General features: G+C 58.8%; 41 protein-coding genes and 1 pseudogene. 34 read left to right on the forward strand and 8 right to left on the reverse strand.

Annotated features, from left to right (window positions below):
• Nucleotides 1-656: 656 nt before the first annotated feature.
• Entirely contained in the window at nucleotides 657-1,388 is a 732-nt protein-coding gene (locus tag AB4Y40_RS19010; protein WP_368689083.1) for a type IV toxin-antitoxin system AbiEi family antitoxin domain-containing protein, read from the reverse strand.
• A gap of 1,199 nt (nucleotides 1,389-2,587) precedes the next feature.
• On the opposite strand from AB4Y40_RS19010, the gene AB4Y40_RS19015 reads away from it, so the two are divergent.
• On the forward strand, nucleotides 2,588-4,387 hold the full coding sequence (locus AB4Y40_RS19015; RefSeq protein ID WP_368689084.1) for a methyl-accepting chemotaxis protein: 1,800 nt from the start codon (nucleotides 2,588-2,590) through the stop codon (nucleotides 4,385-4,387).
• Between the two features lie 132 nt (nucleotides 4,388-4,519).
• Here AB4Y40_RS19015 and AB4Y40_RS19020 read toward each other — a convergent pair whose 3' ends face one another.
• Nucleotides 4,520-5,788 (reverse strand): amidohydrolase family protein, encoded by a 1,269-nt coding sequence (locus AB4Y40_RS19020; RefSeq protein WP_368689085.1) that lies wholly within the window; start codon nucleotides 5,786-5,788, stop codon nucleotides 4,520-4,522.
• A gap of 282 nt (nucleotides 5,789-6,070) precedes the next feature.
• On the opposite strand from AB4Y40_RS19020, the gene AB4Y40_RS19025 reads away from it, so the two are divergent.
• The 4 genes from AB4Y40_RS19025 to AB4Y40_RS19040 all read left to right on the forward strand — a co-directional run bounded on the left by AB4Y40_RS19025 (nucleotide 6,071) and on the right by AB4Y40_RS19040 (nucleotide 13,824).
• Nucleotides 6,071-8,446 carry a prolyl oligopeptidase family serine peptidase gene (locus AB4Y40_RS19025; protein ID WP_368689086.1) on the forward strand — a complete coding sequence of 792 codons (2,376 nt, stop codon included), beginning with the start codon at nucleotides 6,071-6,073 and terminating at the stop codon, nucleotides 8,444-8,446.
• A gap of 262 nt (nucleotides 8,447-8,708) precedes the next feature.
• Nucleotides 8,709-10,250, forward strand: coding sequence for a methyl-accepting chemotaxis protein (locus AB4Y40_RS19030; RefSeq protein ID WP_368689087.1), 1,542 nt, complete (start codon nucleotides 8,709-8,711; stop codon nucleotides 10,248-10,250).
• A gap of 1,043 nt (nucleotides 10,251-11,293) precedes the next feature.
• Nucleotides 11,294-12,331 (forward strand): porin, encoded by a 1,038-nt coding sequence (locus tag AB4Y40_RS19035; protein ID WP_368689088.1) that lies wholly within the window; start codon nucleotides 11,294-11,296, stop codon nucleotides 12,329-12,331.
• A gap of 59 nt (nucleotides 12,332-12,390) precedes the next feature.
• Entirely contained in the window at nucleotides 12,391-13,824 is a 1,434-nt protein-coding gene (locus tag AB4Y40_RS19040) for an MFS transporter (protein WP_368689089.1), read from the forward strand.
• A gap of 205 nt (nucleotides 13,825-14,029) precedes the next feature.
• Here AB4Y40_RS19040 and AB4Y40_RS19045 read toward each other — a convergent pair whose 3' ends face one another.
• Nucleotides 14,030-14,779 carry a TetR/AcrR family transcriptional regulator gene (locus AB4Y40_RS19045; RefSeq protein WP_368689090.1) on the reverse strand — a complete coding sequence of 250 codons (750 nt, stop codon included), beginning with the start codon at nucleotides 14,777-14,779 and terminating at the stop codon, nucleotides 14,030-14,032.
• 426 nt (nucleotides 14,780-15,205) lie between these two features.
• Between AB4Y40_RS19045 and AB4Y40_RS19050 the strand changes: the two genes are divergently transcribed.
• The 26 genes and pseudogenes from AB4Y40_RS19050 (at nucleotide 15,206) to AB4Y40_RS19175 (ending at nucleotide 48,713) form a co-directional block, all read left to right on the forward strand.
• Nucleotides 15,206-16,621, forward strand: coding sequence for an aspartate aminotransferase family protein (locus AB4Y40_RS19050; protein WP_368689091.1), 1,416 nt, complete (start codon nucleotides 15,206-15,208; stop codon nucleotides 16,619-16,621).
• Between the two features lie 168 nt (nucleotides 16,622-16,789).
• Complete coding sequence (locus tag AB4Y40_RS19055; protein WP_368689092.1) at nucleotides 16,790-17,278, forward strand: acyl-CoA thioesterase; 489 nt, start codon at nucleotides 16,790-16,792, stop codon at nucleotides 17,276-17,278.
• A 36-nt stretch (nucleotides 17,279-17,314) separates the two neighbouring features.
• The gene (locus AB4Y40_RS19060; protein ID WP_368689093.1) at nucleotides 17,315-18,238 is read left to right on the forward strand and encodes a 3-keto-5-aminohexanoate cleavage protein; all 924 of its coding nucleotides are present in this window, start codon (nucleotides 17,315-17,317) and stop codon (nucleotides 18,236-18,238) included.
• A 1,428-nt stretch (nucleotides 18,239-19,666) separates the two neighbouring features.
• On the forward strand, nucleotides 19,667-20,794 hold the full coding sequence (locus tag AB4Y40_RS19065; RefSeq protein WP_368689094.1) for a branched-chain amino acid ABC transporter substrate-binding protein: 1,128 nt from the start codon (nucleotides 19,667-19,669) through the stop codon (nucleotides 20,792-20,794).
• A 189-nt stretch (nucleotides 20,795-20,983) separates the two neighbouring features.
• Nucleotides 20,984-22,093, forward strand: a complete 1,110-nt coding sequence (gene hisC, locus AB4Y40_RS19070) for a histidinol-phosphate transaminase (RefSeq protein ID WP_368689095.1) — start codon at nucleotides 20,984-20,986, stop codon at nucleotides 22,091-22,093.
• A 256-nt stretch (nucleotides 22,094-22,349) separates the two neighbouring features.
• Nucleotides 22,350-23,483, forward strand: coding sequence for a porin (locus AB4Y40_RS19075; RefSeq protein WP_368689096.1), 1,134 nt, complete (start codon nucleotides 22,350-22,352; stop codon nucleotides 23,481-23,483).
• Nucleotides 23,484-23,815: 332 nt separating this feature from the next.
• Nucleotides 23,816-24,982, forward strand: a complete 1,167-nt coding sequence (locus tag AB4Y40_RS19080) for an acetyl-CoA acetyltransferase (RefSeq protein ID WP_368689097.1) — start codon at nucleotides 23,816-23,818, stop codon at nucleotides 24,980-24,982.
• Nucleotides 24,983-25,280: 298 nt separating this feature from the next.
• Nucleotides 25,281-26,729, forward strand: a complete 1,449-nt coding sequence (locus AB4Y40_RS19085) for an amino acid permease (RefSeq protein ID WP_368689098.1) — start codon at nucleotides 25,281-25,283, stop codon at nucleotides 26,727-26,729.
• Nucleotides 26,730-27,000: 271 nt separating this feature from the next.
• On the forward strand, nucleotides 27,001-28,206 hold the full coding sequence (gene argE, locus AB4Y40_RS19090) for an acetylornithine deacetylase (protein WP_368689099.1): 1,206 nt from the start codon (nucleotides 27,001-27,003) through the stop codon (nucleotides 28,204-28,206).
• A gap of 9 nt (nucleotides 28,207-28,215) precedes the next feature.
• On the forward strand, nucleotides 28,216-29,517 hold the full coding sequence (locus AB4Y40_RS19095; protein ID WP_368689100.1) for an MFS transporter: 1,302 nt from the start codon (nucleotides 28,216-28,218) through the stop codon (nucleotides 29,515-29,517).
• Nucleotides 29,518-29,681: 164 nt separating this feature from the next.
• The gene (locus AB4Y40_RS19100; protein WP_368689101.1) at nucleotides 29,682-30,143 is read left to right on the forward strand and encodes a MarR family winged helix-turn-helix transcriptional regulator; all 462 of its coding nucleotides are present in this window, start codon (nucleotides 29,682-29,684) and stop codon (nucleotides 30,141-30,143) included.
• A 428-nt stretch (nucleotides 30,144-30,571) separates the two neighbouring features.
• Nucleotides 30,572-31,558, forward strand: coding sequence for a fumarylacetoacetate hydrolase family protein (locus AB4Y40_RS19105; RefSeq protein WP_368689327.1), 987 nt, complete (start codon nucleotides 30,572-30,574; stop codon nucleotides 31,556-31,558).
• A 30-nt stretch (nucleotides 31,559-31,588) separates the two neighbouring features.
• A complete protein-coding gene (locus AB4Y40_RS19110) occupies nucleotides 31,589-32,833 on the forward strand; it encodes an aromatic amino acid transaminase (protein WP_368689328.1) in 1,245 nt (414 codons plus the stop codon).
• Nucleotides 32,834-33,032: 199 nt separating this feature from the next.
• Nucleotides 33,033-34,190: a homogentisate 1,2-dioxygenase gene (locus AB4Y40_RS19115; protein ID WP_368689102.1), complete on the forward strand. Its 1,158-nt coding sequence runs from the start codon at nucleotides 33,033-33,035 to the stop codon at nucleotides 34,188-34,190.
• Nucleotides 34,159-35,274: a 4-hydroxyphenylpyruvate dioxygenase gene (gene hppD / locus AB4Y40_RS19120; RefSeq protein WP_368689103.1), complete on the forward strand. Its 1,116-nt coding sequence runs from the start codon at nucleotides 34,159-34,161 to the stop codon at nucleotides 35,272-35,274. The genes AB4Y40_RS19115 and hppD overlap by 32 nt, the downstream gene beginning before the upstream one ends.
• Before the next feature lie 416 nt (nucleotides 35,275-35,690).
• Entirely contained in the window at nucleotides 35,691-36,713 is a 1,023-nt protein-coding gene (locus AB4Y40_RS19125) for a LuxR C-terminal-related transcriptional regulator (RefSeq protein WP_368689104.1), read from the forward strand.
• Nucleotides 36,714-37,076: 363 nt separating this feature from the next.
• Complete coding sequence (locus tag AB4Y40_RS19130) at nucleotides 37,077-38,771, forward strand: MFS transporter (protein ID WP_368689105.1); 1,695 nt, start codon at nucleotides 37,077-37,079, stop codon at nucleotides 38,769-38,771.
• A gap of 95 nt (nucleotides 38,772-38,866) precedes the next feature.
• Nucleotides 38,867-40,531 (forward strand): FAD-dependent oxidoreductase, encoded by a 1,665-nt coding sequence (locus AB4Y40_RS19135; RefSeq protein ID WP_368689106.1) that lies wholly within the window; start codon nucleotides 38,867-38,869, stop codon nucleotides 40,529-40,531.
• 20 nt (nucleotides 40,532-40,551) lie between these two features.
• Nucleotides 40,552-40,797 carry a DUF2783 domain-containing protein gene (locus AB4Y40_RS19140; RefSeq protein ID WP_368689329.1) on the forward strand — a complete coding sequence of 82 codons (246 nt, stop codon included), beginning with the start codon at nucleotides 40,552-40,554 and terminating at the stop codon, nucleotides 40,795-40,797.
• 5 nt (nucleotides 40,798-40,802) lie between these two features.
• Nucleotides 40,803-42,203 (forward strand): MmgE/PrpD family protein, encoded by a 1,401-nt coding sequence (locus AB4Y40_RS19145; protein WP_368689107.1) that lies wholly within the window; start codon nucleotides 40,803-40,805, stop codon nucleotides 42,201-42,203.
• A 96-nt stretch (nucleotides 42,204-42,299) separates the two neighbouring features.
• Nucleotides 42,300-43,019 carry a CoA transferase subunit A gene (locus tag AB4Y40_RS19150; RefSeq protein ID WP_368689108.1) on the forward strand — a complete coding sequence of 240 codons (720 nt, stop codon included), beginning with the start codon at nucleotides 42,300-42,302 and terminating at the stop codon, nucleotides 43,017-43,019.
• 15 nt (nucleotides 43,020-43,034) lie between these two features.
• Nucleotides 43,035-43,670, forward strand: a pseudogene (locus AB4Y40_RS19155) (CoA transferase subunit B); the annotation flags it as partial.
• A 721-nt stretch (nucleotides 43,671-44,391) separates the two neighbouring features.
• Complete coding sequence (gene maiA, locus AB4Y40_RS19160; protein ID WP_368689109.1) at nucleotides 44,392-45,039, forward strand: maleylacetoacetate isomerase; 648 nt, start codon at nucleotides 44,392-44,394, stop codon at nucleotides 45,037-45,039.
• Between the two features lie 282 nt (nucleotides 45,040-45,321).
• Nucleotides 45,322-45,645, forward strand: coding sequence for a YciI family protein (locus AB4Y40_RS19165; protein WP_368689110.1), 324 nt, complete (start codon nucleotides 45,322-45,324; stop codon nucleotides 45,643-45,645).
• 126 nt (nucleotides 45,646-45,771) lie between these two features.
• Nucleotides 45,772-47,172 carry an FAD-binding oxidoreductase gene (locus AB4Y40_RS19170; RefSeq protein WP_368689111.1) on the forward strand — a complete coding sequence of 467 codons (1,401 nt, stop codon included), beginning with the start codon at nucleotides 45,772-45,774 and terminating at the stop codon, nucleotides 47,170-47,172.
• A 209-nt stretch (nucleotides 47,173-47,381) separates the two neighbouring features.
• Nucleotides 47,382-48,713 (forward strand): MFS transporter, encoded by a 1,332-nt coding sequence (locus AB4Y40_RS19175; protein WP_368689112.1) that lies wholly within the window; start codon nucleotides 47,382-47,384, stop codon nucleotides 48,711-48,713.
• A 418-nt stretch (nucleotides 48,714-49,131) separates the two neighbouring features.
• On the opposite strand, the gene AB4Y40_RS19180 is transcribed toward AB4Y40_RS19175, so the two are convergent.
• Nucleotides 49,132-50,037 carry a LysR substrate-binding domain-containing protein gene (locus tag AB4Y40_RS19180; RefSeq protein ID WP_368689113.1) on the reverse strand — a complete coding sequence of 302 codons (906 nt, stop codon included), beginning with the start codon at nucleotides 50,035-50,037 and terminating at the stop codon, nucleotides 49,132-49,134.
• A gap of 106 nt (nucleotides 50,038-50,143) precedes the next feature.
• Here AB4Y40_RS19180 and AB4Y40_RS19185 point away from each other — a divergent pair, with 106 nt between their 5' ends.
• Nucleotides 50,144-50,716, forward strand: coding sequence for a flavodoxin family protein (locus tag AB4Y40_RS19185; protein WP_368689114.1), 573 nt, complete (start codon nucleotides 50,144-50,146; stop codon nucleotides 50,714-50,716).
• Between the two features lie 508 nt (nucleotides 50,717-51,224).
• Here the strand turns inward: AB4Y40_RS19185 and AB4Y40_RS19190 are convergent.
• The 3 genes from AB4Y40_RS19190 to AB4Y40_RS19200 all read right to left on the reverse strand — a co-directional run bounded on the left by AB4Y40_RS19190 (nucleotide 51,225) and on the right by AB4Y40_RS19200 (nucleotide 54,551).
• On the reverse strand, nucleotides 51,225-51,932 hold the full coding sequence (locus AB4Y40_RS19190; protein WP_368689115.1) for a response regulator transcription factor: 708 nt from the start codon (nucleotides 51,930-51,932) through the stop codon (nucleotides 51,225-51,227).
• A 1,666-nt stretch (nucleotides 51,933-53,598) separates the two neighbouring features.
• Entirely contained in the window at nucleotides 53,599-53,856 is a 258-nt protein-coding gene (locus AB4Y40_RS19195; RefSeq protein WP_368689116.1) for a hypothetical protein, read from the reverse strand.
• A gap of 32 nt (nucleotides 53,857-53,888) precedes the next feature.
• The gene (locus AB4Y40_RS19200; RefSeq protein ID WP_324160181.1) at nucleotides 53,889-54,551 is read right to left on the reverse strand and encodes a DUF3313 domain-containing protein; all 663 of its coding nucleotides are present in this window, start codon (nucleotides 54,549-54,551) and stop codon (nucleotides 53,889-53,891) included.
• 330 nt (nucleotides 54,552-54,881) lie between these two features.
• Between AB4Y40_RS19200 and AB4Y40_RS19205 the strand changes: the two genes are divergently transcribed.
• Nucleotides 54,882-55,463, forward strand: a complete 582-nt coding sequence (locus AB4Y40_RS19205) for a TetR/AcrR family transcriptional regulator (RefSeq protein WP_368689117.1) — start codon at nucleotides 54,882-54,884, stop codon at nucleotides 55,461-55,463.
• 72 nt (nucleotides 55,464-55,535) lie between these two features.
• Nucleotides 55,536-56,120, forward strand: a complete 585-nt coding sequence (locus AB4Y40_RS19210; RefSeq protein ID WP_368689118.1) for a TetR/AcrR family transcriptional regulator — start codon at nucleotides 55,536-55,538, stop codon at nucleotides 56,118-56,120.
• Between the two features lie 70 nt (nucleotides 56,121-56,190).
• Here AB4Y40_RS19210 and AB4Y40_RS19215 read toward each other — a convergent pair whose 3' ends face one another.
• Complete coding sequence (locus AB4Y40_RS19215; protein WP_368689119.1) at nucleotides 56,191-57,543, reverse strand: paraquat-inducible protein A; 1,353 nt, start codon at nucleotides 57,541-57,543, stop codon at nucleotides 56,191-56,193.
• Nucleotides 57,544-57,671: the final 128 nt, after the last annotated feature.

Here is a 57,671-nt window from a genome sequence, read left to right on the forward strand (position 1 = left end):
GGCAAGGCCGGCCCTCCTGCCTCCACCTCCTGATTGCCGGGTAGGCCCAGACAGAACCTGCCCACGCTCGCCGAGCATGCCTCATTTACGCACGTGACGTCGAGAGCGGCCCACGCGAGCCGCTTACAAAAAGTCCGCTTGGGACGGTGTATGAAATAACGCACGCTCTGACAGGACCGGTCCTGTTTGATTTCATCGGTGCCGCCGACGTAATCGATCTCCTGCAGTCGGTCGAGCTTTACCTCTCCCCCTCCCAATAGAGACTGCAAGGTTGTTCCGCGAGACCACTCGAAGCGGAATGCATAGCACCTCTCGACGCGCCTCCGGGCGCCGATGTGCAATCGGTAATCATCTTTTGGCTCTTTACTCAGCCCGGAAATACTTGTTGCCGAAAGGGACAATAGCAAACACGGAGTCGGGAAACGAATCGGTCCGTGATAGACAGATCGCCGTGTTTCGCATGCCGTACTGATCAGTGATCGGGAACAGGCATGATCTGCTGCGTGAGATCGGGAAAACATGTCTCATGACTGGTCGGCGCGTCGGCGGCGATGCCTGGTGCGCGAATGTGCACGCCAACCTCGCCACACGGGAAGTCGGGGTTTGCCGATGCGGAGGCCCGGTTCAGGCACGCGGTAACCAGATTGCTTCCACACTCATTCCGGTTTGAGCGTTATCCGGCCGTTTTTTGTCTGATTCGACCATCTTGTCCCGGCGCCAAGACGCTCTACATGTTTCTGAAGTCCCCGCGCCCACGCAAAGTCGGCCTCACGTCCGAGGTCACGCACGAGCCTGATAACCTTCACCCGATGGCAGTGGCCCAGAAACTCGTCAAGCACGTCGGCGCGCAAGTTACGCAGGCCTGCCGACAGATTGCTCGCCTCCTCAAGCGACTGACCTTTGCCGATGTCACTGGCGAGTTCCAGGATTGCGCGCTCGGGCACCGACACCTTGACCTCCGGGTCGCCGGCGGGAAGCGGCTTCAGGCCCCTGTCGTAGGGCAGGTCGTTGTCGAACAGAGAGGTGGTCTGGAACGAGTAGGCCAGGTGCTGGCCCACCCAGGACGGGATGCGATAGGGCTTCTGGCCCCATAGCACAACCTTTTCGCGAAATGCGATGTTGTGACGGACGCCCTGCCAGGCAAGGGCGGTTTTTCCTCCAACGTGAAGGCCTGCAATGCGGCGAGTCAGGTAGGCGATCGAACCGTCCCGTGTCGGCGTGTCCCCGGTCAGAAGGTAGACGCCCTGCGAGAGCCGCTGCAGCCACCCGGATCTGACCATGTGCGCCGCGAGCGCAACGCTGATCCCCATCTGCCGGAGCTGGCCGGAATCCACAGGATGACCGCGCCGGCTTTCCTGCATCAACCGCTGGACTGTCCTGTTACTCATCGGATACCCGAGGTTGCGTTATCTGGTTGCAGTATATGCTTGAAAGTCGAATTTTTTGCAATTTTTTAACGCGGCCGGAAGATCGAAAATCGCGTCGCCGCGCGATTTCCGGGGCCGGTCCTACCCGGCCCAATGTGAAATCCCACACTGGTGGTCAGATAACTATCCTTATCTGACCACCCTCGAGTCCTTGCTAAAATCGGCCGCCGGAAAACGCGCCGCCGCTGCGTGAATGACGTTGGCCCCTCGTTTCCGCCACAGCCGGTGCACATGCGCACCCTCGCCCTGGCCGTGGTGCCGGTGCGGCGGCGCGCGCCGCCCTCGCGCAGTTCCCGGTGACCGTGCCTCGGGCGCCAAGCGCGGACTCGGACATGCCCGCTACGCGATCCATGGATGCCAATCCGTCGTGAGCCAGACCAAATCTGGAAGGCGATCCAACCGACAGAACAGTCCGGTGCAATCCGGGCTCAGGCAAGTCAAACGCTCACTTTGGCGCGTCCGGCGTGGCCACCTGCTGCCAGTCGTCGGCAATGGCCTTCCAGTCTAGGGAGTACCCTGGATTGACGCTGCGACTACAATGCCGAACAATTAGTTTCATACAGAAACTATTGTAGTGTGAAATAAATGTGAATCAATGATAGCTCGCTGACGGAACGCATCTCCCGGCACGCGGCTTGACTGTCACCAAAAAGGCCATTCACGATCAGAATGAGGCGACCGAAACACCAGATGTGAGCGATGGCCGACCGAGTGAATCCGTCAATCTTGTGAAGTCCGGTGTCAAACCACGCGAGTCGGAACACGTGCCTTGAATTCTTTGAAGTCTGTCGGAAACCACGCCGGCTTGGTTTCAACCATGTCGCTCATGGCTCTCGCTGCGGCGTCATTTGTCATGGAAGGGTAGTCAATGTCTGCGGAGCGGCGCCCATTGCGCGTGATGATCGAGGACTGGCTCGCGCCCGATCCTGTAAAGGGTTTTCGGATCACCGAAATCAGAAACCGGAAATCGCGACACGGTTGCTACGTGTGCGTCGAGACGCTAAAAAAAGAAGGCCCTGTTTCCATGTACTTTTTTCGCCACCAAGACGGCCTGTGGCGCATTTTCCCGCCGGCGCTAGAGCGCCCGGCAATGCGGGGTACGGGTTTTTCGACGAATGATTAACTTAATTCAGTAGTACGATACAGCTCTGACTATCACGATGCTTACTACAATCCGCGCGCGCGTCATTATCGCTTGCCTTTGCATTGTCTTTTGCGCGCTCACCGTGAATGCCATCGCAAACTACCTGGTGGTCCGAACGTATAACAACGATTCGATAAATAACAACCTCGTCGCGCTCGCCGACGGGCACGTCGCAGGCATCAGCGACTGGGTTGCATCGAAGACAGCCGCAATAGTTTCGCTGGAAGACAGTGCACTTTCCGCTGATCCTGTGCCTCCGTTCAGGCAAGTTGCGTCTGCCGGTGGTTTCACAAATGTCTACGTTGGGCTGGCGAACAGGACAGCAAAATTCGCTGATTCGACAGGCGTTCCCCCAAACCTTGATCCGACCGGTCGCCCATGGTATCAACTGGCCGCGACCGTGGGGGCACCGGTTGTCACGGAGCCATACATCGATGCTGGGTCGGGAAAGCTCGTCGTCACCTTCGCGGTGCCAATCGTTCGCGACGGTGTCTTGAAAGCGGTAGTTGCCGGGGACGTTGGCATGGACAGCGTGATCGCGAATGTCAAATCGATCCACCCGACACCGGCTAGCTTCGGCATGCTGCTCGATGCAAGCGGAAAGATCGTCGCGCATCCCGACGCGAAGCTGACATTGAAACCCGCATCGGACTTTGTACCTGATCTCGATGCCACCGGAATTGCGGCGCTCGTGTCGGCATCACGTCCGCTTGAAGTGCATATCGGAGACGGGACAAAGTTGCTGCGAGGGCGTGCCGTCCCAGGGACAAGCTGGGTCCTCGTTATAGCACTGGACAAACGGGACGCGACCGCAGGTATGCGATCGCTCGTCACGACTTCGGCGATCGTGTTGCTGCTGATCGTCGTGGCTTCGGCGGTGATTGTAAGCGCCGTCACGGCGACTGCGTTCAAGCGGCTCTCGCAAGTGCGGGACGCGATGGACGGGATCGGTTCTGGCACGGGCGATCTAACGCAGCGTTTACCTGTGTACGGTAGGGATGAGGTCGCGCAGATTGCCGTGGCGTTCAACACGTTCGTTTCGAAGTTGTGCCTCGTAATGCGCCAGATTCGCGACAGCAGCGAATCCGTGCGTGTTGCCGCAGCAGAGATTTCCGCGGGCAACCTTGACCTTTCGAGTCGCACTGAACTGGCCGCAGCCAACTTGCAGCAAACAGCCGCATCGATGGAGCAGATCACGTCGACTGTACTGCAGTCTGCAAGTGCCGCACGGCAGGCAAATGATGTCGCGGGCTCCGCATCGACGGTCGCTTCTCGTGGCGGTGAGGTCGTCTCCGGAGTCGTTAGTACAATGAACAAAATTGAAACTGCTTCCGGCAAGATCGAAGCGATCATCGGCGTAATTGACGGAATTGCGTTTCAGACTAACATTCTGGCGCTAAACGCCGCGGTGGAGGCTGCACGTGCTGGCGAGCAGGGCCGTGGCTTTGCTGTAGTCGCAGGTGAGGTCCGCAATCTTGCACAACGCAGCTCGGAGGCGGCCAAGGAGATCACATCGCTAATCGAATCGACGATCGACAGCGTTTCTTCAGGTTCCAGTCAGGTACGGCTCGCCGGCGACACGATGAGGGATATCGTGAGCAATGTGGCTAATGTCACGGTCATCATGGGTGAGATCACCAATGCTGCCGACGAGCAGACCCGGGGAATTCAGGAAGTAAACCGGGCGGTAGCTCAACTCGACGAGATGGTGCAGCAGAACGCCGCGCTCGTCGAGGAATCCGCTGCAGCGGCCTCCGCGCTGCAGACTCAAGCGACGCACCTTACCGCCGCAGTTGGACAATTCCGATTGGACTAATCGAGTGCAGACATCGCCAGAAGCACCGTTGGAGCCGGCGGAAGCGGGCCATGCAACTAAGGGTGCAGTCCTTCACTGCCGCTCCAGGCTACTTGTCCCTGCGTGTATCGATCATCCGATACTGTGGCTGACTCACGATCGGGTGCTGTGCCGATTCCAGTCGGATGCGGAACGGGCGTCTTTCGTTACCTGGCCGTCCTTGATTACCACCGGGATGTGCTTTGAGCCTTCGCCCAAAAGTGCGATGTTCGCAAGGGGATCACCATCAACAGCAATCAGGTCGGCGAGTGCGCCTGGTTCGATAATTCCCAACTCGCCTTCGCGCCGCAGGAGTTCGGCATTGGTCAGCGTCGCAGACTGAATGATCTCGAGCGGAGACATGACGTCAGAGCGGATCATGAATTCTCGCGACTGCAAATGATGCAACTGGCCGAGTAAGTCACTGCCAAAGGCTATACGCATCCCCGCGCCGCGGGCAATTTCAAGTGAGGTGAGGCCCGCAGAGAGGACATGCCTATTGCGTTCGAGGCTGACTGCGTCGAGGCCATATTCCGCGCCGTAGAGAGCCATCGCCTCGTAGGTCGCCAGAGTAGGGACGAGGAACGCTCCCTGCTGTGCTCCGAGTTGCGCGCTGGCCTCATCGATCATGTTGCCATGCTCGATTGAGCGGACGCCACATTCGAGGGCACGGCGAATTGATGCGGCCGAGTACGCATGCGCGCACACGTAGGTTCCCCAGTCCGTTGCGGCTTGAACGGCCGCCCGGATTTCTTCCACCGTATATTGAAGGCTGTCGAACGGGGCAATCGGTGAAGCCACGCCTCCTGACACAGCAATCTTGATGTGGTCTGCGCCTTGACGGAGTTCCTCACGGACAGCTTCCAGAATACCGGGTACCCCGTCTGCGACACGAGCTGAAAGATCGAGACCATTGCAGCACACGCAGCTCATTCGGCGGTGTTCCGTCCGATCGCGAAAATCGACGTGACCACCGGTCTGGCTGATCGCACGGCCACAGATGAAGAGACGCGGGCCACGTACAAGTCCAGAAGCGACCGCTTCGCGCAATCCATGGTCGGCCCCTGCAGTGTCCCGAACGGTTGTGAACCCTCGATCGAGCATGCCGGACAGGATCGGGCCAGACCGAGCAGTGGCCAACGTCGGCGGAATGCCCTTCATTTTGAGAGCGTCCAACTCCGAAATCATGACATGCACGTGGGCATCGATCAGCCCAGGCATAACCGTGCGTCCTCCCAGATCCAGCACGGGTATGTCAGTTTTGGGGTCCGAAGCGTCGATGTCCCGGATTCGCCCGTTTTCGACCCAAATATTTGATAGCTCGCGAAGCTCTCCCGTCCTCACATCGAGCACGCGGGTATTGCGCAGGAAAAGACTGCTCATAACATCCTTCAACGTAGGCGTGCATGCATGATGAGCGCATCCACATGTCCGGCATCCTGAGGCCCGACAAAGTTTTCGTCAATAAGGGGTAGTGCGAATTTGTCGTAATAGTACACTGTACAATTAGAAAGTTACATAAAATCAATATGTTATGGCTATTTATGTTCAATTTCTTGTTTAAAAAATAAACATGATGTAGGATTCGCGTTTTCTGATATAGCCCGCTGGAAAGCAGGCAGCGCACGACCCGCTCGTGCTGTTCTGGTCCTTAAGGAGGTCCACGTGGAGAGGCAAGCTACAACGATCGACCTCGCGCGCTATGAGCGTGCCGCGAGATTCCTGCCGCCGAATTTTGTGCTGCAGTTGAGCGGCACACTTATCGACGGCTACTGGCTGGACAAGCATCGGTATTTTTTCTGCGTCGCCGAGGCTGGCGCAGATGGTGAGATCGTCAACCGTCCAAAGCTCATTGATGCGCGCACCCACACCATCACGCCGGTGATCGCATTCAACGATCTTGCCGAACTGCTTTCGAGCCAATCCGGAAAGCAGATCGACGCCTCCGCGCTGGCGAAGGCGCGGTATGACATGCCGGAGGCTGGGCGTCTGGTCGTGAAGTCGGGGTCCGACGCATACCATGTTTCACTCGAAGGCCCGACGCTTATGCGGGCGGAGGAACTGGACGCAGTGCCGGCACTTCATTCGCCAGACGGACGACTCGCCGCGTTCCTCAAGGAGAACGCGGTCTGGATCAAGAGTCGCGAGACCGGTGCGGCGCGGCAACTGACGCCCAATGGTGAGCGCTACTACGCCTTTGGCGCGTGGGTCGAATCCGGGCTCTCGCCGCTTAAACTTCGCAAGAATCCAGTGCCCGATGGCCTGTGGTCGGCTGATTCCGAATGGTTCGTCACGCACCGGATCGACGAGCGCTCGCTACCGGAAAGCGGGCTTGTCCAGAATGTACCCGGCGAAGGAAAGCGCCCGAAGGTTCATACCTTTAAAGTCTCGAGCCCCGATGCGGATCTCGCTGAAGCGGAATTCGTTGCATACCATCTCCCTAGTGGACGATCGATCAGTTCAGCTTCACATCCCGTGCAGGTCGGCATCATGCCGCCCTTTCTCTACAAGCAGTGCTGGTTCGCGGATGCCAGCATCTATTTCCTGGACTGGGATCGCTTTTCGAGCGAAGTGTCGCTGGTGCAGATGCCGCTCGATGGCGGCCCATTGCGGACTGTCCTGACTGAAAAGGCGGAGGCGGGATGGATCGACCTTAATCCGCGGCACAACGCGCACCCGATGATCCGGCCTCTGCTCGCATCGAACGAACTGATCTGGTATTCGGAAGCCGACGGCTATGCACATCTCTACCTCCATGACCTGGCCACGGGTGCCCGCAAGGGCCGGATAACGGAGGGCAAGTGGATGGTCCGCGAGATTGTCCACGTTGACGCGACGGCCCGCCGTATCCTGTTCCTCGCTAGCGGCTTCGAGGGACAGCGCGACCCGGCCTACCGCCGGCTGTGTGCCATCAACTTTGATGGTGGTGGCTTTGAGACTTTGTTGGCCCCTGACGCCGACATCTTTGCGGTCGAGGGCGCGATTGCTACCGATGCAGATTCCGGTACCGATCTTGCACAGTTCAACCCCTTCAGACCATCGTACGCGGCGAGCGGCGCCTCGGCGGACGCGACGTTCATCGTGCTCGGGACTGCGGCAACGGACAGTGCGACGCGCATCCTGCTCTTCGACGTCACCAGTTCACGGAGCACAGAGCTAGCTAGAAGTAATGTCGATAGCATCTGGGATGCGCCTAAACCGCAGCCTTTTGAAGTTTTGGCCGCGGACGGCGTGACGAAGCTTCACGGTGCGATGTATCTGCCAGGCGACTTCGACCCGTCCAAATCGTATCCGTTGGTCGACTGCATCTATCCGGGTCCGCACGTCAACTGGTATATCCGTCGTTTCCCGAGCTGGCCAGCGCTGGATCTCCAAGCGCTCGCGGAACTCGGCATGGTGGGCATCGTGCTCGAGACGCGCGGTATGCCGTGGCGAAATCGGGCATTTCACCAGGCGGGGCAAGGCAGGATGCTGGAACCCCAACTGAGTGATCACATGGCAGCAATCGAGCAGCTTTGTGAGCGCCACAGCTTCCTCGACCGTAACCGCGTCGGCATGTTCGGCCAATCCGGCGGTGGATATGCGACGGCTCGCGCGATGTTCGATTACCCGAAGACCATCAAGGTCGGCGTGTCTGTCTGCGGGAATCACGATAACCGCAATTACATGGCTCACTGGATCGACAAGTACGGCCCGAGACCCGAATCGCCAGAGCGTGAGTCCCAATGCAACGTGGACGTCGCGCACAAGCTGGAGGGCAAGCTCTTCCTGATTCACGGTGAGATGGATGAAAACGTCCATCCTGCACATACGTTGGCTGTGTGCGACGCGCTGATTGCCGCAGGTAAGGACTTCGATCAGTTGATTGTCCCCAACGCCGGGCACATGCTGATGCTCGAGAAGCCTTATGTTTTCCAGCGAGTCGCCAATTATCTTGTGCGGCACCTCGTCGGTGCCGAGCCGCCGCCAGGATTCAAGCTGCAATGGACTGACGAAGGCGTGGCCGCGGCCATGGGGATGGCGATGAGTTCGTTCGCGTAGTCCGCAAGTCCGAGAGGCGCCGACGGGTGTTCGGCGCCTTTCCACATCCGGTATCCCGTGAAGGTTAAGGCTTCTATTGCCGTGACTGGCGGGAGCCGTTAGGCATGCGTCGCAAGACTGCACCCCTCGCGATGTTGCGCCGGCGTGGACGACGTGAGCCCGATTGGGTCCATCGGTCTGCAAAATAATAATATGTAATCCTTATAAAGATCCGTCGTCCAGATAGGACGTTCGGGTCCCGATACGTTGATTGAGGGGTATCGTGAAAGACATTCGAATCGGGGTTCGTTTGGCGATCGGCTTCGGTATCTTGACTGCTATCGTTGCGGCAATTGCCCTGTTGGCGCTCAACAGGTTGAACGCTCAGGCCGCGTTGACGCGAACGATCACCGACCAGCAGTATGTCAAGGCCGCCGTAACGCTGCGTATTTCGTACTTCGCAACCGATATGGGAAGGCTTGCCAGGGCTGCGGCGATCGAGGGAGGTGGTCAAGAGAGTTCGGCCACGGAACGGGCATACAACGAGGACCTCAAGCAGTTGACGGCAAAGACGGCGTTGATGGACCGACTTGTTGTTAGCGATGAAGAGAAGCGTCTGCTAGAACAGCTCAAGCTCGCACAATCGCAGTTCCTTCCATTCCTCAACGAGGTCGTTGCGCTAAGCGCCCAGAACAGAAGCAAGGATGCGGTTGATCTGCTGCTCGGTCCTCGCCGTCAAACGCAAGAGGCGTATATCGCGGCTCTGGACGGAATGGTTCGGTCTCAGGAAGAGCAGATGGCCGAGACCGGGGTTCACGCCAGCGAGATCAGCAAGCAGGCAACAATAGCCATGATCGTTGCACTGGGAGCGGCTGTCGTCGCATCGATTGCACTTGGATGGATCGTTACCCGCAGCGTGACGCGGCCACTGGCGCGCGCCGTCGGAGTTGCAGAGCGGATTGCTGGGGGGGATCTGAGCGTCCATATTGGATCCTGCTCACGCGATGAGGCTGGGCAGTTACTTGAAGCGCTGAAAGCCATGCAGGCGAGCCTTGCAGGTACCGTAGGAATTGTGAGGAAAAATGCAGAAAGTGTCGCCAATGCGAGCTCCGAGATCGCGCAGGGAAACCTCGATCTTAGTCAACGGACGGAAGAGCAGGCTGCCTCCCTCGAGGAGACAGCAGCGAGCATTGAGCAACTGACCGCAACTGTCCGACAGAATGCGGACAGCGCACAGCAGGCAAGTCAGCTGGCCATCAGCGCGTCTGTTGCCGCCGAGAAGAGCGGGTCTGTCGTGCGACAGGTGGTCGAGACGATGGAGGACATATCCGTGAGTTCAGGCAAGGTGGCAGAAATCACCAGTGTCATCGAAGGCATTGCGTTTCAGACCAACATTCTGGCGCTAAATGCGGCAGTAGAGGCAGCCCGCGCAGGCGAGCAGGGCCGCGGGTTCGCAGTCGTCGCCGGGGAGGTGCGTACGCTTGCGCAACGAAGCGCCGCAGCTGCCAAGGAAGTGAAGGAACTGATCGTGAGGTCAGTCGACAAGGTTTCTGAAGGGGCTGCGCTTGTCACCGAAGCCGGTACGTCAATGCAGCAGACAGTGAACGCCGTGAGGCGGGTTCAGGATATCGTGAACGAGATCGCATCTGCGTCGCTTGAGCAACGCACGGGCATCGAGCAGGTTCAACTCGCGGTGTCGCAAATGGACGGTGTAACGCAACAGAACGCCGCATTGGTCGAACAGGCCTCCGCAGCCGCGCAGGCGTTGTCGACGCAAGCGAACGACTTGCGCGGCGCGGTGTCGTCTTTCAAGCTGAATGCGTAGGTTTGAGGACGGACCAGCCTATGCGCGAGCCGTCAGCCAGATTGTTGGCTGACTGGAGGCGGCGCATATATCGCTTCAGCGACGCGCAGACATTGGCTGCCCTTGGGCCATTTGCCCGGACCTGCGCTTGGTGAATTCGCGCGTTCGGGTCGTATGTGATCCGCTGCACGGAGAGTGCTCGTATAGCCGGACGTGAGGGTCTTGGCGTCGTTCGCCGGTCATCTCGATGCTCCCCCCGCTGCGATAAATTTGAACATGAGCCTCCGCCTTGATCGCTCGCGCTTCCCCCGCTGTGTGTGGAACTCTCGTATCCCAGTCTCGGGTGCCGGGCTTCGTTCGGCACTGACCGATCCGGGCATACGCCCGGCGCAAAAGGGGCGCATCCCGCCCTGACCATTCCTTTCCTACTCGCGCACTGCGCCGAGCCATCGTGCGCGGATCGGCTGCGCGACGGACGCCGTCAGCCACCACGGCTGTGTGGCTGCCTGCACAAAGATTTGATGCGGCAAGGGTACGCCCTGAACTTCGCGGCGCGACTTGAAGCGAATCTGATCGACCTCTCGCGTATCGCTCGTTGCCAGACCCTGTCGCATTGACCGGCTTGACAGCCTGGGCAAAAAAACGCTGCCAGTAGCGTTAACCATGAGCATTTCTCTCTTGTACACCGTATAACGGCGCACTAGTATGGCGTCAATTGTACGGCGTACAAGAGGCTGTGCTAGCAGGTCAGTTCCTTCAGGCGGAGCGCTGCAAAGAGGCTGCATGCACCGAGGTGGCGTCGCGCAGAGGGGAGGAAAAGCAACGACAGCAAGTAAGAGGTCGCCGAAGACGTCACGCTGTGCGTATCCAGCGCAAGGTTGATAGGAAGCTGTCGATAAATAAGGGGGCAGTAGCGAGTGCGGTGCCAGATCGGGGCGCACTGCAAAGGGACCAGCCGAACTAACGCGCGGTCGCGGTGACATTTTTTGCTGGGATGCCATCGACGTCGAACATCGAAGCGATGACATCACTCAATGCCATAATCGTTTGGAGATCAGTTTTTCATGAAAAAAGTCTGTTTTGCAGCCGCCATTGCGCTGACGCCGTTGCTCGCGCATGCGCAGGGTTCCGTCACGATGTACGGCATTATCGATACGTACGTCGAATACGCTCACGGAGTAACGGATTCCGCAGGAAACAGCACCAACGTCTTCCGGACTGGCAACGCCGGTACCTACGGCAGCCGGTGGGGCCTGAAGGGCACGGAGGATCTGGGCGGCGGGTACGCCGCTGTCTTCGATCTCCAGCAAGGGTTCCGCCTGACAAATGGCACGATTCCGGGTGGCGCCGGCTATGCATTTGCTCGCATTTCAACTGTGGGTTTCTCGAGCCCGTTCGGCAAGCTGACGTTTGGGCGCAACTACAACCTGAATGCCTGCACGGCTGATCTCGATCCGCTGTATCAGGCTCAGTACAGCTCTTCGTCGCTGCTCTTCTACCGCAACCAGACTTTCACGGATAACGCGGTCACGTTCGCAAGTGCACCGTTCCATGGCGTGACCGCCAACTTCCAGTATGGCTTCGGAAACGTCGCCGGAAACTTCCAGGCCGGGAAGACATTCGGTGCACAGCTTCGCTATGACGGTTCGTGGTTGTCCGCGGTCGCACACTACGACGAAATCCGTGACCCGAACGGCGCACTTTCGAACCTGTGGGCGTATTCGCGCGAGTATATCGTCCAGGCGCGCGTGAATTACCAGAGCGCTGGCTTCTACGTTGGATACACGGGCCTCAGCGCGCCTGACGCGTCCGCCGGAAGTCCGACTCACGCGGACGAGGGCTGGGTCGGCGTCGGCTATCAATTTACGCCGGCTCTCTATGCATCGACCGGCGTGTATCACATCGTCGCTGGCGACGCCGGCCGTGCAACCCTGGTTGCAGCGAGAGCCGAATATTCACTCTCGAAGCGCACGACCCTCTATCTTGCTGGCTCGTACGTCATGAACAGTACGCACGCAGAATTCGCCTTCAACGGTATCGACACCCCTACGGCCGGCACCAACCAGTTTGGCACGATGGCCGGCATCCGCGTCTCCTTCTGAGCATGCAAGCAGGTATGCCGCTCAACAACATCTCGCAATAACGATGGGGTAGAAACATCATGAAAAGTAAGGATAACGCAGGAAAGGCCACGCTGCTGGTTTTCGCGATCGTTCTGGCCGTCTTCTCGTATTCGATGCTTGAGACAATGCTGGTGCCAGTGCTGCCGCAGATTCAGAAGATGGTCAACGCGTCGCCAGCGGAAATTGGCATGGTCTTTACCGTGCTCCTGCTGGCTGGATCGGTGTCAACGCCCATTATCGGACGACTGGCCGATCTCTATGAGAAGCGCGTCGTGATTCTGTGCGCGCTGGTATTCGTGTCGATCGGCATAGCCGTGGCAGCGACAGCTCAGTCCATTATGGCCTTTGCAGTCGGTCAGTTCCTGCAAGGTTTGGGCTTCGCTTTTGGGCCACTGTCCATCGGGCTGTTCAACGACACCATCCCGCGTGAACGTGTTGGACTGGCAAACGGCCTTATTATCGCTGCGGCTACGCTCAGCGGTGCGCTGGGGTTGGCAACTGCCGGTCCGATCGTCGAGGCATGGGGGTTCCGCTACATTTTCTGGATTCCGCTCGGGGCCCTTGCGCTTGCCATGCTGATCCTGCTGATGGCCGGTTCGGACAAGAAGTCGACGCGTGCTGTCGTAAAGGATCGTTCGATCGACTGGATCGGCATGATCCTGCTGTCCGGTGCGATCGTTTCGTTCCTGCTGGCTATCAAGAGTGCGCAAACGACCGGCTGGTTTTCCATGAAAGTCGTTGGTTTAGCCGTGGTTGCCTGCTTTCTCACCCTCTTTTGGGTGAAGTATGAGAAAAAGATTGCAACCCCTCTGCTCGATGTTCGCTTGTTGGCGAAACGTGAGATCGCCGTGATCTGCGTGTTCGCTTTCGGCGTCGGCTTTACCTCCATCATGAGCTACGTGCTCGTTCCTCTTATGGTGGCGGCAGACCACAGCACGGGATACGGCTTCGCGGCGACAGTCACGCAGACTGGGTTCTTCCTGCTTCCGTTTAGCCTGATGGGCACTCTCGCGGCACCCTTTGTTAGCAAGGTGCAACGGCACATCGGCGGTCGTGGCGCGATTATGTGGACCGGCTTGTTTCTGGCCCTCGGATTTCTGATGCTTGGGTACTTCCACCAGGCTGCATGGCAGGTCCACATCGCAATGGGTTTGATTGGTCTGGGGACGGGCTTCGGTCTTACGATCGCAATGAACTCAGTGGTCGAGATTGTGCCTCAGGAGCGGACCACGAGCGTCAGTGGTCTCGTATTTGTCCTGCGCAACATCGGCGCTACGCTTGGCGTCAGCGTCGGCGTAAGTTTTCTCACGCAGGCAACGGACATGAAGACGATGGTCACCGCCTGGAGTGGCTATCAGAGCGCATATACCTTCGGTATCGTCGTGGCGGTGGCATTGATTGTTGCAGGCCTCTGCTATCCCAAGCGCTCCTCGGTGTCACAGAATTCGACGTCGCAGATTCAAGGGGTTTAGAGGTCTGCGTGCAGGGCGCAACGCGGTGGCGCATTCAAAGGCATGAGGTGGGCTCACTGGCTCTCGGTAGCCGGTGAGCCCACCCTGCCTTGTCTACTCGGTGTATCGGCAGACGTCATGAACGGTGTGGAAGTTCACTTCCTGCCAGATGCATTGGCCGGGAGCACCAAGCATGACGCGAGGAGTCCAGGATGTATTGGATTGCTTACTTTGCGGGGGCCTTCTTCATCTTCTCCAGGCCGGCAATGAAGATCTCGATGTACATATCAAAGCTGTTGTCGAGAGCAACCCGCACGCCGTTCTCCCACCGAAGGATGAACGCCTGATTCTTCAGCAGGGAGAGGTTCCTCGACAGCACGGGGTAGTCGACCGGGCTGATTTCGTCCAGTCTGGACTGCGTTTCCTTCTGCCAGTCCTCACCACTATCCGGCATCGGCGAGAACTCCTGGGTTGTAAAGCCTACAAGCGTTGCGATCGTCGAATTGTAGGCGTCGACGAGCCTCGGACCCTCGAAGCCAGCTGCGGAGAGCGCACACAGAATCCCCTCGATCAGCCCAAAGTCAGCGCGCGTGTTAGCCGTCAGTTGGGCGCCGAGGAGCGGGGCGGTGTTGGGATGTCGCTGTATTGCCTGCCTGCAACGAAGCATCACTGCGCGCAAATAGTCCTTCCATGCCTTCGGTTCGATGTCCGGTGCCACGTCACGCAGAACAAGGTTCATGACCGCAGCAGCGACAAGATCCTTCGTTGGGAGGTACCAGTACACCGCTGACGGATACACGCCGAGGGCGGCAGCGAGATTTCGAAGGCTGAATTTCTCAAGCCCTTCACGGTCGATGAGATCCAGCGCCACCGCTGTGATCGTAGCTTCAGTGAGCATGCCACTAGGGGGTTTCGGAGCGCGCAGCGCCTTCTTTCCTCGGGCGCTCGTGGTATTGCCTGATGCCTTGACAGTCATGATTGGAAATTAATTGCCATTAGCGTTTACGATAGAGAATTTCTTCTTGTACAGTGTATAAGAGAACTCTACGATACGATCATTGTACATAGTACAAGAAGAGCGACCAAGGCGCCCTGGCACATAGCTCAGCATTGTCCAGGCAGATGTTTCGAGAGATGGCGCTGTTCGGCAAACGGCTACCAAAGTCCGTTTCGACGCCCGCCTATGGTGGTGCCAGGCCGTTGAGCCATCGACGCCCGGTGAGCCGGCACGGACGACTCGATTGGCTTAGACCAGCGGCACCTCGGTCGATATTTGCCGGCGATCTCCGGCCTGGGATATGGACGGAGTTCCGCATTTCGCACGATCTCGTCCGCTTTTTTTTCCTGGTTCGGCGAACCGGCCGTTAGAAGTCAATACGATAGTTATCACTTGCCAGACGTCATGAACGACACTCTCAGCAGTAACCGTAGTAGCGCACACCTGACCGTTGGGGATACCACGAAAGGCGGTAGCGTGATGAGCTTTTATCTGCCTAAAGGCTCGAACCGTCCACCGCAAATCGATCGGGGCGAGGGCGTATATCTGTACGACCGCAGTGGGAAGCGCTATTTCGATGCGACGTCGGGCGCAGTCGTCAGCAATCTGGGGCACTCGAACCCGCGGGTAGTGGCAGCGATGAAGGCACAGGCAGACCGTGTCACGTTTGCCTATCCGCGCTTCTTCGAAAGCGAGGGTAACGTGCATCTTGCCAGCCGCCTGACCGAACTCGCGGGCGACGGATTCGATCGCGCCTTTTTTGTTTCTGGAGGCTCCGAAGCCAATGAGTCTGCAATCAAGCTCGCGCGACACTATGCCGTGGTGACTGGGCAGAGCGCGCGTTTCAAAGTGATTGCGCGCGATCCGAGCTATCACGGCTCGACGATGGGAGCGCTGGCCGTGACCGGTGACTCCTTTACGGAATCGATCTACGCGCCAATGGCGCGCATCATGCCGAAGATTCCGGCGCCCCTTACGTATCGGCTGCCTGCGGGACAGACTGAGTCCGAGTACGTAGCAGCTTGTGCGCAGGCGCTTGAGGACAAGATTCTCGAGGAAGGGCAAGAGTCTGTCCTTGCGTTCATCCTTGAGCCGGTCGGGGGACTCTCCAGTGGGGCGGTCGTGTCGCCTGCGTCCTACTATCGGACTATCCGGCAGATCTGCGACAAATACGGTGTGTTGCTGATTCATGACGAAATCATGAGCGGCGCCGGTAGAACAGGCGCTTTTCTCGCGTCCCATCACTGGAACGGGGCACGGCCGGATATTGTCACCCTCGCGAAGGGTCTTGCCGCGGGCTACACGCCGTTCGGGGCCGTCCTCGCGCCGAACCGGATCGTTGAGACTGTCGCCGAGCGTGGCGGCTTTGTCCATGGCCACACGTACTTCTCCAATCCGTTTTCATGTGCCGTCGCGGCAAGCGTCCTGAACGAAGTCGTCGAGCAGGGGTTAATCGAACGCGCTGCTACGATGGGCGAGTATCTGGACATGAAGTTGCGCCAACTGATGAGCCGATCGCGCCTCATTGGCGATGTGCGCGGAAAGGGTCTTCTCATGGCGATTGAGATAGTCGCGGACAAGGAAACGAAGCGCCAACTGCCCACTGAACTGAATGCACCGGCTATGCTGACCGAACATGGCTTGCGTAACGGAATCGCACTCTATAACCGGCGTGCTAACCGCGGGCAGTTCGGTGACATCCAGCTGATCACCCCACCGCTTATTGTTGAGCCGCAGCAGATCGACGAACTGGTTGTCGCGCTCGAGAAGTCGCTACGGGGGCTGGAGACGGAGCTCCGCGACAGGAAGTACCTCGACTGAAGGGGGAAAGCCTGCCGACGGCAGGCTTGGAGTCGTGGATCGAGCCTTTATTTAATAGTAGTACTACGTTTTAAAATTGCGGACATCCATCGGTATCTTCGCCTCGCTCGTAACGGTTGGAGCGGGGCGTCGCAACCTCTATCTAATGACGAAGGATCGGTTTTGGACATGCAGCGCAACACGACATTCCAACGGGAACGGACTATCCGATTTCACCATTGCGACCCGGCCGGTATTGTGTTCTACCCACAGTACCTCGTGATGCTCCACGCCTTCATCGAGCGTTGGTTCGATGAAGGGCTGGGTTATCCGTACAGGACGTTCATGGGAGAGCAACGTCTGGGCATTCCGGTGGTTCAACTGGAGTGTCAGTTCTTCGTCCCGAGTCGTATGGGCGACAAGACCAGGTTCTCGCTCGCGGTGGCGCGAATGGGCAGCAGTTCAATTGACCTCGTGTTAGAGGTGCACGGGGTCAACGAACACGGCGTCGAGGAAATGCGCATGAAGGCCACGCAGACGGTGGTCGTGATGTCACTTGATACCTATCGAGCGGTAGCGATTTCCGCGCCGTTGCGTGAGCGTCTGTCCGAGTATCTGCAGGCTCCATCAGGTTCGGTGCCCGAACCTGATGACGAGCGTCTGGAAGAAGTCGCATAGATGCAATTCCCGTATCAATAATGAAAGGAGACAGAGATGGCCAAGCAGAAAGTGATCGTGCTCGTTGCGCCGACGGGTGGCATGGCATTCAAATCGCAGAATCCGAATCTGCCGACGCAGCCTGCGGAGATCGCCCGGGATGTGTACGACTGCTACAACGCTGGCGCCAGCGCCGTTGCAATTCACGCGAGACTGCCGAACGACCTGGCGACTTGCAACTCGGATATCTACCGTGACATCAATACGCGAATCCGCGCGAAATGCGACATCGTGATCAACAACTCGACGGGCGGCGGCATCCATGGTGACATGGTGAAGGCGTTCGAGGACGGGATGTTCGACACGGTGTGGGCTGAGCGCCTGAAGGGCATGGACGCGGGCGCGGAAATGTGCACGCTCGACGCATGCACCTTTAATTCGTCGTTCAACGGAACCGAAGTGCTGCTAAACACCCCGCCATCGCGTTGCCGCGAGTTGGCCGAAGGGATGAAGCAGCGCGGAATCAAGCCGGAGTGGGAGGTATTCAATCCGGCTCATATCCTTCAGGATGTGACGAGCTTGATCGAACAAGGTTACGACGAGCCGCCGTACATCATCAACATGGTGCTCAACGCGCATCGCGGGTTTCAGAACGCGATGCCTTATACGCCGCGAATCCTGCAGTCAATGGTCGATCTTCTGCCGAAAGACAGCGTTTTCTGTGTTAGTGGCATCGGGCCGGCCCAGATGCCCGCAGGGATCAACGCGCTGCTGCTTGGTGGAGCGATTATTCGCGTTGGGCTCGAAGACAACCTGTATTACCGGCAGGGCGAACTGGCGACCAACGTCGCTCTGGTCGAACGCACCGTCCGATTGTTGAGGGAGATGGACTACGATGTCGCCACGCCGACCGAGGCGCGCAAGATGCTCGGTCTGCCGCGCACCGACACGAGCGTACGCCCCCAGTTCGCGATGTCCTGACGCTAGCGGGGGCCATGATCGAGTAGAGGGCCGCCTACTCTGAGTCTTGTCGGGCGAACGGCGGCCCGCGGCCGTGGTCCATGCGAGCGTCGGGCCGCCCGCCTGACGGGTGTTGATCAGCGCTCAGTTTGTATTTTGTGGTGTCGAGTCTGGTCACGGCGGGCGACATCAGCCTGAAGGCTGCGCGCTCACTGTATTGACAGGCCGGTACCGCCCGGCCTGTATCGTCTTCGGTTTGGCGACGCTGAGCGTTGGCTGACACGGCGGGAATGCGAGACGACGCTCCGTCGTCGTCTGGCGACCGCGTGCCCCCGCCAGGGATTCGCCCGGCTCAATTCGCACGCACCTCCGTCACAAACGGCAAACGGTGCGCCGCCGTTCCCACGGAATATGAAGTGGGTCTTCGCCAGGCGCGCTCACGCACGCCGGCAGATGACCGACGACTGAACGATTCGTCGAAGGTCATCACACTCGGCTCCTGGCTCATGGCGAACGAAAATAAGGGGCGGCTGACTGTAGTCGCGCTTCCACGGGTCCGATCTCTGACAGCCATTCTTGCACCGAGGCGAGAACGCGATACGGCGCTCGACGCCCACCCACCTTCCTCTCGTCGATATTGACCTCAGTCTCTGCAGAAGCGTCGGGCTTCTGGTGCTCCGGGCAGCCGACCACGCGGGGCTTGCGGGTGCGCGCAGTCAGCCGGCAGCGCTGCCAAAGGCGCGCGGCCACCCGCGCAGTGGGCTTCCGATTGGCGAATTTTTCCCGCGTCTTGACGAGTCCCACGGATTTCGCCGGTAACCGACGAATCGGCCGGTCGCAGCGAAACTCGCTGAACTCTATCCGCTATTGGCCCCGGTGGCATACCGGCTGTGACTGACGTCGACCCGGGCACCACCGCCTTGTGTGGCGCCGTCGCGGCGAGCAGCAGACCACCCTCAGACGAGCTGGTTTGAGCCTTCCTGGTTCGGTCGCCGACGGGTAGTCAACCCCGTCGCGCGGGCGCACCATCAAAGCGCCGACACCCTCAACCTGGAACTTTCCCTGGCGCTTCTGCAAGGCCGAATTTATATTTTCATCTTGCAACTATTTTTCTCTGTAACTAATATGGCATCGGGTCGGGTACAGGAAGCGACCACGGCAGGCGCGTCACGAAACGTGTCTGGTGCAGCGCCGGCTGCTGACACAATTGCGGCCGCGCGAAGAAGGATGGAGAAGTGAGTGAGCCATACCGGGTTTGCGAGAACAATAACTAAAGAAATACTTAAATTGCTGCCTCCGGAACGAACGCATCGCACCTTCCGGGCTGTCGCAACTTTGCGCCGTTGATCACCGTGGATGTAAGCGCTAAGGCAATGTTCGGGTGTCCAAAATATATAAAAAGGAACGCTCGTAGCGGGCCTCCCATGTTTCGTTTCGCTGGAGAAAAATATGTTGTCTCTTAAGGCTATCAAGTACGCGGTACCGACCGTCACTTTTGTTCTTGCCGCTTTCAGCGCGCAGGCGAACGAAGTCGTGAAGATCGGTGTTGCAGGTCCTTTGACCGGAGCTGAAGCACACCTGGGGAAGGACGTGGAGAACGGTGCACGTCTGGCGATCGAAGATCTGAACCATCAGGGCGTTGTCATCGCCGGCACCAAGGTGACTTTCGAGTTGGTGTCGGAGGACGACCAGGGTGATCCGAAGACCGCGGTCCAGGTCGCCCAGAGACTGGTCGACGAAGGCGTGAAAGGTGTCGTCGGGCATCTGAGCTCGGGGCCGACCATAGCTGCGTCGCGTATCTATGCAAGCGCGGGAATCCCGCAGGTCGCGACAGCGGCGACGAATCCTCTCTATACGTCGCAAGGCTTTCCTACGACGTTTCGCCTGATGGCGAATGACCATCAGCAGGGCGCAACGCTGGGAGCATTTGCACAAAAATTGGCAGGGAAGGGAGTGGTTGCCATCGTCGACGATCGTACCGCGTACGGACAAGGACTCGCAGACGAGGTCGCGAAGTATCTTGACGTACATCACGTTCCGGTCGCCGACCGTGAGTACACAAATGAACAGGCCGTCGAGTTTTCATCGATCCTGACCAAGATAAAGGGGGCGAGCCCGACCGTCATCGTGTACGGAGGCGCCGACGCACAGGCTGGTCCGATGGTGCGCCGCATGAAGACGCTCGGCATCAATGCAGCCTTTATCGGCGGGGATGCAGTCTGCACCGGCAACTGGGACACGCTCTCGAGTGGCGCGGCAGAAGGCCAGTACTGCACCGAAGCGGGCGCTCCGCATTCTGCGATGCCGAAGTATGGTGAATTTCAGGATCGCTTCCAGAAGGCCTACGGGAAGATTGTCGCGTTCGCCCCTTATTCCTACGACGCCGTAATGATTCTTGCGAAGGCGATGCAGGACGCCAATTCGACTGACCCGAAGGTGTATCTGCATGCACTCGCCAAGGAAAAATACGACGGCATCACCGGGCATATCCAGTTCACCCCCACTGGTGATAACGCGAATGGCACCGTGGTGGTCTACAAGATGGTGAAGGGCGAACTTACGCCGGTCACCCAGTAGCACTCTGCGCGGCAGGAAATGGAAGTCGCCGTCGCCCGCCTAATTCAGTCCGCGGGCATCGCTTGAGTCCCCGTCGCGAGGCGGCGGGGACGAAATCATACGGCAAAGGGAGTGGCGTCGTGGCTGTGAAAAGGTTGCGCTGGGGATGCTCTGAACATCACCGCGTCGTTTTGATCTGGACTATCCATCATGATGAAGATTGAAAATAGCGCGGCGCCGTACGCCCGCGCCGTTTCGCCTTACGTCATAGGGCTGTCGACTTCCGAAGTCGCACAAAGAATCTCGGTCCCCGCTGAACAAATCATCAGACTGTCGTCGAACGAGAATCCGCTGGGGACACCACCGGGTGTGGCGGAGGTAATAAGAGAGCAGATCAGCGCGCTGAATCGATTTCCGGATAACGACGGCTGCAGGCTGAGGCAGGTACTCGCGGCTCGATTCGCGATACCAGAAAGCTGGATAACGCTCGGTAATGGGAGCAACGAAATACTCGAAATGGCAGTTCGCCTTTTCGTCGAAAGAGGAGAGACGACAGTTTCATCCCAGTTCGCCTTCTCAGCGTACCGGCTTGCGACCACGGCTATCGGCGGCCGCAACATCGTAGTTCCGGCAAAAGGGTATGGTCATGATCTGGAGGCCATGCGCCTTGCAATCGCTGGCAACACAAAGGTGCTGTTCATCGCCAATCCCAACAACCCCACCGGAACATTCATCCCTCGCGCAGAGATAGAGTCATTCTTGAGCGATGTGCCTCGTCGGGTCCTGGTAATTCTAGACGAGGCTTACACGGAATATCTCGCCGCGGGTGACGCATATGACGGAATTTCCCTGGTTGAAAAGTTCCCGAACTTGCTCGTTTGTCACACGTTCTCGAAAGCCTTCGGTCTTGCTGGCATCAGGGTCGGGTTCGGCGTTTCGCAACCGGAGGTGAGTGCACTGCTAGACCGCATCCACCGACCATTCAGCGTCAACAGCCTGGCTCAGTCAGCTGCGGTCGCTGCGCTGAACGACGGGAACTTTCTGCGCAAAACGGCAGAAAGCAACGCGCAAGGCATCACGCAGTTGACTGCCGGTTTCGACGCAATCGGCTTGCGCTACATCCACCCGCACGGCAACTTCGTTTGCGTTCGCGTAGGAGACGCAGGGGGAGCGACGAAAGTGTTCGACAGCTTGCTCGCGCGGGGTGTCATCGTGAGACCGGTGGCGGACCACGGCCTGCCTGAATGGATCCGCGTGACGGTCGGGACGGAGAATGAAAATCGAATCTTCCTGCAGGAACTTGCAGCCTCGCTAACTTGACCTTGGCAATTGCGCCAGGCATCCACGCTCATGGCGGCAATGCCGGCTTTTTGGGTTTTGATGGCGGCGATTTTCTGACGCCGTCTGAATCCGTTCGTTGATCTCACGAGTGGGTGGAAGCGTCGACGGAAAGCCCACATAAATATAATTAGGGGTGCAAATGAAATAGACGCCTGCGGACAGATGATTCCAGTCTGTTCCGAGAAAATGTATGTCGATTATAAAAGCTTTCAAACATCCAATTATTGGAGATCAAATGAAAAAGTCCTCGGTTATCGCAATTTCTCTCGCTGGAGCCTTTTCCGTTCCGGCATTCGCGCAGAATAGCGTCACGCTGTACGGCATCATCGATGCCGGTATTACCTACACGAACAACGCGGGCGGCCACAGCCTCTGGCAGGCTCAAAGCGGTATCGCGCAGGGTAGTCGCTGGGGTCTGAAGGGTACGGAGGAACTGGGCGGCGGCACGAATATCATCTTCCAGCTCGAAAGCGGTTTTAACGCGTTCAATGGGGCCCTTGGCCAGGGCGGCCTCCTGTTCGGCCGTCAGGCATACGTCGGCGTCACGAACGCAACATGGGGTACTTTGACACTCGGTCGCCAGTATGACCCGATTGTCGACATCGTTCAGCCGACGACGTTCAATGGCCAATGGGGCGCGCTGTACTCGCATCCGAGCGACATCGATAACACGGACAACGGATTCCGCGTGAACAACGCGGTCAAGTACGTGACGCCGACACTGATGGGCTTCAGCGCGGAGGCAATGTACGCGTTCGGAGGCGTTGCTGGCAGTTTCGGTCAAAAGAGCACCATCGCGGCGGGCGCGAGTTACTCCAACGGGCCGTTGTATGTTGGCGCGGCGTACTTCTACGCGAAGAACCCGGCGACGCAATTCCAGGACGGGAATTTCCAGCCGAACGGGATTCCGGGCGTCTCGAACGGAGAGGGCGCATTCGGATACGTCGGCTCGCCGAGCAACATGCAGGTTATCGGCGCAGGCGTGACGTACACGATCGGGCAGGGGCAGGTCGGGCTCAACTACACCAATACCCGCTTTGATGACGCCAGCGGTGTGGCTGGCAATACGGTCACGTTCGACAACTACGAAATCTGGGGCCAGTACCACCTGACGACTGCGGTCACGCTCGGTGGGGGGTATACATTCACGGAGGGTAAGGTCGATTACAACGGCGCGCGGCCGAAGTACAACCAGTTCAACCTCGTGGCCGACTACCTGCTGTCCAAGCGTACGGACGTATATCTGACTGGTGTTTACCAGAGATCGTCCGGCGGGGCGAACGCCGCAATCTACCAGGGCCTTGCAGGCGCCGAGTCGAGCACAACGTCCCAGGTGCTGGCACGTATCGGCATCCGCCACAAGTTCTAACGGTCGCGACGACGTAACGGGGCTGACGCGATCATCACTGCGGCTACGCAGATTGCAGTTGGGTTGCAGCAAAGCGAAAGCCTTGCTGCAGCATAAGCGTAGTCCGTGTCGGCGCTGGTCGCCGCAGTCGGACGCATGCTGGGCGTCACGTTTCAGATGCGATCGTGTGGACGGCGACGCTGCGACGGGGCAACGGCGGCAGAGACGCGCGATTGCTCGATGTAACGAACTTGTGGAACGGTGTCTGGTGCAGACCCTAATGTAATCCGACGACTGTCGGCCCAACATTTACGAGGGTAACCTGCGGACATATACCTTCGTTGGAGAAAGCAATGGGCGTTGAAATCGTCGGTTGGGCACATGTTCCGTTCGGAAAGCATGACGCACTGAGTCTGGAAGACTTGATCGTGCATGCCGGCCGTGAAGCCATCGCGAGTGTCGATGTTCCTGCAGATGCGGTGGACGGCATCTGGATCGGCAACCTGAATGGTGGTTTTGTTCCGGATATCTTTGCGTCATCGCTTGCGCTCAATTGCGATAACGGGCTTCGCTGGAAGCCCGCGGTGAGGCTCGAAAATGCGTGCGCCTCGGGGTCTGCCGCAATCTACGGAGCCTGTGACGCGATCGAGGCTGGGCGGGCGAGAATCGCTCTTGTAATCGGCGCCGAAAAGATGACGTCGGTATCCGGACCTGAGGTTACGCGCATTCTTGGCGATTGCGGGTATTCGGGGGAGGCCGGAAATCCGCCCGGTGGGTTTCCTGGCATCTTCGGCAGCATCGCGATGGACTACTTTCGTGATTACGGCGACCAGTCGGTGGCGCTGGCGAAGATCGCGGCCAAGAACCACGCGAACGGTGCGGTCAATCCATGGGCGCACATGCGCCGCGATCTCGGCTTCGATTTCTGCAACACCGTTTCAGAGAAGAATCCCATCATCGCGCCGCCCTTGCGTAAAACGGATTGCTCGCTGGTATCCGACGGCGCAGCCGCATTGATTCTTGCGTCTACCGATGTGGCCGCCGATTTCCCTCGGTCGGTCGCGTTTCGATCCCGAGTGCAGGTCAATGACTACCTGCCCCTGGCGCGGCGTCGAGCCGTGGAGTTCCTGGGTCCCCGGAGGGCGTGGAAACAGGCCCTGGAGGTCGCCGGCTGCGCAATCGATGACATCTCGTTTGCTGAGGTGCACGATTGCTTCACAATCGCCGAACTGCTGAGTTATGAGGCGATGGGACTCGCGGCTGCCGGACAGGGCCATCGTCTGCTCGAGGATGGGGTGGTGATGCGGGACGGGCGACTCCCTGTCAATGTATCGGGCGGACTGAAGGCGAAAGGACACCCCATTGGTGCCACCGGCGTTTCCATGCACGTGCTCTCGGCCATGCAACTTACCGGGCAGGCAGGCGAGATGCAGTTGCCGCATCCAGAACTCGCCGGTGTTTTCAACATGGGTGGGGCAGCCGTGGCGAGCTACGTCAGCGTTCTGGAGCGCACTCGCTGACGCGTCGCAGCCGGAGGGGGGGCGCTAGCGTTCTCCTCTGAATGGCTATGTCGATGCGCGTGTGGGGCTAGGAGTTCACACGGTACCCATCCTAATTTAATAGTACTACGAAAGAAATATCACACGACACCAAGCCAGCCGACTTGTGAATGGTCCCCGGTACTTCGATCTATGAGTCACGGGAATCGCTGGCGAGTCTTTAATGTAGCCCCGACAACTCCCGGCGTTTGGGAGCGTGGTGAATCTTGTGTGGCGGGACTGGGCGCGGTTCCGGCACGGCGGTTACGCGGAGAGAATTATGCAAGATGAAAACGGCATGTCCGGAACCCTGAAAAAGCAGCTTGGTAACCGGCACATTCAACTTATAGCGTTGGGTGGCACGATCGGGACCGGTCTGTTCCTGGGATCCGCTGGTGTGCTCCAATTGGCGGGCCCATCGATGCTCCTCGGTTACGGCATCGGAGGTGTAGTGGTCTTCCTGATCATGCGATTCCTTGGGGAGATGCTTGTCGAGTCGCCGGTGTCGGGATCATTCAGTCATTTCGCCGGAGAATATTGGGGAAACTTCGCTGGTTTCTTTTCCGGGTGGAATTGTTGCGTGCTGTACATCCTTGTGAGCATGCTCGAACTCACAGCCGCCGGGAAATTCATCCAGTTCTGGTGGCCGTGGATTCCGACGTGGGCTACGGTTGCGTTCTTCTTTGTCGTGATCAACGGCCTGAATTTTGTGAACGTGCGGCTCTATGGGGAGACGGAATTCTGGTTCGCGATGGTTAAGGTCGGCGCAGTGGTGGCAATGATTGTGATGGGCGCATTCCTGCTGATTACAGGTTCGGGCCACGCCACCGTAAGCAACCTTTGGAAGGCCGGCGGCTTTTTCCCGAATGGCGTTCAGGGGCTTGTCATGGCCATGCCGTTTATCGTCATGTCTTTCGGCGGTCTCGAAATGCTGGGGTTCACCGCTGCTGAGACAGAGAACCCGACGAGGACGATTCCGAAGGCGATCAACCAGGTCCTGTTTCGTGTGCTGATCTTCTACGTTGGCTCGATGCTGGTTCTGCTGTGCCTGACACCGTGGACCGACCTGGTCGCATCGCTGAACGCTCAAGGCGGGACTTTTAGCAATAGCCCGTTTGTCATGATCTTCTCGGTTCTTCACTTCAAGTTCACCGCAGATATTTTGAACTTTGTGATCCTTACCGCTACCCTGTCTGTGTATAACAGCATGGTCTATTGCAACAGCCGACTTCTCTATGGGATGGCCAATCAGGGCCACGCCCCGAAGTCACTGCAGCGCGTGAACGGCCGCGGCGTGCCGGTGGCGGCAATCCTTCTTCCAGGTGCGTTCACCGCAATCTGTATTTTGCTGAATTACGTAATGCCGGGTAGCGTCATCGAACTTCTGATTGCCCTGCTCACCGCGTGTTTGATATTCATCTGGGCGATCATCATTATTTCGCATCTCAAGTTTCGTCGCGGGATGCAAGCACGTGGGCAGCAGCCCCGGTTCAGGGCCTTGGCTAGTCCGGCAAGCAACTACGTATGCCTCGCGTTCCTGTGCGCCATCATCGGCGTCATGCTGTTCACTCCCGCCATGCGGCTGTCTGCGTGGGCCATGCCAGTCTGGCTTGCAGCCCTGTACGTGGTCTATTGCGCGCGGTCGCAGAGGGGGCAACGAGTTGATAGGGCACACACCCGCGCGGTGGCAACGTCCGGAAGTGCCGCGCTTCCGACCCAGGAATCGTGACGATCGGTCAATAGCGGCCAAGGCTCGTTCGGGACGAGTGACCTCCGCCTGGGGCGGTGCGATATGAGAGCGTGAAGCGGCGGTGGGTACCGGCACGAGATATGACCGGTGGCCGCGCCGCGATTCCATACCGCCTTGGGGTGGGGTTCGTTGCGAGGCTTCTTTCCGCGGTTGACCTTGAATGACTACGCGTCGTGAGTCATTGGCGTAGTCGTTATCCGGTTCAGAAGACCATTGGAATTGGTGCGACTTTCACGAAGGGGATACCGAAGTGGACGCGTTTCCACACACTGCAATCGAATGGATCAAGCGACTGGTTTCTTATGACACGGTCAGCCGCAATTCGAACCTTGCACTCATTGAATCAGTCCGCGACGATCTGGCCCGGGCGGGTGTTCATTCAACGCTAAGTTATGACCCTTCCGGAGCGAAGGCGAACCTCTTCGCCACCATCCCGGCGTGGAACGGTAGCGTTCAGGGGGGAATTGTTCTGTCGGGGCATACGGACACCGTCCCTGTGGACGGACAGGCCTGGGACTCGGATCCGTTCAAGGCAGAGATCAGGGAGGGACGGCTTTACGGGCGCGGTACGTGTGACATGAAAGGATTCATCGGAGCAGCGCTGTCGCTTGTCCCCACGATCCAAAAGACGGAACTCAAGCAGCCGATACACTTCGCCCTGAGTTACGACGAAGAGCTCGGCTGCGTCGGCGCTCCTGTCATGCTCAGGGACCTTGTGGCCCGAGGTGTGAAACCTGATGGTTGTATCGTTGGTGAGCCGACGTCCATGCGGGTCATCGTCGCCCATAAGGGCGTAAATACCTGGCGCTGTTGCGTCGAGGGGCATTCTGCCCATTCGTCGCTGACGCCGCGTGGCGCCAACTCAATCGAATATGCGGCAAAACTCATCTCTTTCATGAGGGATCTTGTCGATGCCATGAAAGTGGATGGTCCGTTCGATAACGACTTTGACGTCCCGTTCAGCACCGCGCAGGTAGGAACCATTCGTGGCGGCATGTCGGTCAACACGATTCCGCAGAGTTGCGAGTTTGAATTTGAATACCGCAATCTCCCTGGCGTCGATCCTGCTGAATTTTTTGGGAGGATCGAGGACCACGTTGAGAGGACGCTTCTACCCAGGATGCGCGCGGAGCACCCTTCGTCAAATGTGCGGTTCGTCCAGCTGGCGAAAGCGCCTTTCCTTGAGGCACAGGAAGAGGCGGCTGTCACGCGGCTTGTTCGCGCGTTGTCGAACGACAGATTACATCGGAAGGTCGCATATGGCACAGAAGCTGGCCAGTTTCAGGAGGTCGGTATCCCGGCGGTGATCTGTGGGCCAGGAGACATCCAGCAGGCACACAAGCCAAATGAATTCGTCGAGGTAAGTCAGGTCGCCGCCTGCGTCGATTTTCTGACCAGGGTAATCGGCAGCATTGCGCGCCAGGACTGCGATGCCGGCTCAACTGTAGAAGGATGATTAACGATCATGCAGAACGGCTTCGCGAACAGTCCTGCGTTAGAGCGTGATGCACCAGCGGCGTGGCGCATCATCATCCCCGCCTCCCTGGGCAATGCGTTGGAATGGTTCGACCTCGTGGTTTATGGCTTTTTCGCCGTGACCATCAGCAAGCTTTTCTTCCCAACGGGCAGCAGCGGAGTGTCGCTGCTTCTGGCATTGGGCACGTTCGGCGTATCGTTCTTCATGCGGCCGCTTGGCGCGATTGTGCTTGGTGTCTATGCGGACAGGGCTGGCCGCAAAGCGGCATTGATGATGTCCATCACGCTCATGATGGCTGGGACGCTTCTGATAGCGCTGCTTCCGACGTATTCGAGCATCGGGTTGTGGGCGCCCGCCGGCATGGTAGTGGCACGGATGATTCAGGGTTTCTCCGCAGGTGGAGAGTTCGGCAGCGCCACGGCATTCCTTGCCGAGCATGCACCTCGCAGGCGCTATTTTTACACCAGCTGGCAGGTCGCGAGTCAGGGCGTTACAACACTGCTGGCTTCCGGGTTCGGCGCTGTATTGAATGCGACGCTAAGCCCGGAGCAGATCAGTAGCTGGGGGTGGCGCACGCCTTTCGTTTTCGGCTTGCTGCTAGGGCCTGTCGCTTACTATATCCGACGGAACGTCGACGAGACCCCGGAGTTCGCACGCGGTGAGCAGACGATCACTCCGTTGGCAGAAACGATGAAGAGCGATCGGAAGCGGCTGCTGTATGCCGTTGGGGTGGTGGTACTGGCGACAGTCGCGACTTACTTCGTCCTCTACATGCCGACATACGCTGTACAACGACTCGGTATTGCGCCCCTTGGAGCTTTCCTCGCAACGCTTGCCGCAGGAATGACGCAGTTTATCGTCGCCCCCGTTGCCGGCAGGATTGCTGATCAGCGTGGATGCCTCGGGATCATGAGCTGGTCGTCGATGTTGTATCTCTTGCTTGCTTATCCGCTGCTTGTTTTGCTGAAGGCCCATCCCAGCGTCGTCATGATGCTGTCGGTGGAAGTCGTCCTCGGCGCGCTTGTAGCCACATATTTCGGCGTTCTGCCCGGACTCCTATCTGATCTTTTCCCCACGAGAACCCGCTCGACCGGACTTTCGCTTGCCTACAGCATCGCTGTCACGATCTTTGGCGGCTTTGCGCCATTCATTATCACGTGGCTCATACAGACGTTTCATAGTGATCTCGCGCCCGCATATTACGTGACGGTCGCAGCTGCGGTCAGCCTGGCGACGGTCAGCATGCTCCGCGCTCGCGGCGGGAGGAGCTGGGTAGCCGCGGACGTGTGACTGTCTCAGGCGGGGCCGTCTGTCGGCGGTGGCCGGATGTTCGCTGTGTCCGGCCGGTAAGAGTTCCGGATTCGGACCGGTGCGGGACGGCAGGTGGTGCAGACGCAGATATTTTTCCTTCATTGTGAAATAATTACAGCGCCGACCACTACCAGCCACAGCTCATGCGCGCTCCGACAGAATCCACCAGGCTCGATCTTGATTCCTGGCTGCCCTACCGTTTTTCGTTCATCGTCAATCATGTGAGCGCGAAGCTGCATACGTTCTGTTATGACAGGTTCGGAATGTCAGCGGCGGCGTGGCGCGTGATGGCGCACCTCGGGAACGCCCTGCAGCCCATGTCGGCGAAAGACGTTGCAGAACGGGCGGCAATGGATAGCGTCAGCGTGACGCGGGCCCTCAACCAGCTGGAGGATCTGGGACTGCTGAGCCGAAAAATTGACACCGAAGATCGCCGCCGGGTGACTCTACGGTTGAATAAAAAGGGACTCAGTGCCTATGAAGAGATCGTTCCACTGGCGATCCAGCTTGAAGACGAACTTCTCGCAGGCCTGTCCGGGGAAGAGCGTGCGGCGTTGGTCAAGCTTTCCCTTCGGGTGTGGCGAAACGCAGAAAACGTAACTTAAGCCGCAGGGCCGCTGCCAGCCGGCTCAAGCTTTCGGCCGCCGAGGCCGATGCCCGGGTTTGTCCCAATGATTTCCTATTTCAATAATTTCATTTTGAAGCTAATATGCCTCTATGAATCGCCGGGTCGATGTGGGCGGTGAGAGGCGTCGTTGGTTCAGCGTCGGCGCACCACTGGCCGTCGACGGGAATCGGGTTGCACACGGTCCAGCTTTGCGCAGGACCCACGCACGAAGCGGTTGACTGAGTGTGCCCCGCGGCCGCGAGGCCAAGACCTCGAAAGCGGGGCGCAGATGTGTTCCGTTCTGGACGTCACGCGCCGTAGCAGCCGCCCGGCGTTCGCATTACAGGCTGATCAGTGTTCGGACGTTCCGTGAAGCGGGCGTTCGGGCGGTTTTATGCCGAACTCAATATTTTTCAGGAGATTTCTTTGAAACTTGCGACGCTTCGCGACGGCACTCCAGATGGCAAGCTGGTGCTGGTCGACACCACCCGGAAAACCATGTGCGCGGTCCCGGAGCACGCCGCGACGTTGCAGCAGGTGCTTGACCGGTGGGATGCGGTCGCGGCGCCGCTGAGCGACGTTTACCGACGTCTGTGCGCGAACGAAGTCGACGGCATCCAGCCGCTCGATTTCGATGAACTCGTTGCCCCGCTGCCGCGCAGTTTCCAGTGGCTGGACGCCAGCGCGTATCTGCGCCACGTGGAGCTCGTCCGACGCGCGCGCGGCGCTGGAATGCCGCCCTCCGCGCTTACCGACCCGATCATGTACCAGGGAGTCTCGTCCCCCTTCCTTCCGTGGAACGGGCCCATAGAGGTGCTGGGCTCGAACTGGGGGACGGACTTTGAGGCCGAACTGGTCGTCGTGACGGGCGAGATCGCCGCAGGTGCGTCGAAGGCGGAGTGTGCCCAGGCAATCAGGCTGATCGGACTGGCCAACGACATTTCGCTACGCGGCCTGATTCCGGAAGAGCTGGCCAAGGGCTTCGGCTTCATTCATGGCAAGCCGCCGACCGCGCTGGGCCCGCTCTTTGTCACGCCAGACGAGCTGGGTGATCAGTGGGACGGTGAGCGAGCCCATCTGGAACTCCGCGTGTCGCACAACGGCACGACGGTAGGGAGCCTGCAGACGGGGGAGGACATGCATTTTTCGTTCGCCGATCTGATCCATCACGCGACCCGCACGCGCCCCCTTTGCGCCGGGACCGTGCTGGGTGCCGGGACGGTTTCGAACCAGCGTGAAGGCTCGGGTTACGGCTGTATCGCCGAGCGACGGGCCGTCGAAATGATTGGCGGCGTCACCCCTCTGGCGTCCTTTCTCGTCGATGGCGACATCGTGCGGATTGAAGCGTTTTCTAACCGCGGGAACAGCGTGTTTGGTTGCATCGAACAACGCGTACACCATGCCGCAACCTGACTGGCTGTGAATCTAATGGAAAATACACATCTGCTCGAGATCGTCGAGCCGTACGAAGGCGATCCCATCCTTTCGCTCAATGACGCTTTTAACCGCGATCCGCGGGAGGGGCGCGTGAACCTGAGCGTCGGCGTCTACTTTGACGACGCTGGGAGAATCCCGGTCATGGAGGCAGTGCGCCACGCCGAGACTGCCCGACTCGGCACCATTGGGCCGCGGCCGTATCAGCCGCTCGAGGGGGCGCTGAATTACCGCGCTGCCGTCCAGGTCCTCGTTTTCGGTGCTGCGCATGAGGCCGTGGAGTCGCGACGTATCGCGACAGCGCAGACTCTTGGCGGGTCTGGCGCGTTGCGCCTTGGTGCGGATTTTCTGCACCGTTACTTCCCCAAGAGCGGTGTCTGGATCAGCAATCCGTCCTGGGAAAACCATCGCGCGATCTTCGAGGCTGCCGGGTTCCCCGTCCAAACCTACCCGTACTTTGACGCGGTCACGGGCGGACTCGACTTCGACGGCATGATGGGAACGCTGTGCGAGCTCGCGCCCGAAAGCATCGTGGTTCTCCACGCTTGCTGTCACAATCCGACCGGCGTTGACCTTACGCGCGAGCAATGGGCAAAGGTGTTCGCCGTCGTCGCCGAAAGGCGGCTGATACCCTTTATCGACATGGCGTATCAAGGTTTCGGTGCGGGGCTGGACGACGACGCCTGGGCCGTTCGTACCCTCGCTGACGCCCGTCAGGGCGGTCGACCGATGCCGATGTTCGTCGCCAACAGCTTCTCGAAGAATTTCTCGCTCTACGGCGAGCGCTGCGGTGCGTTGAGCGTGGTCTGTGCGGACGAAGATCAGGCGCAACGTGTGACCGGCCAACTGGCATCGACTGTCCGTCGTATCTACTCCGGACCGCCAACGCATGGCGGGCAGGTGATTGCCTCCGTGCTGAACTCGAACGAACTGCGCGCCGAGTGGCAGGCCGAGCTCGACGCCATGCGCGGTCGTATCAAGCGGATGCGAAGCGAACTGCACGACGGCCTGCAGAAGGAACTGCACAAGCGTGGCGCGGAGGACAGGGCTGCAAACCTTCTTTCGAGTCTGATCGAGCAGCGCGGCATGTTCAGTTACACCGGGCTTTCTGCGCAGCAGGTAGACACGCTGCGCGACGAGTACGCGGTCTATCTGGTGCGTTCCGGTCGACTCTGTGTGGCTGGTCTTAACGACGGCAATGTCGGCCGCGTTGCAGTCGCAATGGCCAATGTAGTGACCGCGCAGCTTTCCTGACGCGAATATACAGAATCGGCTGACCGAAAGGCGGGCGGGCAGAGTGCATCCGTGTATCGGATTGGGCACCGCCCAACCGCCAAGCGTTATCGACTCCTGGGGCGCGCAGCCCCACGAGAAACGCTTGACAAGGAAGGTCCAATAGCCAACACTTAGTTTCAATATGAAACTATTTCAATGTGTATAAAAGGGTGAATTCATGCGATTTGTGAAATTTGAGGGCCAGGCCCCGCGCCAGGCACATACCGGCATCCCGCAGGGCGTATACGAACGAGAAATGGGCAAGGCTGGCTTCGATGGCCCGGTCTCGCACATCTATCAGGCTCATCCTCCGACGGCCTGGTTGCGTTGGGAAGGCGTGCTTCGCCCGCGCGCCTTTACGACCAAGCGCCTCGCAGGCGTCGTGCCGTCGCTTTGGGACGCGCCTGTCCTTGCCCGCAGCGCGTCGTTCGAAATGCGCTTCTGGCGGCACGATACGAATTCGGCTTTGTGCCGCAACGCAGACGGCGATCTGTTCCTGTTTGCCCATGTCGGTGGTGGCGTCATTTTCAGCGACTTCGGCTCGCTCGACTTCGAAGCGGGTGACCTCGTGTACTTGCCGAAGGGCACCGCATGGCGCGTGGAGCCGTCGACCGTTTGCGAGTGGTTGTCAATCGAGTCGGCGCAGCCGTTCGGTATCCCCGATCGCGGTCTGCTGGGTCAACACTCGCCATTTGATCCAGGCGTGCTTGAGTCGCCGAAACTCGATGAGCGCTACGCGAAGCAGCGCGAGCAGAGCGAGTGGCCGATCATGGTCAAGCGACGCGGTCAAATTTCGACCGTAGTGTATCCCTTCAACCCCCTTGATACGGTCGGCTGGAAGGGAAGCTTGAGCGTGATCAAGCTCAACTGGCGCGATATCCGTGCTGTGGCGAGCCACCGTTACCACGTGCCGCCAACCGCGCATTGCGCGTTCGCTTCTGCGTCAGTCGCGATCTGCGTTTTCACGCCGCGGCCGATCGAGTCGAGTGCCGATGCACTGAAGGTACCGTTCTTTCACTCGAACGACGACTACGATGAATTCGTTTTCTTCCACAGTGGTCGGTTCTTCAGCCGCGACAGCGCTGAGCCGGGCGCCCTGACGTTCCACCCGGCCGGCGTCCCTCACGGTCCGCACCCTCAGGCGTTCCGCAATGCTGAGCAGCGCGCGGGGCAGATAGCTGAAGAAGTGGCGCTGAACATCGACGTGGCCGAACCCGTCGAGATCGTCGCACCGCCGGCAATGGAATTGCACGAATACGCGGACTCGTGGCGTGGCTATCTTGAGCAGGAAGTAGCCGAAGCGGGTGCAACGATGGCCGAGCGGGCTGAACAGTAAAGCATTTGACGAAACTGGAAAAACTATCAGGAGCATTGGCATGACCGACTTTATCCCCACTACCGAAATCTGCTTTGTCGAATTCGCCGTGGCCGACGCCGCCGCGCTGGACGCACAGCTTCGCGCGATGGGTATGACGCTCGTTGCGCGTCACCCGTCGCGTGCGCTGACGCTCTATGCCCAAGGCAAGATCCTTTTCATCGCAAACGCTGAGCCGGATACGCACGCGAGCGCGTTCGCTGCAGTGCACGGCAACAGTGTTTCGGCAATCGGCATTGGCGTTCCGTCGTCCGCGCAAGCGCTTGTTGCCGCTGCGCAGGTAGGCATGGGTCGCCACGACGGTCCGCTGCGTCAAAGTTTCGATGCACCCGCGCTCGGCGGGATCGGCGGCAGCCTGCTGTACCTCGTTGACGATGCCGCTATGGGTGCCATCCTGTCAGGCTTTGGGGACGTGAAGCCGGCAGTGGGTGCAGGCCTGGGACGCGTCGACCACATTACCCACTGCGTTGCCGAGGGGACCATGGGCCGCTGGGTAGCGTTTTACGAGCTTCTGTTCGGCTTCCACGTGTGTTTTGAACTTGAAGCGCGTGGCGAGCGTACCGGGTTCCGTACGCAAGCTGTCAAGAGTCCGTCGGGCGGCGTAGTCGTCACGGTGCTCGAGCCGACGGAACCCGCGTCGCAGATCCAGGAGTTCATCGACGAGTACCACGGCGAGGGCATCCAGCACATGGCGCTCTCGACCGACGACATCTACGCAAGCGTTGCCACTCTGCGCGCGAATCGTGTGGACTTCCTCAAGACGCCGGACACTTACTACGACGGGCTGGAAGCACGCGTGCCGGGGCACGGCGAACCGGTGGACCGACTCAAGCAGCTCGGCATCCTGCTCGATGGCAGTGACAAGGGCGAAGCTCCCGGCGAACCCGGTGGAACCCTGCTCCAGATCTTCACGAAGAAGATGATCGGTCCGATTTTCTTCGAGATCATCCAGCGCAAGGGTAACGAGGGTTTCGGCAACGGCAATGCCAAGGCTCTGTTCGACGCCATCGAAAAAGAGCAGGTCGCGCCGGGCGCGAACTCGTAAGTACCGGTTGTCGGCCTCGTACCTTGACCAACGAGGCCGCCCCAACGCCATGCCTCCGGGTAGAAAACCTGAGGCGTGGCATCAAACACAGAACGGAGCGCTGCGCCCGTAGAGCCGCCTGGCAGCAAGTTCCATCTTCGACAGAGCGCCCGTCTGCAGCCCATTCCCTCGGGCGGCGCCATGCATTTCGTCTATGTGGCGTCAATGTGCGAATCGCATCGGAATTGCAGCAGCGCCAGACAGCTATGGCCCATGGAACAGCGCCAGACCCGGCACTTTGCGGAAAGTCGGAAAGTCGTGGCTTTGTGTTGCTCCCCCTGAATTCTCAACAAATAGATCGCTAAAACTGTAGTGCGACTGTCCCGCCCGATGGAGAGGTAGAAATGGCGAGAGGGCGCCCAATAGGGCAAATCGTGATGAGCCTCCAGGATCGGGAGGCGCTTCAATCGATGGCGTCATGCGACGACGTCAAGCCATCCATCGCACTTCGCGCAAGAATTGTTCTCGCATGTGCCGACGGTCTGGACAACAACTCGGTGGCGAGGATCTACAGCGTGGACGCACACACTGTTTCAAAGTGGCGTAACCGCTATATGAACTGCGGGATCACCGGATTGCTCGATATGCCCAGGAGCGGTGCGCCGCGGAAGATTGAGCCTGCGAAGGTCCTCGCGGTAGTTGAAAGCAGTGCTGGCGCGCCCGGTAAGACACTGAGCATCCGCGGCGTCGCGCGCGAGTCCAACGTCTCGCCTTCGAGCGTCGCGAGAATCTGGCGAGCCTCGGGGCAAGCGGCGGCACGCCCCGCTCACAAGGCGATGCACCAATCGTCGCACAACCCAGATTCGCAAGCTCGCAGCGAAGCGGATAGTTCGCATGGTGGGAGCTCCGCGGACCTGACGCTCGCCTTTCATATGGCGCCGGTCGGCCTGCTCGTGTCTACGCGGCGCACGATCGTGTCGTGCAATGAGGCTTTCAGCAAAACGTTCGGCTATTCACTGGGTGAGCTCTCTGGACGCTCTCTGGAGTGTCTCTACCCGTCTCACGACGAATTTCAGCACATTGGTGAACGCGCGGTGTTGGCCATGCGTAAGACCGGGTTTTACTCGGACGAGCGCATCATGCGGCGAGTCGACGGGAGCCTCTTCTGGTGTCACGTCTCAGGACGTTCAATTGACCACAATGATCCGTTTGCGTCGGCGATCTGGTCTTTCGAAGATATCTCTGCAGTTCGACGGGTCGTAACGGAACTCACTCAGCGCGAGCGAGAAGTTGCCCAGTTACTCGTAACCGGTAGGAGCAGCAAGCAGATCGCCCGCGATCTCCGTATCAGTCACCGAACTGTCGAGGCTCATCGCGCACGGCTCATGCGCAAATATGGCGTCGCTACAGTTGGCGAACTCATCGGTAGGTTGGTTGGTGGCCATTGGAAAGACGATTGAGACTGCTGAATAACGAAACGAATTTGCGGTGCAGTTTCAGTGTAGACCCCAGGGTAATCGGCCGAATGGCAAATCGCACGGCAAGAAGGCATTGTTCTCCCATACAACGACTTGGCTGCCGTTAGTCCGGGTGGTAAGGATCTGGTGTTGGCGAGACCTGCAGCAAAAGGCGAGAACAATTGCACCACTCTCTCAAGTGGCCAGGCGGGTAATCCCCCGTCGGATAACTTGCTGGGATACGGATACGTTTGAAGGATCGGCTCAGCCTCGGTGATCTTCAGCCTGTAGCAAGGCATTCGAAGCGCGGACGTTGATGTAACGAATGTTCGATCGGAAAACATTCTTATAAACGAGGAGACAACGATGAGCCCGAGTGACTCGGTGGCAGACCCGACGTCCGGTCAATCCGCTTTCGCCGCACATGCAGGCGCTTCCACGCGCGGGAAATTATTTCGGATTGTATTTGCAGGGTCGCTGGGAACCTGCTTCGAGGCGTACGACCTTTTCCTCGTTGGCACTCTGGCGGCCGTGATGAGCAAGCAATTTTTTTCCGGGGTGAATCCAACCGCTGCACTGATTTTCACCTTGCTCGGCTTTGCGTCGGGATACCTGGTCAGGCCACTGGGCGCGATTTTCTTTGGCCGCATCGGGGACCGGATGGGACGTAAGCGTGTCTTCCTTATCACAGTGGCGCTCATGGGCATGGCGACATTCATGATCGGTCTGCTGCCGACTTACGCGGCCGCGGCCTTCCTTGCGCCGGTCTTGTTTGTGTCTTTGAGGCTCGTTCAGGGGTTTGCGCTCGGCGGCGAAGCCGGTGGCGCGATGGTGTATGTCGCTGAGCATGTTCCGGAAAACCGACGCGCATTTCTGACGTCGTGGGTTCAACTCGCCCCGGTAGTTGGTCTGCTCCTGTCTCAAGTGGTGGTCCAGGCAACGCGTGCGGTGGTTGGGCCGGCTGAATTTCTTGCATGGGCGTGGCGTGTTCCCTTTTTCCTCTCGCTCGGGCTCGTTGCACTATCCGTCTGGGTGCGTACCCGCATGGGCGAATCGCCAGAATTTGAGCGCCTGCGAAGCGAAAATAGCGTTTCGCGTGCGCCGCTCAAGGAAGCACTCACCGGCCGCCGCAACGTTTCAGCTATGACATGCTCGCTGCTTGCGTTATGTCCCGGCGCGGCGGTCGCATTCTACTGTGCGTTTTTCTACACACCATTCTTCCTTACCGAAGTCCTTCGCATTGGTCCTGACACGACGAGCCTGCTGACGATTGGCGCATTGCTGGTGTCGATGCCGTTCTTTATCGTGTTCGGCGCGTTGTCGGACCGGCTCGACCGGAAACTCGTCATTTGCGCTGGTTTCGTCCTCGTGGTCCTCGGTTATCCCGCCATTTATCACGGTCTGGCTCACTTTGGAAACGCTGCGTTGGAGCGCGCCTCTGCGGCCTCTCCCGTCGTTGTGATTGCGGACCCCAACGATTGCTCGACGCAGTTCAACGTGATTGGCACATCAAAGTATCGTACCTCGTGTGACGTGGCAAAAAGCGCACTGGTACGTGCGGGGATTAGCTATACAAATAAGGCAGGTGAGCCGGGCATGCCTGCAGTCGTCAAGGTGGGCGAGCAAACCATCCAGTCGTACGCCGCTGACACGCAGGGTTCGGCTGCGCGGGCTGCCGCACTTTCTACGTCACTGGCCGCTGCTCTCGATGCCGCAGGGTATCCGCGCAAAGCCGATGCTGCACAGGTCAACCGCCCGATGTTGCTGTTGCTGATGAGTGCGCTCGGCATTCTTGCCGCGATGACGTTTGGTCCCCTGGCTGCGGCAATGACCGACCTTTTCCCACCGCGGGTGCGCTTCACGGCACTCTCGCTGAGCTATCACATCGGATTCGGCTGGACGGGAGGCTTCCTGCCCGCTGCAGCATTTGCGATCGTTGCGGCGAGCGGCGACATGTATGCAGGCCTGGCGTACCCGCGAGTCGCTGCGCTTGTCGGCGCCGTCCTTATTCTGCTGTTCGCGTTGGCTGCCCGCGCACAAAGATTGAGCTGCGCACGCTGACAGGAATCACGCCGGTCGCGCATGGATGATGCCAGGCACGCCGAGGATGTGGACTACCTCGTGCACGGGAATGTGGAAATTGTAGGGAGTTGAAGGTGCAAGGTAAGTACCAACACGAAAAGTTCGAATTCACGCGCCCCGCCGAGCTGAACGGGGTGCAGGGCAAGCCCTACCCGGTCGTTGTGGTTGGTGCCGGCCCGGTCGGACTTACGACAGCAATCGATCTTGCAGTTCAAGGGAAACCCGTTCTTCTTCTCGACGATGACTTCACCGTCTCGATTGGCTCGCGCGGCGTGGCATATGCGAAGCGCTCACTTGAAATCTTTGACCGGCTCGGCTGCGGCGAACAGATGGTACGAAAGGGCGTATCGTGGAATGTCGGCAGGACCTTCTTCGGTGAAGCGGAAGTATTCAACTTTAACCTCTGCCCGGAGCCAGACCACCATCGGCCGGGCATGATTAACCTGCAGCAGTACTACCTGGAGGAATTCCTGCTTCGGCGTGCCCGTGAACTGCCAAACCTGGAGATCCGTTTCGGCAACAAGGTAACCGGCGTCACTCCACACGACGATTCCGTTACTTTGCAGGTGGAGACGCCGGCGGGCGACTACACGCTGGAGACCGGGTGGCTCGTGGCCGCAGATGGCGCGCGCAGCCCCATCCGGGTCATGCTCGGACTGGACATCGAAGGCAAGGTTTTCAAGGACCGGTTCCTGATTGCAGATGTTGTGATGAAGGCAGACTATCCCACGGAGAGATGGTTCTGGTTCAATCCGCCATTTCATCCCAACCAGTCGGCGCTGCTTCACCGTCAGGCGGACAACATATGGCGGATCGATTTCCAGCTCGGCTGGCAAGCAGATCCGGAAGAAGAGAAAAAGCCGCAGAACGTGATTCCACGGATCAAGGCGATGCTGGGCGACGAACGGGAGTTCGAGCTCGACTGGGTGAGTGTCTACACGTTCCAGTGCCGCCGCATGCGTCGCTTCAACCACGGCAGGATTCTCTTCGTCGGCGACTCGGCACATCAGGTGTCGCCTTTCGGTGGCCGGGGTGCGAATTCGGGCATACAGGACGCCGATAACCTGGTCTGGAAGCTCGCGCTCGTTATGGACGGCAAGGCACCGCCTTCACTATTGGACGCCTATACCGAAGAGCGCGGACAGGCTGCCGACGAGAATATCAAGAACTCGACGCGTTCGACTGACTTCATTACGCCCAAGAGCAATGTTAGCAAGGCGTTTCGCAACGCCGTGCTGGAGCTCGCTGGGCAGTACGCTTTCGCACGGACCATGGTGAACTCGGGTCGCCTTTCCGTGCCAACCATCTTGGAGCAGTCCAGTCTCAACACACGGGATTCAGATACTTTCGCCGGCAGGATGATTCCAGGCGCTCCGATGGCGGATGCGCCGGTCATCGACGGGAACCACACATGGCTGCTTGAGGCATTCGGGGGCTGCTTCGCGCTTCTCTACTATGCGGAGTCTGCGTCGGACCTGAAAGCCGCAACGGTTCAGGCACTGGCAGACCTGGGTCATGGAAATATCCCGGTGCGTGCGGTCGTAGTCGCCAACGGCGAGGGCGTTTGCTCCGAGATACGCACACTGATCGACTTGAATGGGCGCGTTCGTGAGCGATACGATCTCCTGCCAGGGAGTGCTTACCTCATCCGGCCCGACCAGCATGTCGTTGCGCGCTGGCGCCAGCTCGATCCAGCCAAGGTGCGCGCCGCCGTCGACCTTGCCACATGCAACGCCTGAAGGACACGAGAATGGCCTTGATGACTGACCCGAACTTTAACGAACTCGGTAAGCGATTCTTTTATTCGTTCGTGCCGGGCGATGATTTCTACGAAGCGCTGATGGAGGCCCATCGGGAACTCACGGACGAGGAAAGCTTGGCGTTGAACGCCAGGCTGATTCTCGTTCTGGCGAATCACATCGGTGACCTGTCCGTTCTCCGCGAGGCCCTTGTCGTCGCGAGCGGCTATGGGCGCCCGGGCAGCGATATTGTGCCAGCGAAGTGACTCCAATGATCGAAAGTGCAAGTCACCCGATGGAGGCGGAATGGAAGCTCGTTGAATTCGTGCGGGGCTTTCAACTGCGGGACGCTCCAGAACACGCAGTCGCAGTCGTGCGGAACATGTTGCTGACGACGATTGGCACCGCGATCGCCGGCGCGTCGGAGGAGGGGTGCGAGGCCATCCTGCAGTTCGTGAAACAGCGAGACGGGGCAGGACGGGCTTCCGTATTCGTGTATGGCGACGCCGTGTCGGCAGGTGGTGCTGCGTTGGTGAACGGCGTGATGTGCCGCGCGCTCGACTTTTGCGATGCGATGGCACCGGGCCTCCATATCGGATCGTCACTTGTTCCGGCAGCCTTCGCAGCAGTCGAGCTTGCCGGAGGCTGCTCGGGCCAGGATTTCCTTGCTGCGCTGGTAGTCGGAGCGGAGCTTGCCTCGCGCATGAATCTTACTGAGGCGATGTACGCCGGCGCAGATCCCACGGGCGTGGCTGGCGTGTTTGGCGCAACTGCGGCGGTGGCGAGAATACTGAAGCTCAACAGGCAACAAACTGTCCATGCGCTGGGATTGGCATTCAACCGGGCGGCCGGTAGTTTCCAGAGCAATATCGACGGTTCTTTGGCCGTTCGACTGATACAAGGCTGGGTGGCCGAATCAGGCGTTGTTTGTGCACAACTGGCCCAGCTCGGTATTACGGGGCCGAAGCGTTTCCTTTCCGGCGTATACGGGTATGCGCACCAGTTTGCCAAGCGCAATCGCAAACCGGAAGAATTTGTGGAAGCACTCGGAGGACAGTATCGACTGGTACACACCGTCTTCAAGAAATATCCGAGCTGCGGTCTTACCCAAGGCGTTACCGAACTGGCCCTGCGTGCTCGTAATGAACTCGGCGTCGAGCCAGGGAGCATCCGCAGGATTGAGGTCATGCTGCCGCCCTACGCTTTTCGGCTCGTCGGGCACGATTTCGAACTCGGCGACAACCCACGAGTGAATGCCCAATTCAGTGCGAAATATTGCGTCGCAAATGCAATGCTACGGGGCTCCTCCGAGTTAGGTCATTTTACGAAGTCAAGTATTGCGAATCCTGAGTTACTCGCGTTCATTGATCGGATTGAAGTGATATCTGTCGAGGCCATGCAGGAGCGTCATCACACCGCTGTTGATATGTATATCGAAACCAGGAACGGTAGATCCTGGAGCACGGCGCTCGAAATTGCACCTGGATTTCCGGGTAATGCCCTGCGGGAGGAGAACCATCTCGAACGCTTTACAAGCTGCATGCGCTACGCCAACCGCGGGCTTTCTCAGCAGAAGATAGACCAACTGATGCACAGCGTTCTTGCAATTGAAGAGCAATCCGATGTCCGGGAAATACTTCCCCTGACGCGGGAATATCGAAGCGTCGCATGATCGCGTTGAACCTCTGGCGTGAATGCGTCAATCGGGCAGGAATGGCCGCATAGGCACTGCCCGGACCTGATTATTGTTGAAAGTGAGATCACAGAGATGAGCAAAGTATTCCCGAGCGCAGTTGCCGCGCTCAATGGCATAGTCGCGGACGGCCAGACGTTCGCCGTTGGCGGCTTCGGGCTGTGCGGCATTCCCGAAGCCCTGATCGCCGCATTGCGCGATACGGGCGTGAAGGGCATTACCTGCATCAGCAACAACGCAGGCGTCGACGGCTTTGGTCTTGGCGTACTGCTGGAGACGCGCCAGATCAAGAAAATGATCTCGTCCTACGTGGGCGAGAACAAGGAATTCGAGCGCCAGTATCTGTCGGGCGAACTCGAACTCGAATTCACGCCGCAAGGCACGCTGGCTGAAAAGCTGCGCGCAGGCGGCGCCGGCATTCCGGCGTTCTTCACGAATACCGGCTTCGGCACGCTGATCGCCGAAGGCAAGGAAACGCGCCAGTTCGGCGACAAGCACTATGTGCTCGAGCATTCGCTCACGGCAGACGTCGCGCTCGTGAAGGCGTGGAAGGCCGACAAGTCGGGCAACCTGATCTTCCGCCGCACGGCGCGCAACTTCAACCCGATGTGCGCGATGGCGGGCAAGATCACCGTGGCGGAAGTGGAAGAGATCGTCGAGAACGGCGCACTCGATCCGGACGCCATCCATACGCCGGGCATCTTCGTGCAGCGCATCGTGCTCAACGCGCACCCGGAAAAGCGCATCGAACAACGCACCGTGCGCGCCGCAGCTGGCGAACCCGCGGGCAACTGAGGAAGGAGACCGACCATGGCATGGAATCGTGACGAAATGGCCGCGCGCGCGGCGAAGGAACTGCAGGACGGCTTCTACGTGAACCTCGGCATCGGGCTGCCGACGCTCGTGGCCAACCACGTGCCCGCGGGCATGGAAGTGTGGCTGCAGTCGGAAAACGGCCTGCTCGGCATCGGCCCGTTCCCGACCGAGGACGAAGTGGACGCCGACATGATCAACGCCGGCAAGCAGACCGTGACGACGCTGGCGGGCTCGTCGATTTTCTCGTCCGCGGACTCGTTCGCGATGATTCGCGGCGGCCACATCAACCTGGCGATCCTCGGCGCGATGCAGGTGAGCGAGAAGGGCGACCTGGCCAACTGGCTGATCCCTGGCAAGATGATCAAGGGCATGGGTGGCGCAATGGACCTCGTGGCGGGCGTCGGCCGCGTGGTCGTGCTGATGGAGCACGTCGCGAAGGGCGACCAGCACAAGATCCTCGAAGCCTGCACGCTGCCACTCACGGGAGTACGCGTCGTTGATCGCATCATCACCGATCTCGGAGTGATCGACGTTACTCCGAACGGGTTGAAGGTGGTCGAGCTAGCCGATGGTGTGAGCGCTGATGAAATTCAGCGGAAGACCAGCGCGCAGCTAGACGTCACTTCGGTTCTTCAATCAGGTCCACGACAACAAGAATATGCGGCGGCGGACGCCAAGATTGGAGATCCCGCTTTCGATCCGCGGCATCTCTTTCGATAAAGGGAAACGTCACGCTCCAACTGACATAGCGGGAGTCTGCCGGACATGCCGTTCCCGGTTGATGGTACCTGTCGACGGGCGGCGCCACGGCGCGCCTGCCGATCCGAGTTGAGCACGTCCTCCATACGTTGGTTCGCATGCCCGTAACCGTGTTCGTTGAAAGCTGGTCGTCGGTTGACGAAGGAACTCGAAATTGCACCCGGGTTTCACGGGTAGCGCCCTGTCAGGGCGCACGCATCGGGAACGTTTCATTGATCCTGCACGTAGCGCAACCTGGCCCGATGCTGCAGGTTGTCCGGCTCATAGCGGCCGCCAGGACGATGAACGCAGGACGAGGCTCGCACTATCGACTTCGCGCGGGGCGGTCCGGACAGACGCGCGAAGTTTCCGGTCCTTGCCGGCACAGCGTCGGTACCGGTCAATTCCCTAGCCGTCAAATAACACGGAGACTCAGTATGGCAAAGGCATTCACTCCGCGCGAAGATCACGAGGCCAAAGTCATCCACGGGCACCGCCTTCCGTTCGATGGATCGCGGGCGTATCGCGAAGTGGGTGGCATCGCCCGCCGTCGCATCTGGACATGCGAGTGCGACACAGAGATGTGGCACCGCTTTCAGCGTCGAGGCGTCGCATGAAGCTCTACAGTTACTTCCGCAGTTCGGCCTCGTACCGCGTACGGATTGCGCTGCAATTCAAGAGCCTACCGTACGAGTATGTACCAGTGCATCTGGTGCGCAATGGAGGCGAGCAGCTTTCCGAGACGTACAAGCACGTCAACCAGGACCAGCTGGTGCCTGCACTCGTCGACGGCTCAGGAGTGCCGATTCCTCAATCGCTTGCGATCATTGAGTACCTCGAGGAAACACATCCTGAACCGCCGCTATTGCCGCGAGAGCCCGCTTCACGGGCTTATGTACGGTCACTGGCGCTGCAGATCGCGTGTGAGATTCATCCGCTGAACAACCTTCGCGTGCTCAAATACCTGACGGGAACTCTGGGCGTGAGCGAAGAAGCCAAGAGCGCATGGTACAGGCACTGGGTGGAGGTCGGCTTCGCTACACTCGAAGCGCGACTTGCCAGCGACAGCCGAACGGGCTCGTTCTGTTATGGAGATGCACCCACCCTGGCAGATCTATGTCTCATCCCGCAAGTATTCAACGCGCACCGCTTCTCGATCGACGTGGGCCACTATCCAACACTCGCGCGCATCAACGCAAACGCTCTGCGACTTGAAGCCTTTGCGCAGGCTGCGCCGGATCGGCAGCCCGACGCAGCATAAGGACTAGGGTGAAGGTCAAGCTGACACCGGCCCTGGGCAAGGAGGATTGTCCAATCACGAAGGCGGGGGATCAGACTAGCAATGTTTCTCCAGGCGCAACCATCGCGCTCGCGGTCATCGTTAGGGGTGGTAGACGTTGAAGTCGAACTCGAATATATGCCGCGAGTCACCCCGGTCGAGAATTTACGTGCGGGCTGGGGAAGGCAGCTTTTCACAAACTATCGCATTCGCACGCTGATTGGCGACTGACGCCTCAACCTACATAAAGGTAGTCTGCCGGACATGCCATTCCTGATCCATTGTCTCTATCGGCCTGGGGGCGCCACCGAGCGCCTCCCGATACGACGTGAGCACATTCTCTATATGCTGGACTGGCTGCCTCTAACAGTATTCGGCTCCGCCATTATTGGTGGTGACGGCGAAGGTGCAGTAGGGATGGTAGTAGTCCTTGATGTCGAAAGTGAATCCGACGTGCAACGGTTCGTCGCTGGCGAACCATATTGCCGATCCGGCCTGTTCGAAACTATCACTGTGAATCCGCTCGTGCAGATGACGCCACCGTACACGCGCGACTTTCTTGAGCGCGAATTGGAGAAATGCCAATGACAGGGCGCTCCCGCTATCCGGTTTGAATTTGGCTGGCCGATGCTCCGCATCGCGATGGAGTTGCCGGACGCCCGGGTCGCCGGCTTTCTGGGTCGGTGACCGAATTTCACCACAAGGACAAAGCGCATGAACTACGGTGATGTTGACGCTGCGATCACGACACTCAAGCCTTGGTTCGGCGATCGGCTGAGCGTGGCCCTAGTGGTTCGTCAGCAACATGGCAAGGACACAACTTTCCATCCTGTCATGGCGCCGGACGCGGTCGTGTTTCCCGAATCGGTAGATGAAGTGCGGCGGATCGTGCACGTTTGCGCAGATCTCCGTGTTCCGATTGTTCCTTTTGGCAGCGGAACCTCGTGTGAAGGGCACATTTCAGCGTTGCATGGGGGGATATGCATCGACATGTCTCGCTTGCAATCGATTCGCGCCGTTCGCGTCGACGATCTGGATGCGACGGTCGAGGCTGGGGTGACGCGCAAAGCGCTCAACGCACAGCTTCGCGATACCGGAATGCACTTTCCTATTGATCCTGGAGCAGACGCGTCGATAGGCGGAATGGTGTCTACGCGCGCGTCTGGAACGAACGCCGTTCGCTACGGCACGATGCGTGAACAGGTACTCGGCCTCGAAGTGATCTTGCCGGATGGCAGCCTTGTGCACACTGGCAACCGCGCGCGCAAATCCGCCGCAGGCTATGACCTCACCCATCTGTTCGTCGGCTCGGAAGGGACGTTGGGAATCGTGACTGCAGTGACGTTAAAGTTGCATGCGCTGCCTGAGCACATCGCGGCAGCGACTTGTGCATTTCCGGATTTGGCGCTTGCGGTTCAGACAGTTATTCAAACCATTCAGGCAGGGGTGCCAATCGGCCGCGTCGAGTTGCTCGATGCTACGCAGGTCGAAGCGGTCAATCGATATTCAAAGATGGGGCTCGTCGTCGCGCCCACTTTGCTGTTCGAGTTTCACGGTAGCCCCGGTGCCGTGCGTGACCAGATCGAACTCGTCAAGGACATCGCTGAAGCCAACCGCGGATGCCAGTTCACCTGGGCCGAGCGTCCAGAGGATCGGTCAAGACTCTGGAAGGCGCGTCATGACATCTGGTGGGCGAATATGGCACTGCGACCAGGATCGCAAGGCTTGCCAACTGACGTTTGTGTGCCCATTTCCGAGCTCGCAAGCAATATTCTTGCCGCGCAAGAAGAGGTGCGGCAAGCAAATCTGATCGCTCCAATCTGCGGTCACGTCGGGGACGGCAATTTTCACTTGTGCTTTGTGGTTGATGCCGACAACGCGGACGAGATGGCACGCGTCGAGCGCGTTAACCGGCGAATGATCGAGCGCGCATTGGATAGCGGAGGAACTTGCACCGGAGAGCACGGGATAGGTTACGGAAAGATCGAGTTCCTTCGCCGGGAAACGGGTGACGCGTTCGCGTTGCATCGCAAGATCAAGCAGGCCTTCGATCCGGCAGGGATCATGAATCCGGGAAAGATCGTCGGAGACCTGTCGAAAGCCGCCGCAACATGAACCGCTTGCGGATCACTATAGATGACCGGTCGGCTGGTTGTTGATTGGACTGCTCGACGGGCAGCAGTTTCCCGGTTCGTGTGGCGATTCCATCTCACACGAAGATGTAAGTTCGCCAGGCAGGCGAAGACTTGCCGCACAGCTCCATCTGGAGCGTACCCAATCGTCGATTATGGGTCCCTTTGGACTCCATCGATGGCACAGGAGACATGATGAACGAAAATAATTCCGCTGACGCATCCGCAACTCGCCAGGCCGATACGCGGTTGATTGACCCGATATATCGAAAGATCGCGTGGCGTCTCATACCAATTCTCTTTGTCGGCTATGTTGTTTCTTATCTTGATCGGCAGAACATCGGCTTCGCGAAGCTACAGATGCAGCAGGAATTGGGTTTTAGCGATTCGGTGTTCGGGCTCGGTGCCAGTATTTTCTTCATCGGCTACTTCCTGTTCGAAGTTCCGAGCAACATGATCCTTCACCGCGTCGGCGCGCGACGTTGGATTGCCCGCATCATGATTAGTTGGGGCATCATCTCCGCACTGATGTTCTTGACGCGTGGCCCAATATCGTTTTACGTATTGCGCTTTCTTCTCGGGGTTGCCGAAGCCGGATTGGTCCCGGGAGCCATTCTCTACCTCAGTTTCTGGTTCCCTGCTTCCAGGAGGGCACGAGTATTTGCCATGTTCTATACAGGAGTGGCGGTTTCCGGCATCGTCGGAGGTCCACTCTCGGGGTGGCTGATGCAAACGCTACACGGTGCTCACGGATTGAGCGGTTGGCAGTGGCTGTTTATTGTAGAAGGCGTTCCATCGGTGTTGATAGGGACGATTGTTTATCGCTTCCTGGTTGATTCACCCAATCACGCGAAATGGCTGAGTGCCGCAGAAAAGGCGGCAGTTGTCGCGCAGGTCGATGCGCCGATGTCCGAGCATCGATCGAAGCTCGTGTTAGCGGACCGTCAGCTATGGTTGCTTGTCGCGGTATTTTTTATGCAGTGCGCAGGTATCACCGGCGTCGGGCTTTGGATGCCAACGTTGGTTCAGGCTACCGGCGTAAGGAGCCTGTCTCAAATCGGTGTGCTGACAGCAATTCCGTACCTGGTCGCAATCGTTGCCATGTTCTTTCATTGTCGGCATTCAGATCGCACGGGCGAGCGCCGTTGGCATGTTGCGGTGCCCATGCTCGTCTCGGCCGTTGGCCTCGTATTGGCCGTACGATTTGAGCACGACACTGCGTTGTCGCTGATAGGTTTGACGCTGGGTGCCTCGGGAATTCTTTGCTCGACTCCGCCGTTCTGGAACTTGCCGGTTTCACGATTTTCGGGAAGTGACGCTGCGATAGGGGTGGCGATGGTGACCGCGTTCGGGAACCTCGGCAGCTTCGCAAGCCCGTTTCTTATTGGTTTGACGAGAGATCTCACGCATAACACGGCTGTCGGGATTTATTCGATCGCGATCGGCCTGTTGCTCGGAGCCACACTCGTGCTTTACTATCGACCGCAACCTGTCGTGCAGGCGTTGGGTGAAGCCACTGCCTGAACGGGATGGCGCGCGGATCGAAGAGCGGTCAGATTGCGTTCCGAACTCGCTTAGCGATCGCTCTTGCGTGCCGGTGTGGAGTCTGTTTCGTCCGAATGCTCCGATTCGGACGGATGGATGATGTGCGCTTTAGGAACGCGCATATCAAGCGATAAGCGGCGTAGACCGCGACGGATGGAACAGGCCCGCTCCACTCGATTCGCTTACGGCGGCGTAAGCGTCGACCTGCTGGCCATCGCGGTACTTGGCCGATTGTTACCGGATTCGGATTCGGTTCGGCGCAAGGGGCGGCGCGCCATGCTCGCTAGCCTCGTCAATGTCGGCGTCGATGGTCTGCGAAGACGACGCGGTGCGGCGTGACGGTCAGGTACTAGGGCAACACCGCCCCCAAGCGGCTTCGTGGCGCGAATTCACGGGTTTAAGCGCACTTCTGCCGCTCGAGAAGCAAGTCGACAAATGCGCGTATTTTGGCAGGGCGGAACTTGCCAGCTGGAAAGACGGCATGCATCGTTCCTGGCGGCAACGACCACATCGGCAAAACCTGAATGAGGCGCCCGTTTGCGAGGTCGTCTTTTATCGAGAAATCCGGCAACACAGAGATCCCCAAACCACTGCATACGGCCTCCTTCACGGCTAGCGTCGCGTCGAAATGCACAGCGGACTGAAAGGTCACCGTCTGCCGGCTTCCGGCTGAATCGGTGAACTCCCACTTGAGGCTTTCACGGAGCGCTGTGTTTGCGACAAATGGGGCGTGCGCGATTTCGTGTGGCGCCGCGGCCCGTGGCAATTTCTTTTTCCATGACGACGCGGCCACGAGGAGTTGCCGATAGCGGTCGATTTGGCGGGCTTGATGATTCAAATCAAGTAGTTTTCCCCCGCGGATCGCAAGTTCGATATCCGAATCAACAAAGTCGAGCGTCTGGTCTGTCAGCTTCACGTCAACCTTGCAACGGGGATAGCGCTCAATGAATGCTGCGATTGCCGGTACGAGCACGCTCACGCCGTAGTCGAACGGCGCCGTCATTCGCAGCGTACCGGCCGGTTCCATCGCGGCATGTGAGAGTTCAGCAAAGGCCTCTCTGGCCTCTCGAATGATAGTTGCACATCGTCCATAGAATGCCGCGCCCGCGTCCGTAGGGTGGACACGGCGCGTCGTCCGGGTGAGTAGCGTCGTCTGGAACTCCCGCTCGAGGCGTGCGACCTGTTGACTGACGACGGCCTTGGTAATCCCAAGTTGTTCGGCGGCCTTGGTGAATGAACCGGTCTCAACCACCGCGGCGAAATAGGCCAGGCGCTTCAGGTTCCCATGATCGGTACTGTTCATATGCTGATTGTTTGCTATTTGCATACGACACGTATAGACGGTTTGGCTTCCCAGTTCAACAGAAGTCGACGATTATTCCGAACGTTGATTTTAGGGAGTTGAATACGTGCTTACTGCAGCCATCGTTTATCACAGTGGATATGGTCATACGGAGGCCGTCGCAGCGGCGGTCGCGCGAGGTGTCGAGGCCGGTGGCGTTTCGGTGATGCTTATCCCCGTCGATCAGATCGACGCGCACTGGGATTTTCTTGAACACCGGGCCGACGCGATTATCTTCGGCGCGCCGACCTACATGGGTAGCGTCTCGGCACCGTTCAAGCAGTTCATGGATGCTTCCTCGAAGGTATGGGGAAAATGGCGAGACAAGCTTGGCGCAGGTTTCACAGTCTCCGCGTCACAGAGCGGCGACAAGCTCGCGACACTTCAGCAACTCGCCGTGTTCGCTGCGCAGCACCAGATGCTGTGGGTGAGCCTTGGCCTCATGCCAGGCAACAATAGCAGTTCGGGCTCTGTCGATGATCTTAACCGTCTGGGATCATTTCTTGGCGCAATGGCCCAAGCCAACGCAGATCAAGGTGCGGAAGGCGTGATTGCTAGCGATAAGGAAACGGCCAGTGCGCTTGGAGAGCGTGTAGCGGGCGCTGTGAAACGCTGGGCGGAACAACCGCGGTCAGAATAAAAGACTTGTATCAAGCAGCGGGCGTGCCAGCGCGCCGCGGGAGTCGGCGTGCCGATGATCGGCCGCGGTAGCAACGGCAACGCCTGTTCGTGATTCATTAGCCGGTATAGAGCGAAATCGTTTGCCACAACCGCGGCCTGCACGGCTGCGCTTCGCGTTCTGGCCGACCATCTGGTTGCCGGTTTCAATTAACTCGCGCGGTTGAACCGCAGGATGTACGGCGCATTGTTCTCCGGCGAGCAGAACACACGGAACAGCACCCTCCTGTCGTTTACGCCGGGGACCTAGCCGAAATCGTGCGGGCGGTTTGCCACTTTACCACTCGGCCTTTCGCGTCTCCCTGCGCTGAGTTCGAGGCTGCATAACTCAACTCACTCAACGGGCTTTCCCTTGACAGCTCCGGGGGCTCCGGCTGATAAGGGCGGCAATGCGCTCGTGGCTTCTACGTTGCATGCCAGTCCGGCAAAGAAGCCGCACGTTGATCGCGGCCGCGGGCTCTGCTGAGTTTTCATGACATGCTCATAGCGGCAGCGTCCAACCTTTCAAGGCGGTAGCCATAGCCGTAGATCGGAACGATGCAGTAGCCGTTCTCTGGCCGAAGTCCGAGCTTGACCCGTACGGTGGCGATGTGTGTATCGAGCGTGCGGCTGGGAATATGAGTGAAGTGCTTCCAGATCGTCTCGAGGATGTGCGCTCGCGACAGTGGTCGTGAAAAGTTGCGAAAGAGAAGCAGCGCGAGCTGGAATTCCTTTTGGGTAACTGGCAAAAGCGTACCCTCGCGAAAAAGCCTACCCTTCCGAAGATCGAATAGATACTCGCCAAACTGCTGCGATGTCGTCACTGCTTCGTGGTGGCCAGTTCCTTGCAAAAGCGAACTGACGCGCGCGACAAGCTGGGGGGCGGCGACCGGTTTCGTGACGTAGTCGTCAGCGCCGGCGTTCAGCGCGTAGACAACGTCTCGCTTGCGTGTGCTGCTTGACACAAAAAGTACAGGGAGGCTTGAGTCGCAGTTCTTGCGGATCCATGCGAGTACGGCATCAGGCTGAACGTCAACAACGTTCCAGTCGAGCGTCACGAGGTCGAAGGTTTCGCGCTGCATCCGGTGGATCAGCGCACGTCCCTCGGCAAAAACATGGCAGTCGTGGCCGACGGCGGTGAGCGCTTCGGAGAAGTACTGCAATTGGCTAGGGTCAGCATCGAGAACTGCGATACGCATAGTGAACAAATCCGGAGTCGTAGTGCGTAAACCGCACCTGTCTCGCGCAGCCGATCCGTACCTGACGTAAGCGTCAGCAGGTTTCGCACCGCACTTGCAGCCGACGTATGTATTATCGATTTTTCAATCGTTGCGGCTGCAAGGACATCAGTGATAAAGAGGGCCTGCATCAGCGAGCGGCCACGCATGCGGTCAGCGTTGGCTCCGGAGCTTGGCCGCACGATCATTGATAGGAAACGGTATCCGATTTTTTGAGAATGCCGTCTGATCCGAAAAGAAAACTGATCGTTGTCCTTCGGACATTCGTCGTTGCATACGGACCGAAATTCAACATCACTCTGTCCCAAAATGGTCGTTCTCCCATAAAGGTGTAAACCAGAACGGTCGACCCATCTGGTAGAGTGGTTGTTGATGACGGCGTTCCCAATTTCCAGATTACGTATTGCTGGGTTGTCGCACCGAGTGTGAATTCCGACGTACTCTCCGGTTTGATCCCGCTTTCCGTCGAAGCACACCCAGCCAGCATGCAGACGAACGCGATTGACAAAGTCAGACTGGCTCTCAAGCTTCTCATTCCCTGGCTCCATAATTTCCGACGCGGCTTTCACACAGTCTGCGCGCCGAATTAGACACGAATGTTCCGCCACCGATTTCGACTAGCGAAACAAAGCGTGTTTAGTCACTTGCCTTGCGTCGAGAATCAGGTCCTTCACCAGACAAGCGTATTGATCTTGTGTGTGCCTCGACGCTCGTCGGCGGCGAACTCGTCGAGCGTGTCGCGCGAGCATCGCTTTCGGGGAGTGCTCCCAGTGCAAGAGCAAAATACGAGATCCCCGCAATCAGGCCTGCAACCGCGCCCAGGAGAATCCTGACGGATTCGGCCCGTCGCATGAGGCAGACAGAAGCCGCTATCAGCGATAGAAACGCGATGGCCAGCCCAAGTATCCAGATCGTCGGGTACGCACGCGACGAAAACAGGTCGAGAATTGCGCCGACGTCTTGACCGCTGATGTATGCCATCTCTCCGTGCCTGTCCTAACGGTAGGAATAGGGCCAGACAGTCGTCGATAGCCCAGCCAGCTGTATTGCGATGTAACCGCGAGCGTTGCACATCGACGGGAATATTCTGAACACCTACGCATATCACGGTTGATATTCAGTTCGAGTCGGTGAAGCCTGATCCTTATGCGCGTCGATAGTGCTTGCCGACGGGAATTCTTTTGTGAGTCCCGGTACCTCGCGTGAAAATACCATCGTGGTAACGAGCACACTGAAGAGCGCTGTGAGTAGCGGGATCGCGCAGATCAGTAACCTTCGGGAAGTCGGCATGGTCATGGGTTCCAGTCGGAAGGACGAGTTCATTTTGCGAATGGCCTGCACGGTTTGTTGAAGTGATATGGACTGCTTGATTTCGCGTCGACTTTCCTTGCCGGATGAGGAGGGCAGCTGGCGCGAGGGTGCCGCAATACTGGTGAATCACAGTTGGCCAACAATGACCTTGTATATGCGGATCACCATCCGCCATAGTTTCGCTGCTACCCAGGTGCTACGGCAGCGGAGGATCTGCCATGTCATTCTTTGACTCGCCTGTGCAGCGATCCCGCTTCCTCAGACATGGAAAGACTGGCAGTAAAAATGAGCAGGAGTCGGATATTCGCAGTTTGGATCATCGTTCCTGTCCCAGTTGCGCGACGGTCGGTTGGCGTGTCGCGACATCGTGCGAATCAGGATAGAAGTCAATGATGAACACAATGTAAAGCAGTCCGGCGAATAATCCGGCCAGCGTCCCCCATACGTCGCGCGCTTCGGCACCGAAAAGGAAGTGAAGCGGAATGCCAACCAGCAGATAAGCGACAACGAAGACGAGTGCGACCACAACCGGCGGCCGGAGGGGCAGTGCGAAGAGAGATGCGATTTCTGACATTGCACACTCCGTCACCCGACGTGTGATTCCGCTTACCGGAGTTGGGCAACCAGTGCGTCGGCGCCCTTGTCGATCCCTGCCTTTGCCGCACCGAGTGAGCCAAAACTTGCGACCAGGTTCATGGCGTTTGGATACTGCCTGGTTACATAGGCATTCAACAGCTTGTTGTTCGACGCGTCGTAGATCTCGACTGCATACGCAACGGAGCCGCCAAACATTGCCTTACCGCCGCGAACTGCCTGCACCCCGTTGTAGACGTTCCCACCGATGTCGAAATGCGTGAACTGACCAAGCACGGGCGTCGTGGTCTCGGCGCCCGTGAGGATCAGCTTGACGCGGAGTGTCCCCGGGCCAGGCTGCGCAGCCGACGCAAATCTCGTCTCAAGTTTCTGTGTGAAAGACTTCTGGAGATAGGTGGCCAGCGTTGCCCTGTCGGCGTCGCTCATCTCGCCGAACTGGTTGTCCGCACCGTTATAGACCGTGGCCGGGTCGACCATTACCCGGGAGTAGGCCTGCCAGTTCACTGTCGTCGAGTAGTTATACGGAATGCGTCCGCTATCGTCGTGAGCATTCGCCTTCAGGTACGAAGCCGAGGGGATGCCGGAATAGGCGACCGGTTGAACCCCTGCACAACCTGCGAGCGAGAGAAACGACAGCGCGAACAGCAGGGGGCGAACATCCTTGGTGATTGTCATTCTAGGTTCCTTGAGAGATACGCGACGGCAACGGAATCTGCGAGCAGTGTAAAAAAAGCGTCTGGACGGTTTGATCTGCAGCGGCTGTCGGGGGATCCCGGCTTCCTCGGTAGAAGAAAAAAAGCCGTCCAGACGGTTTTATTTGTACGCAAAGAAGAAGCACTGGAGCGAAGTCTAGCACGGGATATGGAGAAAACAAAACGTCTGGACGGTTTTTTTAGTGAGCCGTATACTCCTGGGTCAGGATGCGGATATTGTGTAAGTGGGCTACTGGAAGCAGGGCGTGTGCTACCGCGCCACTTCAGCCCTCCATAACTTTGGGGACAGACTTTGGCCAGGCAGGAGCGTTCAGAACAGACCCGCAATGCAATCATCGAGGCGGCGTTGAGCGTCCTCGCCCGGGATGGGACGGCGAGGCTGACTTTCGAGGCCGTCGCGCGGGAATCAGGCTTGAGCAAGGGGGCCGTCACGCATCACTTTCGCTCGAAGGCTGATCTGTTCAAGGGCGTACTGGCATATCGCAACGTCAGTTTCGAGCAGTTCCGGCGCAACTATCTGGAATCGCGTCCGAAGGACGCCCCGCAGCAAACACTCTCAGTCGAGATCGCAGCAATGCGCCAGATGGTGGACGAGAACCGCTCACCTGCGCGGGCAGTCCTTTCGATCCTTGTGGACGACCCGAGCCCTATGACGTTTATCCGGGAACGATTCGCCGGGCACGTCCGGCAGATCAGGGAAGAGGCCGCCGACCCTGAACTCGCGCTACTACGTTGGGAAGCGGCCTGGGGCCTCGCACTGTATGCGCTGTTCGGACTTTCCCCCTTGTCGGACAAGGAGCGCAGCCATCTGTTTGACCGCCTGCTTGACGATGACGCGTGGACGCAGTTCATCAAGGTACCGGATGGCGGTTGATACCCCGATAGCACGTGAGGTCCCGACCCGGAAGCTGCAACTGACACCAGAAATTCCAATGAGCTGCCAATAATGGATAACGCGACCCGCTCGGAACGGTCCCGAAACACGGCCCTCAAGGCCGCTCTGACCATCCTCTCACGGGATGGCCTCAACGCACTTACCTTCGATGCACTCGCCCGCGAGAGCGGCATCAGCAAGGGTGGGCTGCTCCATCAGTTCGGCACGAAGGACGGAATCCTGCTGGCATTGCTGGAGTTCCAGAGGCGGTACCTTGAAGAGTTTGCAGTGGGATATCTGAATTCCTGCGATGCCTCGGTAAAGGAGCCGCTCCTGCTCGCGCAGATTGCCGTGATGCGTGAAACTGCCATCCAACCAGAGTCTGCCAATCGTGCCGTACTGGCGGCATTGATCCAGGCACCGGAACTCCTGGAAACCATTCGGGATGGTCATGCTGCTGATCTTGCCGAGGTTCGCAAGGCGTCACCCGATGGAGATATCGCGGTGCTGCGTTGGGCGGCGGCGGTTGGCATGGCGTTTACCGGGTTGATCGGGCTGTCGCCACTGTCGTCGGAAGAGCGCGATCGGCTTTTCGAGCGGCTGCTCGACGAGCCGTCGTGGACGAGCCGGGGTGCACCGGAGTCGCCGGCTGCCTAGAGCAGTAAAGTGTCGCTTCCAATGATTGTCGCCATTGACATCGGACTGGCAGGGCCAAGAGGCGGGGCAGTCACGAGCCGGTTGAGCTGTTTGAGCCATTCCCGTCACGGTCTAGCGGGCCGGCGTACGCGTCCCAGATCAACCGTGGATCGAACTGCATCGTGGCCGTCATCGTCAATAGCACAACAGCCGCAAAAGCGACGGCGCCCCAACCCGAAGTAGCAGAAGCGACGGACCTGAAATTGACGAGCGCGATCGTTAGCGCAATCACAAAAATATCGAGCATTGACCAGCGCCCGAGGCGCTCGATGATCCGGAACAGCTTTGTACCCAACAACGGGTGGCAGCGCGAGGTACAGCCCGCTGTCCAGGCGAGGAACGCAAGCGCGACGAGCTTGAGTAGCGGGAAAGCGACGCTCGCGATGAAGATAACCGTGGCAATTGGCCAGTCCCCACTGCGCCAGAAGTGGACAACGCCGCTGATGATGCTGTCGTCCTTCGAGCCAAGAATTGTCACGGTATGAAGAACCGGCAGCAGGTTCGCAGGTAGATACAGGATTGCCGCTGCGACCAGTAATGCCTGGGTACGCATGAGACTGTCCGGCTTCCTGGGATGCATCCTGGCTCCGCAACGGGAGCATGGCTGCGCAGCCGCGCGCGCTTGCGGAGTGGGCAGGGCGCCACGACTGGATTCAGTGGACTCACGGCGGGCAACGCAATCGCAGCTCCTGCACGCAACAAGCCCCAGGTCCATGGCGGACGAGAAGGGCACGGCGGGCACGGTTGTGACTGACCCCGGCGAGTTGTCCCGTTCACGCCCATCCAGTGTCTCGCGGATATGCCACAGGGCACGCGGCTCGAATGCCATGACGACTGCGAGCATGAACGGCAGCGTGCAAAGCGCGAAGAGCGCGGTCTCCGGAATAACGTACGCGCGGCTGGCAAGCTTGGTTGCGGTAACAACGACACCGAGGAGCAGGACTTCAATCATGACCCACGGTCGCACGAGCTGCAGCACGCGCAACACCGGTGAAAACGCGGGAGGAACCACACCGAGGCGCATAGGTGCGGTGACGTAGAGCACCGCGGCAAGATCGAGAAACGGAAACACGATGGTCAGGCAGGCGACCAGGACAGCGAGTGGCCACATGCCTTGAACCCAGAGTGCGCAAACGGTCCCTGTCAGGGTGGTGGCCGATGTGACTCCCCCCATCTCCAGATCGACGACTGGATACATCTGTGCAACGAAGAACGTAATCATCGCGGCGAGCGCCAGTGCCACGACACGATCGAGCTGTGCCATGTCTGCGCTGGCGATGCTTGCCCCGCAACGGGGGCAGTGCATTCCCGGCTTCCGGGTCAGAAGTGGTCGAGAAAGCAGTAGATCACAATCTGGACAGGCAATGAGATTCCGGATTTCCATGGTTTCAGGTTTCTCGCCTCGTCAGGCTTCAGACGCATCCGTCGTATTGCTCAAGCCAGTCCGCATGGACGCGAGTTCCACTTCCAGTGCAGCGATCTCGTTCCACTGCCTGAGCACAGTCTTCCGCA

This window comes from Paraburkholderia sp. EG287B (assembly GCF_040965595.1).
Classification (GTDB): Bacteria; Pseudomonadota; Gammaproteobacteria; order Burkholderiales; family Burkholderiaceae; genus Paraburkholderia.

Coding starts and splice junctions, on each gene's coding strand:
- AB4Y40_RS19095 (WP_368689100.1), top strand. CDS start 28,216: ATGCAGAACGGCTTCGCGAACAGTCCTGCGTTAGAGCGTGATGCACCA.
- AB4Y40_RS19040 (WP_368689089.1), top strand. CDS start 12,391: ATGAAAAGTAAGGATAACGCAGGAAAGGCCACGCTGCTGGTTTTCGCG.
- AB4Y40_RS19020 (WP_368689085.1), bottom strand. CDS start 5,788: ATGAGCAGTCTTTTCCTGCGCAATACCCGCGTGCTCGATGTGAGGACG.
- maiA (WP_368689109.1), top strand. CDS start 44,392: ATGAAGCTCTACAGTTACTTCCGCAGTTCGGCCTCGTACCGCGTACGG.
- AB4Y40_RS19190 (WP_368689115.1), bottom strand. CDS start 51,932: ATGCGTATCGCAGTTCTCGATGCTGACCCTAGCCAATTGCAGTACTTC.
- AB4Y40_RS19145 (WP_368689107.1), top strand. CDS start 40,803: ATGATCGAAAGTGCAAGTCACCCGATGGAGGCGGAATGGAAGCTCGTT.
- AB4Y40_RS19195 (WP_368689116.1), bottom strand. CDS start 53,856: ATGTCAGAAATCGCATCTCTCTTCGCACTGCCCCTCCGGCCGCCGGTT.
- AB4Y40_RS19080 (WP_368689097.1), top strand. CDS start 23,816: ATGGGCGTTGAAATCGTCGGTTGGGCACATGTTCCGTTCGGAAAGCAT.
- hisC (WP_368689095.1), top strand. CDS start 20,984: ATGATGAAGATTGAAAATAGCGCGGCGCCGTACGCCCGCGCCGTTTCG.
- AB4Y40_RS19055 (WP_368689092.1), top strand. CDS start 16,790: ATGCAGCGCAACACGACATTCCAACGGGAACGGACTATCCGATTTCAC.
- AB4Y40_RS19035 (WP_368689088.1), top strand. CDS start 11,294: ATGAAAAAAGTCTGTTTTGCAGCCGCCATTGCGCTGACGCCGTTGCTC.
- AB4Y40_RS19175 (WP_368689112.1), top strand. CDS start 47,382: ATGATGAACGAAAATAATTCCGCTGACGCATCCGCAACTCGCCAGGCC.
- AB4Y40_RS19150 (WP_368689108.1), top strand. CDS start 42,300: ATGAGCAAAGTATTCCCGAGCGCAGTTGCCGCGCTCAATGGCATAGTC.
- AB4Y40_RS19165 (WP_368689110.1), top strand. CDS start 45,322: ATGCCATTCCTGATCCATTGTCTCTATCGGCCTGGGGGCGCCACCGAG.
- AB4Y40_RS19100 (WP_368689101.1), top strand. CDS start 29,682: ATGCGCGCTCCGACAGAATCCACCAGGCTCGATCTTGATTCCTGGCTG.
- AB4Y40_RS19050 (WP_368689091.1), top strand. CDS start 15,206: ATGAACGACACTCTCAGCAGTAACCGTAGTAGCGCACACCTGACCGTT.
- AB4Y40_RS19060 (WP_368689093.1), top strand. CDS start 17,315: ATGGCCAAGCAGAAAGTGATCGTGCTCGTTGCGCCGACGGGTGGCATG.
- AB4Y40_RS19115 (WP_368689102.1), top strand. CDS start 33,033: ATGCGATTTGTGAAATTTGAGGGCCAGGCCCCGCGCCAGGCACATACC.
- AB4Y40_RS19125 (WP_368689104.1), top strand. CDS start 35,691: ATGAGCCTCCAGGATCGGGAGGCGCTTCAATCGATGGCGTCATGCGAC.
- AB4Y40_RS19140 (WP_368689329.1), top strand. CDS start 40,552: ATGACTGACCCGAACTTTAACGAACTCGGTAAGCGATTCTTTTATTCG.
- AB4Y40_RS19170 (WP_368689111.1), top strand. CDS start 45,772: ATGAACTACGGTGATGTTGACGCTGCGATCACGACACTCAAGCCTTGG.
- AB4Y40_RS19200 (WP_324160181.1), bottom strand. CDS start 54,551: ATGACAATCACCAAGGATGTTCGCCCCCTGCTGTTCGCGCTGTCGTTT.
- AB4Y40_RS19015 (WP_368689084.1), top strand. CDS start 2,588: ATGCTTACTACAATCCGCGCGCGCGTCATTATCGCTTGCCTTTGCATT.
- AB4Y40_RS19085 (WP_368689098.1), top strand. CDS start 25,281: ATGCAAGATGAAAACGGCATGTCCGGAACCCTGAAAAAGCAGCTTGGT.
- AB4Y40_RS19065 (WP_368689094.1), top strand. CDS start 19,667: ATGTTGTCTCTTAAGGCTATCAAGTACGCGGTACCGACCGTCACTTTT.
- AB4Y40_RS19010 (WP_368689083.1), bottom strand. CDS start 1,388: ATGAGTAACAGGACAGTCCAGCGGTTGATGCAGGAAAGCCGGCGCGGT.
- AB4Y40_RS19130 (WP_368689105.1), top strand. CDS start 37,077: ATGAGCCCGAGTGACTCGGTGGCAGACCCGACGTCCGGTCAATCCGCT.
- AB4Y40_RS19180 (WP_368689113.1), bottom strand. CDS start 50,037: ATGAACAGTACCGATCATGGGAACCTGAAGCGCCTGGCCTATTTCGCC.
- AB4Y40_RS19045 (WP_368689090.1), bottom strand. CDS start 14,779: ATGACTGTCAAGGCATCAGGCAATACCACGAGCGCCCGAGGAAAGAAG.
- AB4Y40_RS19075 (WP_368689096.1), top strand. CDS start 22,350: ATGAAAAAGTCCTCGGTTATCGCAATTTCTCTCGCTGGAGCCTTTTCC.
- AB4Y40_RS19215 (WP_368689119.1), bottom strand. CDS start 57,543: ATGGAAATCCGGAATCTCATTGCCTGTCCAGATTGTGATCTACTGCTT.
- AB4Y40_RS19210 (WP_368689118.1), top strand. CDS start 55,536: ATGGATAACGCGACCCGCTCGGAACGGTCCCGAAACACGGCCCTCAAG.